Source organism: Actinoplanes xinjiangensis, from assembly GCF_003148685.1.
Lineage (GTDB): Bacteria > Actinomycetota > Actinomycetes > Mycobacteriales > Micromonosporaceae > Actinoplanes > Actinoplanes xinjiangensis.
On sequence record NZ_QGGR01000002.1, the window covers coordinates 403,031 to 460,701 of the forward strand.

At 71.5% G+C, this 57,671-nt stretch carries 44 protein-coding genes (2 of these 44 running past the window's edge); 21 read left to right on the forward strand and 23 right to left on the reverse strand.

The window, feature by feature from the left end:
- Both BC793_RS05320 and BC793_RS05325 read left to right on the forward strand, forming a co-directional pair.
- Positions 1–245 carry the 3' portion of a hypothetical protein gene (locus BC793_RS05320; protein ID WP_109589744.1) on the forward strand. The gene continues 712 nt to the left of window position 1, outside the view, so only the last 245 of its 957 coding nucleotides appear in the window; its start codon lies off the left edge, out of view; the stop codon is at positions 243–245.
- On the forward strand, positions 242–1,432 hold the full coding sequence (locus BC793_RS05325) for an adenylosuccinate synthetase (RefSeq protein ID WP_109589746.1): 1,191 nt from the start codon (positions 242–244) through the stop codon (positions 1,430–1,432). Before BC793_RS05320 ends, BC793_RS05325 begins: the two co-directional genes overlap by 4 nt.
- A gap of 12 nt (positions 1,433–1,444) precedes the next feature.
- Here the strand turns inward: BC793_RS05325 and BC793_RS05330 are convergent, their stop codons facing one another.
- Positions 1,445–1,879: a nitroreductase family deazaflavin-dependent oxidoreductase gene (locus BC793_RS05330; RefSeq protein WP_109590372.1), complete on the reverse strand. Its 435-nt coding sequence runs from the start codon at positions 1,877–1,879 to the stop codon at positions 1,445–1,447.
- 122 nt (positions 1,880–2,001) lie between these two features.
- On the opposite strand from BC793_RS05330, the gene BC793_RS05335 reads away from it, so the two are divergent.
- Genes BC793_RS05335 through BC793_RS05345 form a run of 3 tightly spaced genes read left to right on the forward strand, consistent with a single transcriptional unit; the run spans position 2,002 to position 5,103 of the window.
- Positions 2,002–3,744, forward strand: a complete 1,743-nt coding sequence (locus tag BC793_RS05335; protein WP_146246190.1) for a S8 family serine peptidase — start codon at positions 2,002–2,004, stop codon at positions 3,742–3,744.
- Positions 3,745–3,790: 46 nt separating this feature from the next.
- The gene (locus BC793_RS05340) at positions 3,791–4,390 is read left to right on the forward strand and encodes a sulfite oxidase-like oxidoreductase (RefSeq protein ID WP_109589748.1); all 600 of its coding nucleotides are present in this window, start codon (positions 3,791–3,793) and stop codon (positions 4,388–4,390) included.
- A gap of 8 nt (positions 4,391–4,398) precedes the next feature.
- Positions 4,399–5,103 carry a ferredoxin reductase gene (locus BC793_RS05345; protein WP_203896004.1) on the forward strand — a complete coding sequence of 235 codons (705 nt, stop codon included), beginning with the start codon at positions 4,399–4,401 and terminating at the stop codon, positions 5,101–5,103.
- Between the two features lie 159 nt (positions 5,104–5,262).
- Here BC793_RS05345 and BC793_RS05350 read toward each other — a convergent pair whose 3' ends face one another.
- Genes BC793_RS05350 through BC793_RS05370 form a run of 5 tightly spaced genes read right to left on the reverse strand, consistent with a single transcriptional unit; the run spans position 5,263 to position 12,305 of the window.
- Positions 5,263–7,293, reverse strand: a complete 2,031-nt coding sequence (locus BC793_RS05350; protein WP_109589752.1) for an alpha-galactosidase — start codon at positions 7,291–7,293, stop codon at positions 5,263–5,265.
- Positions 7,290–8,606, reverse strand: coding sequence for an ABC transporter substrate-binding protein (locus BC793_RS05355; protein ID WP_109589754.1), 1,317 nt, complete (start codon positions 8,604–8,606; stop codon positions 7,290–7,292). The genes BC793_RS05350 and BC793_RS05355 overlap by 4 nt, the downstream gene beginning before the upstream one ends.
- Positions 8,607–8,644: 38 nt before the next feature.
- Positions 8,645–9,442 carry a carbohydrate ABC transporter permease gene (locus tag BC793_RS05360; protein ID WP_109590374.1) on the reverse strand — a complete coding sequence of 266 codons (798 nt, stop codon included), beginning with the start codon at positions 9,440–9,442 and terminating at the stop codon, positions 8,645–8,647.
- Positions 9,443–9,474: 32 nt separating this feature from the next.
- Entirely contained in the window at positions 9,475–10,338 is an 864-nt protein-coding gene (locus BC793_RS05365) for a carbohydrate ABC transporter permease (protein WP_109589756.1), read from the reverse strand.
- Positions 10,335–12,305 (reverse strand): beta-galactosidase, encoded by a 1,971-nt coding sequence (locus tag BC793_RS05370; RefSeq protein ID WP_170167200.1) that lies wholly within the window; start codon positions 12,303–12,305, stop codon positions 10,335–10,337. Before BC793_RS05370 ends, BC793_RS05365 begins: the two co-directional genes overlap by 4 nt.
- Before the next feature lie 135 nt (positions 12,306–12,440).
- Here BC793_RS05370 and BC793_RS05375 point away from each other — a divergent pair, with 135 nt between their 5' ends.
- Complete coding sequence (locus BC793_RS05375; RefSeq protein WP_109589760.1) at positions 12,441–13,460, forward strand: LacI family DNA-binding transcriptional regulator; 1,020 nt, start codon at positions 12,441–12,443, stop codon at positions 13,458–13,460.
- A gap of 220 nt (positions 13,461–13,680) precedes the next feature.
- Here the strand turns inward: BC793_RS05375 and BC793_RS05380 are convergent, their stop codons facing one another.
- Positions 13,681–14,055 (reverse strand): hypothetical protein, encoded by a 375-nt coding sequence (locus tag BC793_RS05380; RefSeq protein ID WP_109589762.1) that lies wholly within the window; start codon positions 14,053–14,055, stop codon positions 13,681–13,683.
- 252 nt (positions 14,056–14,307) lie between these two features.
- Between BC793_RS05380 and BC793_RS05385 the strand changes: the two genes are divergently transcribed.
- Both BC793_RS05385 and BC793_RS05390 read left to right on the forward strand, forming a co-directional pair.
- Positions 14,308–15,081, forward strand: a complete 774-nt coding sequence (locus BC793_RS05385) for an SGNH/GDSL hydrolase family protein (protein ID WP_109589764.1) — start codon at positions 14,308–14,310, stop codon at positions 15,079–15,081.
- A gap of 147 nt (positions 15,082–15,228) precedes the next feature.
- Positions 15,229–15,528 (forward strand): PLDc N-terminal domain-containing protein, encoded by a 300-nt coding sequence (locus BC793_RS05390; protein ID WP_109589766.1) that lies wholly within the window; start codon positions 15,229–15,231, stop codon positions 15,526–15,528.
- A 375-nt stretch (positions 15,529–15,903) separates the two neighbouring features.
- Here BC793_RS05390 and BC793_RS05395 read toward each other — a convergent pair whose 3' ends face one another.
- Both BC793_RS05395 and BC793_RS05400 read right to left on the reverse strand, forming a co-directional pair.
- Positions 15,904–17,925, reverse strand: coding sequence for a hybrid sensor histidine kinase/response regulator (locus BC793_RS05395; RefSeq protein WP_239169647.1), 2,022 nt, complete (start codon positions 17,923–17,925; stop codon positions 15,904–15,906).
- Positions 17,926–17,983: 58 nt separating this feature from the next.
- A complete protein-coding gene (locus tag BC793_RS05400) occupies positions 17,984–18,922 on the reverse strand; it encodes a ribose-phosphate diphosphokinase (RefSeq protein WP_109589770.1) in 939 nt (312 codons plus the stop codon).
- A 67-nt stretch (positions 18,923–18,989) separates the two neighbouring features.
- Here BC793_RS05400 and BC793_RS05405 point away from each other — a divergent pair, with 67 nt between their 5' ends.
- A complete protein-coding gene (locus BC793_RS05405; protein WP_109589772.1) occupies positions 18,990–19,832 on the forward strand; it encodes an ABC transporter ATP-binding protein in 843 nt (280 codons plus the stop codon).
- 49 nt (positions 19,833–19,881) lie between these two features.
- Here the strand turns inward: BC793_RS05405 and BC793_RS05410 are convergent, their stop codons facing one another.
- From BC793_RS05410 to BC793_RS51080, 5 genes are all read right to left on the reverse strand, one after another.
- Positions 19,882–20,535 (reverse strand): ABC transporter ATP-binding protein, encoded by a 654-nt coding sequence (locus tag BC793_RS05410; protein WP_109590376.1) that lies wholly within the window; start codon positions 20,533–20,535, stop codon positions 19,882–19,884.
- Positions 20,536–20,754: 219 nt separating this feature from the next.
- A complete protein-coding gene (locus tag BC793_RS05415) occupies positions 20,755–23,751 on the reverse strand; it encodes an FtsX-like permease family protein (RefSeq protein WP_109589774.1) in 2,997 nt (998 codons plus the stop codon).
- Positions 23,748–26,753, reverse strand: a complete 3,006-nt coding sequence (locus BC793_RS05420; protein WP_146246191.1) for an FtsX-like permease family protein — start codon at positions 26,751–26,753, stop codon at positions 23,748–23,750. Before BC793_RS05420 ends, BC793_RS05415 begins: the two co-directional genes overlap by 4 nt.
- Before the next feature lie 84 nt (positions 26,754–26,837).
- Positions 26,838–27,107 (reverse strand): CorA family divalent cation transporter, encoded by a 270-nt coding sequence (locus BC793_RS51075; RefSeq protein ID WP_307784558.1) that lies wholly within the window; start codon positions 27,105–27,107, stop codon positions 26,838–26,840.
- A complete protein-coding gene (locus BC793_RS51080; RefSeq protein ID WP_239169648.1) occupies positions 27,098–27,418 on the reverse strand; it encodes a CorA family divalent cation transporter in 321 nt (106 codons plus the stop codon). Before BC793_RS51080 ends, BC793_RS51075 begins: the two co-directional genes overlap by 10 nt.
- Before the next feature lie 33 nt (positions 27,419–27,451).
- On the opposite strand from BC793_RS51080, the gene BC793_RS05435 reads away from it, so the two are divergent.
- On the forward strand, positions 27,452–28,135 hold the full coding sequence (locus BC793_RS05435) for a nicotinamide mononucleotide transporter family protein (RefSeq protein ID WP_373871184.1): 684 nt from the start codon (positions 27,452–27,454) through the stop codon (positions 28,133–28,135).
- Here the strand turns inward: BC793_RS05435 and BC793_RS05440 are convergent.
- Positions 28,048–29,496 carry a DHA2 family efflux MFS transporter permease subunit gene (locus BC793_RS05440; protein ID WP_109589782.1) on the reverse strand — a complete coding sequence of 483 codons (1,449 nt, stop codon included), beginning with the start codon at positions 29,494–29,496 and terminating at the stop codon, positions 28,048–28,050. The two genes, BC793_RS05435 and BC793_RS05440, sit on opposite strands and share 88 nt — an antisense overlap.
- An 80-nt stretch (positions 29,497–29,576) precedes the next feature.
- On the opposite strand from BC793_RS05440, the gene BC793_RS05445 reads away from it, so the two are divergent.
- Together BC793_RS05445 and BC793_RS05450 are read left to right on the forward strand one after the other, a co-directional pair.
- Positions 29,577–30,239, forward strand: coding sequence for a TetR/AcrR family transcriptional regulator (locus BC793_RS05445; RefSeq protein WP_239169649.1), 663 nt, complete (start codon positions 29,577–29,579; stop codon positions 30,237–30,239).
- A gap of 245 nt (positions 30,240–30,484) precedes the next feature.
- Positions 30,485–33,100, forward strand: a complete 2,616-nt coding sequence (locus BC793_RS05450) for an alpha-amylase family glycosyl hydrolase (protein ID WP_203896006.1) — start codon at positions 30,485–30,487, stop codon at positions 33,098–33,100.
- 210 nt (positions 33,101–33,310) lie between these two features.
- On the opposite strand, the gene BC793_RS05455 is transcribed toward BC793_RS05450, so the two are convergent.
- From BC793_RS05455 to BC793_RS05475, 5 genes are read right to left on the reverse strand one after another with little or no spacing between them, the layout of a single operon-like run.
- A complete protein-coding gene (locus BC793_RS05455; protein ID WP_109589788.1) occupies positions 33,311–36,091 on the reverse strand; it encodes a DUF5682 family protein in 2,781 nt (926 codons plus the stop codon).
- A complete protein-coding gene (locus tag BC793_RS05460; protein WP_109589790.1) occupies positions 36,088–37,200 on the reverse strand; it encodes an ATP-binding protein in 1,113 nt (370 codons plus the stop codon). Before BC793_RS05460 ends, BC793_RS05455 begins: the two co-directional genes overlap by 4 nt.
- 25 nt (positions 37,201–37,225) lie before the next feature.
- Positions 37,226–38,566: a vWA domain-containing protein gene (locus BC793_RS05465; protein WP_109589792.1), complete on the reverse strand. Its 1,341-nt coding sequence runs from the start codon at positions 38,564–38,566 to the stop codon at positions 37,226–37,228.
- Complete coding sequence (locus BC793_RS05470) at positions 38,563–39,930, reverse strand: hypothetical protein (RefSeq protein ID WP_109589794.1); 1,368 nt, start codon at positions 39,928–39,930, stop codon at positions 38,563–38,565. The genes BC793_RS05465 and BC793_RS05470 overlap by 4 nt, the downstream gene beginning before the upstream one ends.
- The gene (locus BC793_RS05475; protein ID WP_109589800.1) at positions 39,930–40,430 is read right to left on the reverse strand and encodes a hypothetical protein; all 501 of its coding nucleotides are present in this window, start codon (positions 40,428–40,430) and stop codon (positions 39,930–39,932) included. Before BC793_RS05475 ends, BC793_RS05470 begins: the two co-directional genes overlap by 1 nt.
- 234 nt (positions 40,431–40,664) lie before the next feature.
- Here BC793_RS05475 and BC793_RS05480 point away from each other — a divergent pair, with 234 nt between their 5' ends.
- Positions 40,665–41,915 (forward strand): helix-turn-helix domain-containing protein, encoded by a 1,251-nt coding sequence (locus tag BC793_RS05480; protein WP_146246192.1) that lies wholly within the window; start codon positions 40,665–40,667, stop codon positions 41,913–41,915.
- A gap of 9 nt (positions 41,916–41,924) precedes the next feature.
- On the opposite strand, the gene BC793_RS05485 is transcribed toward BC793_RS05480, so the two are convergent.
- A complete protein-coding gene (locus BC793_RS05485) occupies positions 41,925–42,107 on the reverse strand; it encodes a hypothetical protein (RefSeq protein WP_109589804.1) in 183 nt (60 codons plus the stop codon).
- Positions 42,108–42,315: 208 nt separating this feature from the next.
- On the opposite strand from BC793_RS05485, the gene BC793_RS05490 reads away from it, so the two are divergent.
- From BC793_RS05490 to BC793_RS05525, 8 genes are all read left to right on the forward strand, one after another.
- Complete coding sequence (locus tag BC793_RS05490) at positions 42,316–42,507, forward strand: hypothetical protein (RefSeq protein WP_109589806.1); 192 nt, start codon at positions 42,316–42,318, stop codon at positions 42,505–42,507.
- 81 nt (positions 42,508–42,588) lie between these two features.
- Complete coding sequence (locus tag BC793_RS05495; RefSeq protein WP_109589808.1) at positions 42,589–45,516, forward strand: type 2 lanthipeptide synthetase LanM family protein; 2,928 nt, start codon at positions 42,589–42,591, stop codon at positions 45,514–45,516.
- Positions 45,513–47,633 (forward strand): peptidase domain-containing ABC transporter, encoded by a 2,121-nt coding sequence (locus BC793_RS05500; protein ID WP_109589810.1) that lies wholly within the window; start codon positions 45,513–45,515, stop codon positions 47,631–47,633. The genes BC793_RS05495 and BC793_RS05500 overlap by 4 nt, the downstream gene beginning before the upstream one ends.
- Positions 47,634–47,704: 71 nt before the next feature.
- Complete coding sequence (locus BC793_RS05505) at positions 47,705–47,974, forward strand: helix-turn-helix domain-containing protein (protein WP_109589812.1); 270 nt, start codon at positions 47,705–47,707, stop codon at positions 47,972–47,974.
- 40 nt (positions 47,975–48,014) lie between these two features.
- Positions 48,015–48,932, forward strand: coding sequence for an ABC transporter ATP-binding protein (locus BC793_RS05510; protein ID WP_109589814.1), 918 nt, complete (start codon positions 48,015–48,017; stop codon positions 48,930–48,932).
- On the forward strand, positions 48,929–49,702 hold the full coding sequence (locus BC793_RS05515) for an ABC transporter permease subunit (RefSeq protein WP_109589816.1): 774 nt from the start codon (positions 48,929–48,931) through the stop codon (positions 49,700–49,702). The genes BC793_RS05510 and BC793_RS05515 overlap by 4 nt, the downstream gene beginning before the upstream one ends.
- A gap of 187 nt (positions 49,703–49,889) precedes the next feature.
- Entirely contained in the window at positions 49,890–53,315 is a 3,426-nt protein-coding gene (locus BC793_RS05520; RefSeq protein ID WP_109589818.1) for a TIR domain-containing protein, read from the forward strand.
- Between the two features lie 41 nt (positions 53,316–53,356).
- The gene (locus BC793_RS05525; RefSeq protein ID WP_239169650.1) at positions 53,357–53,851 is read left to right on the forward strand and encodes a hypothetical protein; all 495 of its coding nucleotides are present in this window, start codon (positions 53,357–53,359) and stop codon (positions 53,849–53,851) included.
- A gap of 22 nt (positions 53,852–53,873) precedes the next feature.
- On the opposite strand, the gene BC793_RS05530 is transcribed toward BC793_RS05525, so the two are convergent.
- Together BC793_RS05530 and BC793_RS05535 are read right to left on the reverse strand one after the other, a co-directional pair.
- Entirely contained in the window at positions 53,874–56,876 is a 3,003-nt protein-coding gene (locus BC793_RS05530; RefSeq protein ID WP_239169651.1) for an AfsR/SARP family transcriptional regulator, read from the reverse strand.
- A 370-nt stretch (positions 56,877–57,246) separates the two neighbouring features.
- A protein-coding gene (locus BC793_RS05535) for a cutinase family protein (RefSeq protein WP_109589822.1) crosses the window boundary here: on the reverse strand, positions 57,247–57,671 show its 3' portion. The gene runs 241 nt beyond the window's last position; only the last 425 of its 666 coding nucleotides appear in the window; its start codon lies off the right edge, out of view — the gene reads right to left on this strand; it ends in the stop codon at positions 57,247–57,249.

The window sequence follows — 57,671 nt, forward strand, 5'->3', positions numbered from 1 at the left end:
GCAAGCTGCTCGGCCAGAACGTCCTGGAACTCGACGATCTGGACGCGGTGTGCGAGACGATCGCGCTGACGGTCGGCCTGGGTGAGGACGCGATCGACCTGGACGAGGGCATCGCGGACCTGACCGACGTGGGCTCGCGGGCCGGCGGCTCGGTGGGGCGGGCGCTGGCGCCGTTGCAACGGACCGCGGTGGTGCGCTCGACGTTCGAGATCGCCGGCGGCCCGGGCGGAAACCAGAGACTGTGAACGGGCACGTCGCGGTGGTCGACCTGGGGTACGGCGACGCCGGCAAGGGCACGGTGGTCGACTTCCTCTGCGCTCAGGGTGGTGTGAAGAGTGTGCTGCGCTTCAACGGGGGTGCGCAGGCCGCCCACAACGTGACCACCGAGACCGGGCGCCACCACACGTTCGCCCAGTTCGGGTCGGGCACGCTGCGGGGCGTGCCGACCCACCTCACCCGCTTCATGGTGGTCGACCCGCTGGCCCTGGCCGGTGAGGCGGCCGCGCTCGGCAATCCGTTCCACCTGCTCACGGTGGACGGGAACGCGCTGCTCGCCACTCCGTGGCATCGCGCCGCGAACCGGCGGCGGGAGACCCGGCGGGGCGAGGAACGGCACGGTTCGTGTGGCATGGGCGTGGGCGAGACGATGGCGTACGCGCAGACGCACCCCGATGCTCCCCGGGTGGGGGACGTGCTCTCACCGCCGCGGCTGCGGCAACGGCTGGCGGCGGTGCGGGCCGCCCTGGGCGACTGCGGCATCCCGGTCGACGACGTGGTGGAGGCGTTCACCTCGTTCGGGGAGGCCGTCCGGATCGTCGGCTCGGCGTACACCGAGGAGTTGCTCGCCTCGGGCCCGTGTGTGTTCGAGGGGGCGCAGGGTGTGCTGCTGGACGAGTGGCGTGGCTGGCATCCGCACACCACGTGGTCGACGACGACGTTCGACAACGTCGCCGCCCTGTGCCCGGACTTCCTGCGGCTCGGTGTGGTCCGCACCTACACCACCCGGCACGGCGCCGGCCCGTTCGTGACCGAGGATCCGTCGCTCTACCTGCCGGAACGGCACAACGGCCACGACGCGTGGCAGGGCGCGTTCCGGACCGGCCACTTCGACGCGGTCGCCCACCGGTACGCGGTGGAGGTCGCCGGTGGTGTCGACGCCCTGGCGGTCACCCACCTGGACGTCCCGGACCGCTGCCCCGGCCTGCGCATCGTCGACTCCTACCGGGTGGGCGACGAGGACTGGGACCGGATCGAGCCGGGCCCCGCCCGCGACCTGGACCACCAGGAGGCGCTGGGCGCCCGGCTCACCGAGGCGCGCCCCGGACGGGGGACACGGCCGGACGACTGGTCGGCGGCGATCTCCACCCGTCTGGGCGCTCCGGTGGTACTCGAATCGTGGGGACCGCTCTCCTCGGACAAGAAGCTCCGATAGGGAGCCGGGCGGTCAGGCCCGGGTCAGCAGGAAGAGCGGGATGAGACGGTCGGTCTTCTTCGTGTACTCCTCGTACTGCGGGAAGGCGGCGACCGCCCGTTCCCACCACACCTCCCGCTCCTCACCGGAGAGTTCCCGGGCGGTGTAGTCCTGCTTCACCTCGCCGTCCTGAAGCTCGACGTGCGGATTGTTGCGCAGGTTGTAGACCCACACCGGATTCTTCGGTGCCCCGCCGAGCGAACCGACGACCACGTACTCACCGTCGTGCTCGACCCGCATCAGCGGGGTCTTGCGCAGCAGGCCGCTCTTCGCACCGACCGAGGTCAGTACGATGATCGGCTTTCCCATGATGTCGTTGGCCTCGGCACCGCCGGTGGCCTCGTACTTCTCTGCCTGCTCGCGCGCCCAGTCAGAAGTGCTGGGGGCGTACTCACCCGTCAACGGCATGATCCCGATCCTACGCACCCGAACCGCACCCCGCCGGACCCCGGAACGCACTTCAGTCACCGCACCTTTATCGCCAGGGCCGGCCACGGATGGGTAGGCCCACCGACGGAAGGTGCAACCACATGCGGAAGACGGCGCGGCGGAACGTTCTCAGCGGCGGAGTCGTGGCGGTCACCGCCGCGGCACTCGGAGCTTTCGCGCTGCCCGCCGGTGGCCAGGCCGCCGGCCCGGTCCCGGTCGGCCCCGCCCTCCCGGCGACCGTCTCCGCAGCCCAGCCGGTCCGGATCGTGACGACCTCCCTGGACTCGACCGGCCGCCCGGTCTACGCGGTCCGCGAGGCCACCAGCAGGGTGTCCGCCGAGCGGATCATCTCGTCCGCCCGCAGGACCGCCGGCACGGTCAGTGTCGAGATCGACCGCAAGGTACGCGCCCTGGACGTGCCGGAGGGTGACGACACCTACCGCGAGTACCAGTGGGACCTCGACAAGATCAGTGTCCCGGACGCCTGGGAGCAGAGCACCGGCACCGACGTGGTGGTCGCGGTCATCGACACCGGCGTGGACGGTAATCACCCCGACCTCGCCGGCAACGTCCTGGCCGGGTACGACGCGATCGACGACACCGAGGGCGGCGACTCGGACGGCAACGGGCACGGCACCCACGTGGCCGGCACCGTCGCCGCGGTCACCGGCAACGGCGAGGGCATCGCCGGTGTCGCCCCGGACGCCCGGATCCTGCCGGTCAAGGTGCTCGACGCCGACGGCACCGGCTGGACCTCGGACACCGCGGAGGGCATCGTCTGGGCGGTCGACAACGGCGCCCAGGTGATCAACCTGTCGCTCGGTGCGGACAGCTCCACCGAGGCCGAGGAGGCCGCGGTCGCCTACGCGATCGAGAACGGCGTCACGGTCGTCGCGGCGGCCGGCAACGAGCGCGAGGTGGGCAGCCCGACCAGCTACCCGGCCGCCTACGACGGGGTCGTCGCGGTCGCCGCCACCGACGCCGACGACGAGATCGCCGAGTACTCCAACCGGGGCGACTACGTGGACGTGGCCGCGCCCGGCAGCGGCATCCTCAGCACCTATCCGGGCGATCTGAGCGAGGACGGCAGCGAGTACGCCGAGCTCGACGGCACCTCGATGGCGGCGCCGCACGTGGCCGCGGTGGCCGCGCTGATCAAGGCGAGCCTGCCGGACATCACTGCGGACGGCATTCAGAACGCTCTGGAGGAGTCGGCCGTCGACCTCGGCGACGACGGCTTCGACCCGGACTTCGGGCACGGGCGGATCGACGCGGCCGCGGCCGTCGAGGCGGCTGCCGGCGGCGGAGGTGGTGGCGACGAGCGCGTCACGCCGGAGCTGGCCACCGACTCGGGTGGACTGGTCTCCTACGGCAGCGGCACCGAGACCACGTTCCAGGTGAGCGCCGACGGCGAGTCCCTGGCCGGTCTGGAGGCCGAGGCCTGCGTGTCGGTCGCCGGCGGGAAGTGGAACTGCGACACGACCGAGTCCGACGAGGACGGCGTCTACTCCGTCGAGCACACCGCGACCGGCGCCTTCCAGGTCCGCCTGACCGTCACCGAGTCGGACACCGTCGAGTCGGTGTCCGAGACCGCCGGATACACCGTCCGCGCGAGCGTCTCGGCGAAGAAGTCGGCCAAGGGCACACTCACGGTGAAGGCGGGCGGCGCCGCCGGGCAGAAGATGACCCTGCAGCGCAAGTCCGGCAGCTCGTGGAAGAACGTCAAGACCTACCCGGTCAAGTCCAGCACCACGATCTCCCGCCTGGCCGGTGGAAGCTACCGCGTCGTGGTGGCCGCGACGAAGACGGTCCAGGGCGTGACCAGCGGCACGGTCAAGCTCTGACCTCGGCGATACCGGCGATCACCCGGGTGGGGTTTACTCGTACCCCATGAGCATCATCTCCCGGGGTTTCGGCGGGCGGCGGCGAGAGCCGTCGCCCGCCCTGCCGCCCGGTCAGTACCTTGCGCACGACTTCCCGGTCCTCTCCGCCGGCCCGACTCCCCGGGTCCCGCAGGAGCGCTGGAAGTTCACGATCGTCACCGAGACCGGTGAGAAGCACACGTGGGACTGGGCGGCGTTCACCGCCCTGCCGGCCGAGGAGATCACGGTCGACATCCACTGCGTCACCAAGTGGTCGAAACTCGGCACCTCCTGGAAGGGCGTCTCCCTCGACACCCTCTTCGAGGACGTGGAGACCGCCGGCGACTACGTGATGGTGCACAGCTACGGCGGCTACACCACGAACGTACCCCTCGAGGACCTGCTCGACGGCAAGGCCTGGATCGCGTACGAGTACGACGGCGAGCCCCTGCACCCCGAGCACGGCGGGCCGGCCCGGCTGCTCATCCCCCACCTGTACTTCTGGAAGTCCGCGAAGTGGGTGGACGGGCTCCGGATGATGCACGAGGACGAACCGGGGTTCTGGGAGGACGCCGGATACCACATGTATGGGGACCCGTGGCGCGAGCAGCGGTATCACGGCGACTGACCTGGCGGGTGGCCACGGTCCGGTCCGCGCACTGGGAGACGGGCTCGGCCCGGACCCTCGCGCTGGACATCCCGGACTGGCCGGGTCACCTGCCGGGTCAGCACATCGACATCCGCCTGACGGCCGAGGACGGCTATCAGGCCCAGCGCAGCTACTCCATCGCGTCGGCCGGTCCGGGCGCGGTCGAGATCAGTGTGCAGCGCCTCGAGGACGGTGAGGTGTCGCCCTACCTCGCCGACGTCGTCGAGACCGGTGACCAGATCGAGGTCCGCGGTCCGGTCGGCGGCTGGTTCGTGTGGCGGTCCGAGTCCACGGCTCCGGTGACGCTGGTGGCCGGCGGGTCCGGGATAGTGCCGCTGATGGCGATGATCCGGGCACGCGGTCTGGCGGCGGGCCGCCAGCCGTTCCGGTTGATCTATTCGGTACGAACTCCCGGCGACGTCCTCTATGCCGACGAACTGCGCCGTCGCGCCCGTGAGGACGCGGGCCTCGACGTGCACTTCGTCTACACGCGCGCGGTTCCCGACGGCTGGCCGGTTCCGCCGGGCCGGATCGGCGTGGCCACGCTCAACACCCACGGGTGGCCGCCCGACTTCGAGCCGGACTGCTTCGTCTGCGGCCCGACCACGTTCGTCGAGACGGCCGCCGACATCCTGGTCGCTCTCGGCCACGACCCGAAACGCATCCGTACCGAACGCTTCGGCGGCGCCTGACCCCGGGGTTGTCGGCTGGTTCCCACCGCTGTCTCAGCACGCGCGAGACAGCGGTGGGAACCAGCCGCAGGCTTTCGGCCGGCTCCGCCGGCCGGAACGGGCGGCTGGTCGTCACCGCTGCCTCAACGGCGTTGAGACAGCGGTGGGAACCAGCCGGTGTCAGGACAGTTCGAGCAGCAGAGCCTGTTCGGGGGTCAGGAGCGGAGCGGGCAGCCCCAGCTCGGTCAGGACCCGGCCGGGCAGCATGATCCCGCCGGCCGCCAGCCACGGGGGCGGGGCGTCCTGCATGGTGCGGGGCGGGACCCCGATCGGGCGGACCGTGTAGGAGCGGTCCGGGTCGAGGCCGGGGAAACGGATCGGCGGCGGCAGGGCGGCGGCCGGCGTACCGAGGGTGACCAGGGCGTACACGGCGTGGGTGCGGTCCTGGGCGACGACACCGTGCAGCAGGTGTGCCGGGTCGGGCGAGTCCGCGCGGACCACCCGGCCGGAGTGCAGCAGCGGGCGCAGGCGCTTGTGCTCGGCGATCCACGCGGCGATGCCGGCCTTCTCGGCGGGCGACGCGGCGGTCAGGTTCCACTCGATGCCGGCACTTCCGAACAGGGCCGTCGCCAGCCGGAAGCCGAGGGCCGAGGTACGGCCGGTGACGTGCGCCGTTCCCGCCCCCAGGTGGCCGCCCAGGTATTCGGGCGGGATCAGGACCCCGGTCCAGCGCTGGATCGACTGCCGGTCGAGCGGGTCGTTGGTGTCCGACGTCCAGAACCGGTCGACCAGCGGAAGGATGCCCAGGTCGATGCGGGCCCCGCCGGAGGCGCAACTCTCGATCTCCACGTGCGGGAACGCCTGCTTGAGCGCGGCGAGCAGCCGGTACAGGGCGCGGGTCTGTCGGTGCGCGACGCCCGGGGTGAGCAGGTCGCGGTTGTGGTCCCACTTGAGGAACGCGATCGGGTACTCGGTGAGCAGGGCGGTCAGGCGGTCGAGCAGGTAGTCGTAGGCCCTGGTCAGGTCCAGGGACCGCTGCCAGCGCCAGGTCGGCCCGCTGTCCAGGATCCAGTCGGGGTGTGCCGTGGCCAGCCTCGAGTCGGGGCTGATCATCTCCGGCTCGACCCACAGCCCGAACTCCATGCCGTGGGCGTGCACGCGGGAGATCAGCGGGTGCAGGCCCTGTGGCCAGACGGCGTCGTCGACGAACCAGTCGCCGAGGGCGCGCCGGTCGTCGCGGCGACCCGTGAACCAGCCGTCGTCCAGGACGAACCGTTCCACTCCGACCTCGGCGGCGGCGTCGGCCAGCTGACCGAGAACGGTCAGGTCGTGGTTGAAGTAGACGGCTTCCCAGGTGTTCAGGACGACCGGGCGCGGCTTCCTCAGGTGCGAGCTCGCGCGGATCCACGGGTGCAGGCGGTCGGAGAGTCCGTCGAGACCGGCGTCGGAGAAGACCGCGACCAGCCACGGCGTCTCGTAGGACTCGCCGGGCGCGAGACGGATCTCGCCGGGGGCCGTCAGTTCGCCGGCGCCCAGGACGCTGCAGCCGAGGGCGGAACGTTCGGCCCAGATCCGCTTGTCGCCGCTCCAGGCCAGGTGGACGGCCCACACCCGGCCGGTCCGGAAGCCGAAACCGGGCGTGCCGGCGACCATCAGGAACGCGTCGTCGTGGCCGGGGCGGCCGTGGCGGCTCTCCCGGCTCCAGATGCCGTGCCGGAGCGGGGCGCGCTGCGGGCTGCGCTCGTGCGACCAGAGGCCGGTGAAGTCGAGCAGCTCGGACGCCTCGGCCGGGATCGGCAGCAGGACGTCCAGGTTCGGCAGGACGAACTCGTCGTGACCACGGTTGGTGAACCGGTGCCGCACCCGCAGGACGCCCTGCCCGGTCAGCTCCAGCTCCGTGACGACCTTTTGCGTGGCGTCGGGGCTCGCGGACCGTATCACTGCCGTTTGTTCATGCAGGTGGGTCTCGACGGTCCGGAAACCGTGACCGGACTCGATCGCCGGACGACCGCTCCATCCCTCGGCGAGGGACGGCAGAAGCGACAACCGCAGGGGTACGTCGATCGAGCTCGGCGGCACCGCGGGCGTGAAGAGCCCGTCCGGTGGATCGAGATCGCCCAGGTCGGGACCCCAGTGCGTGATGTACGCAGCATCACCGCGGGTGTCGAGCACGAGGCTGACACCCGCGGCGCGCAGGTGGAACACGGTCACTCGGCCACCGGGATGGACTGGGACTTCAGGGTGGCGACGGTCTTGGTCTGCGCGGTCTTGAGCGCGTCGGCCAGGGTGCCGGTGCCGGAGACGACGGCCTTGAAACCGTCCGAGGCGGTGGCGTAGGTGTCGGTCATCGTCGGTCCCCAGACGAAGTCGGGCGAGACCTGGGTGGAGGCCGTCGCGAAGACATCGTAGATCTTCTGGCCGCCGTAGAACTCGACTCCCTCGGACAGCGCCGGAAGCTTGGCACCGGTCTTGGTCGCCGGGTAGAGCTGCGCCTCCTTGTTCAGCGCGGTCAGCGCCTCCTCCGAGGTGTTCAGCCAGAGGACGAACTTCGCGGCCTCGTACGGGTGCTTCGAGCCCTTGAAGACCGCGGTGGACGACCCGCCCCAGTTACCGGCGACGGTGCCACCGGCGGTCCACTGCGGCATCGGGGCGACCGCCCACTTACCGGAGGTGTCCGGCGCGCCGGACTTGATGGAGTTGGCGCCCCACACCGCGGAGACCCAGGTCCACGCCTGGCCGGTGTTGTAGGCGTTGTCCCACTCGGTGGTCCACGGCGGGACGGCCGAGACGAGCTTCTTGGTGATCAGGTCCTGCCAGTAGTTCGCGACCTTGGTGGTGGCCTCGTCGGAGAAGTTCACCGTCCACTTGGTCCCGTCGTTGGCGAACCAGCGGCCGCCCGCCTGCCAGGACAGACCGGCGAACTGGCTGATGTCGCTCTGCGAGAAGTTGGTGATGTAGCCGCCGGCCGCCTTCACCTTCTCGGCCGCGGCGGCGTACTCCTCCCAGGTGGTGGGCACCGGGATGTTGTTCTTCTCGAACAGGTCCTTGCGGTAGAACAGGCCCATCGGGCCGGTGTCCTGCGGGATGCCGTAGACCGCGTTCTGCTCACCGAAGGAGACCTGGCCCCAGGTCCAGTCGACGAACTGGTCCTTGGCGGCGGTCACCTCGGCGCAGTCGGCCAGGTTGGTCAGGCCGTCCTGGACGCGGAAGCTGGGCAGCGCGTCGTACTCGATGTGGCCCAGGTCGGGGGCGTTGCCGGCCTTGAGCTGGTTGAAGAAGTTGGCGTAGGTGCCACCGTTGCCGTTCGGGCCGGTCTGCACCTTGACCTGGATGTTCGGGTTCTTGTCGTTCCAGAGCTTCACCACGTTCTCGATCCCGGGGATCCAGGTGGTGTAGGTCAGGGTGACCGGGCCGGACGACGGGGCGCAGGCCGCCGCCCCGGTCGTGGTCTCCTCCGCGTCGCCGCCGGACGAGCAGGCGGTCAGTGCCAGTGCCGAAGCCAGGGCGATGCTGAGCGATCGCATGGGTGGACGCACGTTGATCCTCATTCTCATTGAAGGGGTTACTTGATGGCGCCGGAGCCGAGGCCGTTGCGCCAGAAGCGCTGCAGGATCAGGAAGGCGATCACCAGCGGGACGATCGAGACGAGAGCGCCGGTGAGCACGAGCATCCGCAGCTCGGGGATCTGGTTGACCTGGGTGTTCCAGGAGTAGAGACCGAGCGTGACCGGGAAGAGCTTCTCCTCGCCGAGCATGATCAGCGGGAGCAGGAAGTTGTTCCAGACGGCCACGAAGTGGAACAGGAAGATCGTCACCAGGGCCGGGAACATCAGCCTGGTGGAGATCGTGAAGAAGGTACGGATCTCGCCCGAGCCGTCCAGGCGGGCGGCCTCGAGAAGCTCGTCCGGGACGCTGGCGGTGGCGTAGATCCGGGCCAGGTAGACCCCGAACGGGTTCACCAGGCTGGGCAGGAAGACCGACCAGAAGGTGTTCGTCGCCTCGAACTGGCTGAAGATCAGGAACAGCGGCAGGGCGAGCGCCGTGGCCGGCACGAGGACCCCGCTGAGGACCACGTTGAAGATCGCCTCCCGGCCGGGGAAACGGTACTTGGCCAGGGCGTATCCGCACATGGCGGCCAGTAGCGTGCCGAGCAGGGCGGCGCCGCCGGTGTAGAGGACGCTGTTCAGCATCCAGCGCAGGAACACCCCGTCGCGGTAGGCGAACAGCTCCCTGAGGTTGTCCACCAGCGAGAAGTCGGCGAACCAGAGCGGGGCCGTGTTGGTGAACTGCCCACGGGACTTGGAGGCCGCGACCAGCAGCCACCAGATGGGGACCAGGAAGTACAGCGTCGCGGCACCCATGACCAGCGTGGGAGCCAGCCGGTTGACGTTCTTCACTTGTCCCCTCCACGCTGGGTGACCTTCAGGAAGGCGAAGGACAGCACGCACGTCGCCAGCGCCAGGACCACCGAGAAGGCCGCCGCCAGGTTGAAGTTCGGGATGGACGAGGTGGAATAGACCGTCAGGTTCGGCGTGTACGTGCTGGTCACCGCGGAACTGAAGGTGCGGAACACGGCCGGCTCGGCGAGCAGCTGGAGCGTGCCGATGATCGAGAAGACGGTGGTCAGCACGATGGCCGGCATCACCAGGGGGATCTTGATGGACCAGGCGGTACGGATCGCGCCGGCGCCGTCGATCTTCGCCGCCTCGTACACCTCCTGCGGGATCGCCAGCAGCGAGGAGTAGATGATCAGCATGTTGTAGCCGACGTACACCCAGGTCACGACGTTCGCCATAGACCAGAGCACCAGGTCGGCGTCGAGCAGGTCGACGGCGCTCGTGACCGCGGTGAACGGCGACAGGTTCGGTGAGTAGAGGAAGCCCCACATGATCGCGGCGACCACCCCGGGCACGGCGTAGGGCACGAAGAACGCCAGCCGGAAGAAGCGCCTCCCCTTGACCAGGCCCGAGTCCAGCAGCAGGGCGAAGATCAGGGCCAGGCCCAGCATCACCGGCACCTGCACGATCCCGAACAGCAGCACCCGGCCGATCGACTCCCAGAACGGGCCGTCGGTGAAGACCCGCTGATACTGGTCGAGACCGCCGAACACCTCCGTGGCCTTACCGAACGTGCCCTTGCGCTCGACCTTGTAGAGCGACTGCTTAATCGCGTACAGGATCGGGGCCAGGTAGAACGCCGCGAACAGCAGAACGAACGGAAGGATGAAGAAGGTCAGCGCCTTCCACTTGCCTTTCACCGGATCTCCTCCCGCACGACCGCTACGCCGCCGCCCTGCACTGTCAGCACGCCGTCGACGCTCTCCCCGGTGACCAGGTCGTGGCCCCGGGCGGGATGCTCGACGGGCTCCGTGCCGTGGTTGATGACGAAGAGGTAGCTGCGGTCGCCGGCCCGGCGACGCACGACCTCTGTGTCCGATTTATCCGACATGACACCCGTGGCCTCGCGGAGTACATCGGACATGTCCGTCTTTGTAGCTACGTACCAGGCGGTCCCGTCACCGTGCTGGTTCCGCGTGATCGCCGGGATGCCGGCCATCGGGCCGTTCTCGTAGGTTGCGATCACCGACGCCGTCGTGGTGCGCAGCCGCTCGGTCCAGAGCGTGCCGATCGCGCCGTTGCTCAGTGCCACCTCGGCGCCGGGCAGCAACGGGGCGAACTCCTCGGCCAGCACACCGAGCACGTCCCGGAACGCACCCGGGTAACCGCCGAGCCGGATCCGGTCCCGCTCGTCGACGATGCCGCTGAAGTAGGTGACCACCAGCCGGCCGCCGGCGGACACGTAGTCGGCGATCGCCTGCGCGTCGGTGTCACTGACCATGTAGAGGCCGGGGACCACGACGAGCCGGTAGCGGCTCAGGTCGGCATCCGGGGCGACCACGTCGGTGGTCACGCCCAGGTCCCGCAGTGCCGCGTGGGCCGAGTGCACCTGGTCGAGGTAGGTGACCGCCTGCGACGGCCGGGCCTCACCCTCGGCCGACCACCACGACTCCCAGCTGAAGAGCAGGGCCACGTCGGCCTCGACCTCGGTGCCGGCCACCTCGCCGATCCGGTCCAGCGTCTCGGACAGCTTGAGCACCTCACGCCAGGCGACCGTGTCGGTGCCGGCGTGCGGCAGCATCGCCGAGTGGAACTTCTCGGCGCCCTGGGCCGAGGCCCGCCACTGGAAGAAGCAGACCGAGTCCGCGCCGCGGGCCACGTGCGTCAGCGAATTGCGGATCATCTCGCCGGGCACCTTGGTGACGTTGTGCGGCTGCCAGTTGACCGCACCGGCCGCCTGCTCCATCAGCATCCACGGGCGGCCGCCGGCCAGGCCGCGGGTCAGGTCGGCGGCGAAGGACAGCTCCGCCACCGGATCGCCGAGGCGGTGGTCCAGGTAGTGGTCGTTGGCGATGACGTCCATCTCCGGCGCCCAGGACCAGTAGTCAAGGTTGCGGATGTGGGCGGTGACCATGAAGTTCGTGGTGACCGGGACGTCCGAGCGGGCCCGCAGCAGAGCCGCCTCGGCCCGGTAGTAGCCGAGCAGCTCGTCGGAGCTGAACCGCTGGAAGTCGATCAGCTGGGCCGGGTTGCGCAGGGAGAGCGCGAGACGGGGCGGCTGGATGTCCGACCAGTCGGAGTAGCGCTGGCTCCAGAAGGAGGTGCCCCACGCCTCGTTCAGCGTCTCGATCTTGCGGTAGCGCGAGCGCAGCCAGGTCCGGAACGCGTCGGCGCTGGTCTCGCAGTAGCACAGGGCGTTGTGGCAGCCCAGCTCGTTGGAGACGTGCCAGAGCGCCAGGGCGGGGTGGCTGCCGTACCGGTCGGCGACCCGTCCGACCAGGTCGAGGGCGCGCTCCCGGAAGACCGGGGAGCTCGGGCACCAGGCCTGGCGGCCACCCGGGAAGCGGGTGGTGCCGTCCGCGGCGACCGGCAGCGTCTCCGGGTGGCGGCTGCTCAACCACGGCGGCGGCGACGAGGTGCCGGTACCCAGGTTGATCTTGATGCCGTGCGCGTGCAGCAGCTCGATGACCTCGTCGAGGTCGTCGAACCGGTACTCGCCGGGACTCGGTTCGAGGTTGGACCAGCCGAAGATGTTGACGGCGACCAGGTCGACCCCGGCCCGCCGCATCAGGGCGGCGTCCTCGCGCCAGACGTCCGGCGACCACTGTTCGGGGTTGTAGTCGCAGCCCAGGCTGATGCCCGGGACCGGCATACGCACGCTTTTCATAGAACTCCTGGTCAAGGAATGTGTGCACGTGCACACATTTCCGTGAGCCTAAACGGCGGTTACGGATGTGTGAACGTGCACACAGTAGGACTGGCCTGCGGAGAGGTCAATAGGCCGGCGGTTACTGTTGACCTCATGTCCCGGCCCCAGCCTCACAAGCGCGCCACCGTGCACGACATCGCGGCCGCGGCCGGCATGTCCCGGGGCACCGTCAGCCGCGTCCTGAACGGCGGATACGTCTCCGCCGAGGCACGAGCCGCCATCGAGACGGCGATGAGCGATCTTGGTTACGTACCGAACAACGCGGCACGAGCCCTGAAGATGCGCAGGTCGCAGGCGGTCGCGTTCGTCGCGCTGGAGCCGCACTCTCTCTTCCTCGACGATCCGAACATCGGCTCGATCATGCTCGGCGCCAACGCCGCCCTGTCCCTGGCCGATCACCAGATGGTCAGCCTCGTCGTCGAGTCGGCCCGCGACACCGAGCGCGTCGCCCGCTACCTCAGCGGCGGTTTCGTCGACGGCGCCATCGTCGTCTCGGCCCGGACGAAAGACCCGATCATCCGGGTGATCAGCGACCTGTCACTGCCGGCCGCGTTCGTCGGCCACCCACCCGACCTCGATCAGAACATCCCCTTCGTCGGAATAGACAACGTCGGCTCGGCCCGCGCCATCACCGAGCACCTGGCCACCGGCGGCCGCCGCCGGATCGGCATGATCGCCGCCGCCCTCGACCGCGACTCCGGCATCGACCGCCTGGCCGGCTTCCGCGCCGCCCTCGGCCCGCTCTTCGACGCCGACCTGGTCGCCGACGTGCCGCACTACGACTACGGCTCCGGCGTCAAGGGCATGCGCGACCTGCTCGAACGCGACCCGTCCATCGACGGCGTCTTCGCCGCGTCCGACGCCATCGCGGCCGGCGCCCTCGAAGCACTGCGCGACGCCGGGCGCAGCGTCCCCGGCGACGTCGGCGTCGTCGGCTTCGACGACAGCACGTGGGCGGTCCGCTGCCAGCCCCAGCTCACCACGGTCCACCAGCCGGCCAAGGAGATCGGGTCGTGCGCGGCCCAGCTCATCCTGCGGCAGTTGCGCGGCGAGCACCCCGATCCGGGCGGCCAGCTCCTGCCCACCCCGCTGGTCCTCCGCGACTCCGCCTGACGGCGAGATCCAACCCCCGCTTCGGTACGGGACAGGCCGTCCTCGCCGAAATCACGCCGCCCCCGGGCCACCGCGCGCGGCAGGCGGCACTCGAGGCCGCAGCGCGACCGCCGGGCGTATGCGGTGGTTCCCCGGCTGGTCCTCACCGCTGTCTCAGCGCTGCTGAGACAGCGGTGGGAGCCAGCCGAGATGCGCCGCGACGGCACGGCGTCGGCCGGGATCAGCCGCGGCGGCCGCGGAAGAGTTGGGTGAGGGACGGGGCCGGGGGCGGCGGGACCGGGCGGTGGACGGGCGGGGGCTTGGAACGGCCGATCGGACGGTCGTAGTCGGCGGTGGCGATCGCGTCGACGGCCTGGTCGTCGGTGAAGTCCTCGGAGCCCGGGATGGAGTCGACGAAGCCGACGAGCACGCCGTCGCGCATGACCTGCGCCTTGAGGGCGGCACTGCCGTCGTCACCCCAGAGCGCCTCGCGGCCGTCGGGCAGCACGATGCGGACCGCATAGCCGGAGCGCCCGGCACTCGGCAGTTTCAGATGGGCGAACACGCTGCGCGCCCGCAGTGCCCCGACCAGTCGGCGGGCCCGGCTCTCTTGCATGATCCGACGCTAGCTCGCATCCCTGGAAGCACGCTGAAGATCAGCTCGACGCGCCGGGACGAGTCCGAACAGGTCCGCACAGAGCTGTACACGAAACATGACCTTGCGTGATATCCCCAGGTCACATCGATACATGTTACTACTTCTTAACAGGAATTTCACCGGATTCCTTTTCTCGGACACCCGGCCTACTGTGCGGTAACCGAAGCGCTTCGGTCCCCGGATCCCCACGTGGAGCATCGGAGGCCCTCGATGAGAATCGCCAGCGTTCTCGTCACTTCGTCCGTCCTGAGCCTCGTCCTCGCCGCACCCGCTCACGCGGCGAGCAGCATCGACTACGTCGCCCTCGGCGACTCCTACTCCTCCGGCGTCGGCGCGCCCGGCCAATCCGGTACCTGCCTGCGCAGCAAGAACAGCTACGCGGGCAAGTGGGCCGCCGCCAACAGCCCCGCGTCCTTCCAGTTCCTCGCCTGCGGCGGCGCCGTCACCGACGACGTCCGCACCCGTCAGGTGCCGGCCATGAACGCCGGCGCCGACCTGATCAGCATCACCATCGGCGGCAACGACGCCGGCTTCGCGCCGACCATCGTCACCTGCCTGACGTCGAGTGACTCGGCGTGCGCCGCCAAGGTCAACGAGGGCAAGGCGTACGTGGCCGGCACCCTCCCCGGCAAACTGGACGCCACCTACGCGGCGATCCGGGCGAAGGCACCGGGCGCCCGGGTGGTGGTGCTCGGCTACCCGCTGATCTTCGACACCTCGTCGCTGCTCTGCGAGATGAGCACCGCCAAACGGCGCTCGATCAACGACGGCGCCCGCGTCCTCAACGAGATGATCAAGCAGCGTGCCGAGGCGGCCGGATTCGTCTGGTCCGACGTACGCGACGAGTTCACCGGCCACGGTGTCTGCTCGTCCCGGCCGTGGCTCAACGGGCTCACCATCATCCCGCCGCAGAACTCCTACCACCCCAACAGCAGCGGCTACACCAGCGGATACCTGCCCGCCCTCTCCGGTTCGGCAGCCTGACCGGCGCGGCCCGCCGACCCCACCCGGCCGGCGGGCCGACCCGTACCCTCGCCTGCCCGACCGTCGCCCTCCGCGGCAGGCGGAAGCAACCCATCGGCACCGGGAAGCGGACCGGCCCCGCCGCCCAGAGCCGCCATCGTCTTCGTCATGGCCCGCCTGAACACGCTGCTCTTCCTCGTCGTCGTCGCGCTCGCCGTGGTGGCGTTGATCGACTGTCTCCTCACCGAGCGGTCCCGGTTGCAGTCGTTCCCACGCGGCGCCTGGACCGTGCTCATCCTGCTGTGCCCGGTCTTCGGCCCGGTCGCCTGGTTCCGGGCTGGCCGCGCCGCCCCGGCCGGCGCCCCCACCCTCGCCGGCGCATCGGTCCCGGCCACGACCGCGCCGAAGGGCCCGGACGACGACCCGGAGTTCCTCGACCGGCTCGCCGAGGCCATCCGCAACCCCTGACACCCGGCTGGCTCCTGCCGCTGTCTCGGGCCGCTCGAGACGACGGTGACAACCAGCCCCGCACCCTCGGCTGGCTCTCACCGCTGTCTCGCGGGCTCTGAGACAGCGGTAGGAGCCAGCCGCCTTCCTCCGGCTGGACGCCAGCGTCGTCTCAACGCAGTTGAGACGACGGTAGGAACCAGCCACCTCCGCCCGGCTGGACGCCAACGCCGTCTCAACGCAGTTGAGACAGCGGTAGGAACCAGCTACCTCCGCCCGGCTGGACGCCAACGTCGTCTCAACGGCCACGGGGTGCGAGGTGTTGCTCGACGTGACGGCGGGCCTGCACTCTCACCCTTTGGGTGGGGGTCGCAGGCCCGCCGTCGTGGCTGCCGTTCAGCGCTGCGGGGCCGGTGGCTGCGGGCCGCACAGGGATCTGATCGCACCCAGCAGCGTCGACCGGGTGAACGGTTTCTCCAGCAGCATGCTGTTGTCGTCCAGTTGCAGCTGCGGGCCGAGTGACGCCGCCGTGTAACCGGACATGTAGAGCACCGGCAGATCCGGCTGGTGCGTGCGCAGCGCCCCGGCCAGTTCCGGCCCGGTCATCGTCGGCATCACCACGTCGGTGATCAGCAGGTCGGGACGGGCGCCCGAGGCGACCTGGGTGACCGCCATCAGCGCGTCGGTGGCGACCGCGATCTCGTACCCGGCCGGCTCGATCAGCCGGCGTACCAGTTGGGCGACGTCGGGTTGGTCCTCGACGATCAGCACCCGGCCGATCACCGCGGTCTTCTGCTGCCGCTCCCCCGATGTGCCGGGCTTCTGCTCGGCGGCCGGCAGATAGATGTGTACGGTCGTCCCCATCCGGGGCTTCGACTCCAGCTCGATGTGCCCGCCCAGGTTGTGCACGATCCCGGCGGTCGTCGCCAGGCCCAGTCCGGCGGCCGTCGGGCGGGTGGTGAAGAACGGCTCGAGCGCCCGCTTGCGGACCTCGTCGTCCATGCCGGTGCCGGTGTCGGTGACCACCAGGTGCACCAGCTTGCCGGTCGGAGCGCCCTCGGCCAGCTGGCCCGGCTCGACCGTCTCGTTGGTCGCGGTCACCCGGACCATGCCGCCGTGCAGCATCGCGTCCCGGGCGTTCGCCGCCAGGTTGACCAGCGCCTGTTCGAGCGGGCCGCGTTCGGCTTTCACCGGCCACACGTCCGGGCCGAACGCCAGGTCCAGGCCGATGCGTTCGCCGAGCGTCCGGCTGAACAGCGCCTGCACGTCGGTGAGCAGATCCGGGATCGGGATCACCTCGGGCCGGTGCCCCTCGCTGCGGCCGAACGCCAGCAGCTGGTGGGTGAGCGTACGCCCGGTGCCGACCGCGTCCAGGATGTCCTTGGCGAGCTGGTGGTGCGGCGAGTCCTCGTCGGCGGTGCCGAGGATCATGTCCGCCGAGCCGGCCACCACGGTCATCAGGTTGTTGAAGTCGTGCGACAGGCCGCCGATCAGATGACCGAGGCTGTCCAGCCGGCGCAGGTGGTCGAGCTGCCGTTTCAGGCCGCGCGCGTCGATGTGGTCGGTGGTGTCGGTGATCATGCACAGCACGCCGGCGAACTCGTGGCTCTCGTCCTGCACCGGCATCATGCTGACCCGGACGCTGCGCCGGGACCCGTCCGCGCGCATCAGCCGGGTCGCACCGACCGTGGACCGGCCGGTACGGCACTCGTTGATCCGCCGGTCGAGCTCCTTCTGGCCCACGTTGTCGAGGAAGCCGCGCAGCGACACCCCGATCAGCTCGGCCCGGGGCATGCCCAGGACCACACCGATCGGCTCGTTCGCGTAGGTGGCCACCCCGTGCGGGTCCAGTTGCAGCACACCCTCCGGGATCGTCTCCAGTACCCGGCGGTAGCGCTCCTCGGCGTTGCGCAGCCGCTCCTGGGCGCGCGATGAACTGACCGCCAGCGCCAGCTCACCGGCGATGTCCCGGGCCAGTTCCACCTCCTGGGTGGAGTACAGGGCATCGGGGGTGTGCCGGGTCAGGATCAGATAGCCGGAGTACGTGTTGTCGACGATCACCGGGCACAGAATGGCCGCGGTGACCGACAGCTCGGGGGAGGCCAGACCGGCGGCCGACTCACCGGCCAGCACGATCGGGCGACGGCTCGCCGCCAGAGTCGTGGAGAACTCGTCGTCGGGGGTCTGGCCGGCCCGGGACAGATCCCGGGCCAGCGGTGCCGATCGTTCGTTGTCGACGTGGTGGTAGGAGATCTGCTCGTAGTGCCCGTCGTCGCGGAGCAGCTGCACACCCGCGCCGTCACCGACCATGTCGGCGGCGGCGCGGGCGGCCGTGGACCGTACCTCGGCCGGGTCCGTCACCGCTCGGCTGAGGGCGAGGGCAAGGTCGGCAAGCGCGTACCGGAGGGGGGAAGCCATGACACCCATGCGGTAATGATTCGCGTTTCCTGAGGCCGGTGAGGCCGATTTGCCAGAATCAGGCGAACAGTGCGCTCACCGACTCGCCGTTGTGAATCCGCCGCATGGCCTCGGCCAGCGCCGGTGCCACCGAGATGACGGTCAGCTTGTCGGTGGCCTTGTGCTTCGGGATCGGCACCGTGTTGGTGCAGACGATCTCCTCGATCTCCTTCTCCGCCGAGAGGCGCCGCACCGCGTCGTTGCTGAACAGGCCGTGCGTACACGCCACCCGGACACTGCGTACGTTGCGCTCGCGCAGCCGGGCCAGCAGCTCGAACACCGTGCTGCCCTTGGCGATCTCGTCGTCCAGCACGATCACGTCCCGGTCGGCGACCTCACCGATCACCGAGCTGATCACCACCTTGTCGTCGGCGAACCGCTGCTTCGCGCCGGCCGCCACCTCGATCCCCAGCATCCGCGCGAAGGCCGCGGCCTCCTTGGCGTTGCCCAGGTCGGGCGAGACCACCACGGTGTTGCTCAGGTCGTAGCCACGGAAGTGGTGGGCCAGCTCGCGCAGCGCGTGCAGGTGATCCACCGGGATGCTGAAGAATCCGTGCACCTGCGGCGAGTGCAGGGTCATCGCCAGCACCCGGTCGGCGCCGGCGGTGGTGAGCAGGTCGGCGACCAGACGTCCCCCGATCGAGATACGCGGGGCGTCCTTCTTGTCACTACGGGCGTACGCGTAGTGCGGGAGCACCACGGTGATCCGGGCGGCCGACGCGCCCCGCGCCGCGTCCAGCATGAACAGCAGTTCGGCGAGATGTTCCTGGGTCGGCGGGACCAGCGGTTGGATCAGGAACACGTCGCGTTCCCGGCAGTTGCCCTGTAGTTGGACCTCGATGCAGTCGTTGGCGAAGCGGTCGATCCGGGTAGGCATCAGCGGCACGGCGAGGTGCTCGCAGATCTCCTTCGCAAGATCAGGATGGGCGGATCCGGTGAAAACGGCGATGTCGCGCACGGCCCGAGGATAAAAGGCCGTCCGCCGGGGTCGAAACACCGGTCCTGGCTCGACTAACTTGACAGCCATGAACGGACTCGCCGTCGCGTGCCGCCGTGTCGTCCACATCTACCGGGCCGAGGCCGGTGACGTGGTCGCTCTCGCCGGTGTCGACCTATCCATCGCCCCCGGCGAGACCCTCGCCCTCGTCGGCCCGTCCGGCTCCGGCAAATCCACGTTGATCGCCCTGCTCTCCGGCCTGATGCGCCCGTCCGCCGGCCGTATCAACATCGGCACCTACGACATGGGCAAACTCTCCGACGGCGAGATCTCCCGGCTGCGCGGCACCGAGATCGGCGTCGTTCTCCAGGGCGCCGCCCGCAACCTGCTCCCGTACGCCACCCTGCACCGCAACATCTGGCTCGCCCAGCGGCGGGCCGCACACACCCGCGGCATCGAACTCGACGACCCGGACCGCATCCTCGACCTGGTGGGCCTGCCCGGCCAGGGCCGCCGCCGGCTCGCCGACCTCACCCCCGGCGGCCGTCAGCGGGCCGCCCTCGCCGTCGGCATCGCCACCGGTCCCGGCCTGCTCCTGGTCGACGAGCCGACCAGCCGCCTCGACACCGCGGGCCGCGACGAGGTCCTCGACGCTCTGGAGACGGTCAACACCGAACGCCAGACCACCATCATCGTCGTCACGCACGACAACGAGGTCGGCGCCCGCCTGGGCCGGGCCGTCACCATCCGCGACGGGCGCGTCGGCGCCGAGGGCCGCGACGGCCAGGACTTCGCGGTGGTCGCCGGCGACGGCACGGTCCAGTTGCCACCGGAGGTGCTGGGCTCCTACCCGCCGGGCACCCTGTTCACGGTCGCGCACATCGACGGCGAGGTCACCCTGGTGCCGTCCGGGCACGAGACCGCGGCCTGACACCACCCGTCAGAGGTACGCCTGGAGCACCGCCCCACCGCAGCAGAGGTCAGGGGCGGGGCCAGGTGGCGGCGCCGTCGGCGAGGTGGAGTTCGCGGTCGCAGGCGGCCGCCGCCTCCGGGTCGTGGGTGGCGAAGACGACGGCCGCGCCCCGGGCCGCCTCGGCACGCAGCAGGTCGAGCACACGCTGCCGGTTGGCGGCGTCGAGTTCGCTGGTCACCTCGTCGGCGAGCACGATGTCACCCCGCAGGGCGAGGCCCCGGGCCAGTGCGGCGCGCTGCTGCTGACCGCCGGACAGTTCGTCGATCAACTGGTTCGCCTGACCGGAGAGGCCCAGCACCTCGAGTGAGTCCGCGGTGCGCCGGCGGGCGTCCGCAGGACTGCCACCGGTGGCGATCACCGCCACCGACACGTTCTCGGCGGCGGTCAGGATCGCCGCGAGACCGTTGTCCTGCGGGATCAGCACCACGTTGAGCGCGACGGCGTGATCCCGGCCGGTCAGCGCCGCCCCGTCGACCGTCACCGTGCCGGCGCGCGGGGACAGCAGGCCGGCCATCGCGTTGAGCAGGGTGGTCTTGCCGGCTCCGGACGTCCCGGTGATCGCGAGCACCTCCCCGGGACGGGCGGTCACGGTCACCCCGGTCAGCACGGAGCCGCCGTCGCCGTACCCGAACTCGGCCGCCTCCACGGTCAGCGTCCCCATCGTCGTCTCCTCCACGTCATGGCCACCTGCCAACGTCAGTCACTGCACACCCGGCCCGCCCGAGGAGGGCCCGTAAGCCCGGCCCGCCGAAGGAAGACCCGCAACCCGGCCCACCGGAGGAGGGCCCGCAAGCCGGGCCCGCCGAAGGAAGGCCCGCAAGCCGGCCCACCGGAGGAAGGCCGGTAATCGGAATCGGTCGCTCCCGTGCGCGGCGGGCCGTCATCGTGACTCGATCCGGCGCCGGAGGTCGCGTCCGCTCAGCACTGCCACCAGGAACTGGACGACGAGGACCGCACCGGCGGCCGCCAGCAGCGCCGTGGGCCTCGGCCAGGTGGGCAGCGGCAGGTCGGGCGGGGTGAGACCGGCCAGCGGCAGCGCCCACCCGGTGAGCCGCCAGGCCGCGGCCGCGACCAGCAGGCCCACGGTGGTCGCGATGACGACGAGCACCGGGTACGTCCAGAGGGTCGCCAGTCCGGCCGGCCGCGGACGGAGCCCCTGGGTGCGCAGCGCGGTGAGATCCTCGGTGCGCCGGGCCCGGTCGACGGCGACGGTGAGCGCGAGCGCCCCGGCCCCGAGCAGCCCGGCGAGGACCGCGGCGAGCAGGTGGAACCAGAGCGCGACGGCCGGTCCCTGCCGGTCGAGTCCGGCTTTGACCTGGGCGGCAGAGGTCTCGGAGACGACCTGGAGGCCGTGTTGAGCCAGCCGGTCGACGATCTCGGCGGGTGCGTCGGCGTTCAGCCAGACCTCGGGTTGCGACACGAGCTTCGGGGCGACGGAGATCAGGTCGCTGTACTCGAGGTCGACGATGACGCCCTGGCGGCCGATGGCGGGCACGGCCGGCAGGGCGACCGCGGACGTGACCGGGATGGTGGTGGCGCCCGAGTCGATGATCGTGCCGGAGGCGGGCGGATTTCCGGCGTACGCGATGGGTAGTGGATACGGCGTGGTGACCGGCTGGATCCAGGCGGTGTCGGTGACCGCTCCGGTGACTTTGAGGTCGGCCCGCAGACCGTCGGGCGCCGCGGACAGCTTTGCCGCCGGGGTGGCACGCCAGCGGCCGGGGTCGGTGAGCGGGGCGGGCGTGGCGGTCCGCATGCCGCGGATCACCACCTCGCCGGTGGCCTCGACGTTGCTGCCCGTCCCGGAGATCCGGACGGCGTTGAGCCGGCATCCCTTCTCGCAGATCTCCACGTTCTCCCGGTAGGTGTGTGTGCCGGGTTTCAGGTCGCCAAACTCCAGAATCTGCACCCCGGGGCCGTCATTCGCCGAGAGGGAGACCGCCAGCTGCATGACGCCGGTGGTGGCGGCGGTGACCTCCATCGCGATGTCCGGATCGGCGAAGGTGACCGGCGGGGGCGGCTGCTCCGGGTGGAGCACGTCGCTCAGTCCGTCGCGGCTCGGGGCGCCGGCCGACCAGGCGGGGACCGCGGCCAGGGCCCGGGTGTCCACCGCGAGACCGGGCGGCGTCGAGGAGCCGCCGGGGATGCGGACGACGGCCATCGCGAACCGGCCGTCCGGGTCGACGGCGCGGACTCCGGTGAGCAGGCCCTGCCGGGTGACCGGCTGAACGACGAGGACCCGCTCGGCGCCGGTGCCGAGCGACGCTTCGACGTCCCGGCCGCCGGCGGCGGTGTCGACGGTGCAGGCGGCGTATCCGGCGACCGCGACCGAGGCGACCAGCAGCGCGAACAGGCGGCCGGCGCCGGGCCGGCGGGACAGTTGGATGCCGGCGAGCGCGACACCGAGCCGGCCGCCGTGCAGAGCGCGAACGGCATAGCGGTTGACCAGCGGCAACAGCAGGCGGGCCGCGACCAGTGCCAGGGCCAGCACGATCAGGGCGGGTGCGAACAGCCCGAACCCGGTGAGCGGATCGTCGGAGACGAAGTACTGGACGCCGGCGGCGATGGCGAGCACCGCGACGACGGCCTCGGCGGCGGCCAGCCGGCGGCGGTCCGCGGGTGGGGTGCGCCGCAGCAGCCGGCTGACCGGGCTGATCAGCTGTCGCCGCTGGGCCGCCACCGCGGCGACGAGTGCGGCCGCCGCGGCCAGCGGCGCGAACCGCAGGGAGGTGAGGGCCGGTGCCGTCCCGACACCGGGGAACAGCGCCGCCGCCACACCGTTGACCAGCAGCTGTCCGGCCAGGCAGCCGGCGACCGCGCCGCCCAGCACGGCGACCAGGCTCTCCCCGGTGGCCAGCCACCATCGGGTCCACCAGCGGGCGCCGCGGAGCGCCACGACGGCGAGCTCACTCTGGCGGCCTTCCGCCCCGTAACCGACGGTCAGGTAGATGGTGAAGCAGGCGAGCAGCACGAGCGGCACGGCCAGCACCGGGACCAGCAGCCGGGCGGCGGCCCGGCCCTCGTCGATCCGGTCGAGCAGGCGCGGGATGCCGCTGTTGAACTGGAGCGAGTCCTCCAGCTCGGCGGCGGTGGCGTCGAGCCGTTCCATGTCGGCACGGAGCTGGTCGAGCCGGTCGATGTCGAGGGTGCCGGGTTGGGCGACACCGTCGATCGACATGGTGGTGGTGGTCCGCTTGGTCGTCTCGAGGGTGCCGGCGGTGGTGAAGACCGGTTCGCCCGGCCCGATGCCGTCGCCGGAGACGAAGTAGCCGTGGAGTCCCCAGTACGCCGAGCTGCTGTCGGGGACCCGGTAGACGCCGACCACGGTCAGTTTCTTGGGCGGGCCGTCGGGCTCCCAGGTGGGCGGGCGCACCAGGCCGTTCATCCGGGCCGCGGTCAGCGAGATCGTGTCGCCGGCGGTCAGCTTCCGCTGCTCGGCGGTCTTCTCACCGATCAGCACGTCGCCCTCGCCGATCAGGCAGCGGCCGGCGGTCAGCTGCACATGGGCGCAGACCTCCTGACGGAACACGAACCGGGTGGGGAAGTCGTTGGTGGGAGAGAGCCCGACCGTCGGCACCTCGGCGGAGTGATAGAAGGCGAAGCCACCGAGGCCGAGCAGCAGCACCCGCCCCACATCGGGGAACTCGATCCCGACGCTGGGGGACGCCTCCTGGAGGCTGTCGCTGGTGCGGCGGGTCGACAGGGTCAGCTCGCTGGTCGGCGCGGTCGCGATCTGGCCGTCGGCGACCGCCCGCTCGGCCGCGATCAGGTAGGCCGGGGCGGCCACCGCGGAGGCGACCGCGAGCATCGCCAGCAGTGCCAGGGTGACCGCCTGGCCGCGCCGGTTCCAGACCATCGCCAGGACCAGGGAGATCATCGGCCCGCCTCCCTGTCGCGCAGGCTTCTCATCAGCGGTTGCAGGGCGATCCGGCCGGTCACGCCGAGCACGGCCAGCGCCACCACCACGGCCAGTGCCGTCGTCACCGGGTCCAGCGGGCCGGGTGGCGGCAGCACGGCCCAGCCGTCGGTGAACGGCGGAACCGTCCGGCCGGTCACGTCGACGGCCAGCAGCGCGGCCAGCACCCCACCGGCGAGACCGGCCACGATCAGGGCCGCGGTGCCCGCCCACCCGGTGCTCACCGTGACGCGGCGGGGCAGGCCCTGGAGGCGTAGCGCGGCCAGCTGCTCGGCGAGCGAACGCCGGTCCACGGTGGCCGCGACGGCGACGGCGACGGCCGCCAGCAGCAGCGCGGCGACGCCCGCCAGCAGCTCGAAACGGACGAGGACGGCCGGGCCCTGGGTGCCGAGGCGGGCGGCCAGACCGGCCACGTCGGTGTCGTCGCTGACGGTCAGGCCGGCCGCGGTGAGGGCGTCGACGATGCCGGGCCGGGCGTCCGGCGCGAGCCACACCTGGAACTGGCCGCCGGGGTCGGAGTCGGCGGCGAGGCGGCGGGTGCTGTCCAGGTCGACGATCAGACCGGAGCTGCCGACGGCGGGCAGAGCCGTCACATTCCGGACCACCTGTACGGGCGTGAGCTCCCCATACCCCGGAAGAAGTGCCTCGCCGTCGCGCCATCTGTCCGGAACCGGCCCGGCCAGCAGGGCGGGCAGCGGCAGCAGGTGGTCGGACGCCCACGCCTCGATACCGATCCGGTCCACCTCGGTGGTGTTGTCGTCGGCGGCCAGCCGGAGGGTCCCGTCGGCCGCGACCAGGTCGATGGCGGCGCCGGTGGTGCCGACCCGCCAGCGGGTGATGTCACCGAGCGCGGCCCCGCCGAGGACGGCGCCGCCCTGATCGAGCCCGCGCAGGACGACCACGGACCCGGGCGGTGACGGTCGTACCCGCCCGTCCGGACGGGGCGGGCCGGTCAGTTCCCAGCGGACCAGCCGGCAGCCGGGCGCCGCCGTGCAGCCGGTCACCGGCGCCGTGACCTTCTGGTCGCCGGCACGCAGCCCGCCGAACGACACCTTCACCGGCTGCCCGGTCGTCTCGTTCAGCAGATGGAGGGTGAGCGCCACGACCCCGGCGCTCTCGCGCCGGACGGTCACGGTCAACCGGTCGCCGGTGACCAGTGGCAAGGGGGTCATCGAGGCGGCGGCCACGGCGTCCGGCAGCACACCGGGCGGACCGTACTCGGAGCGCCAGGCGGCGACCGCGGCGAGCCGTGCGGTGTCCACCTCGAGGACCTGGGCGGTGTCGTTGCGGTTGCGGACCACGGCCATCGCCTCGCGGCCGCCCGGGTCGGCGGTGCGGACCGCGTTCAGCAGGACGGTCCGGTTGGCCGCCCCGACGGTCAGCACGCGGCTCGCGCCGAGTTCGGCGTCGCTGCGGGCGGTCCGGCCGGCGCTCTCGGCGGCCCATCCGCCGGCCGCCGTGACGAACAGCGCGACGGAGACGACGACCAGCACGAACAGCCGGTCCGAGCCGGGCGACCGGGAGATCCGCAGGGCGGTCAGACCGGCCCGCAACCGGCCGGCGCGCAGGGCCGCGGCGCCGCCCCGGTCGGTGAGCCGGTTGAGTAGACGGGCGGCGATCAGGCCCACGGCGAGCGCGACCAGGGCCAGGGCGGCACGGCCCAGGCCGTCGCCGGAGCCGGCCGAACGCACCTGGTAGAGGGCGGCGGTGGCGACCGCGAGCAGGACCACGTCGACGAGGGCGGGCCGCCAGGCGCCGCGCCCGGAGCCGGCCCGCTGGAGCAGTGCGGAGACCGGCCGGCCGAGCACGGTGGCCTCGACGGCGGCCAGCACCGCGAAGCCGCCGGCCAGCACCGCGCCGACCGACAGCACGCTCCAGAGCAGCGCGGTCTGCCGGTCCACCGCGACCGGCACCGGGCCGGCCAGTGCCCAGGCCACCAGGTAACCGAGGGGGGTGCCGATCAGCGCGCCGCCGATCAGCGGGACGAGGTGCTGGCCGAGGGCCAGGCGCAGCCGGCCGAACCGGCTCACCCCGCGCAGTTTCAGCAGGGCGGCGTCGGCCCGCCTGTCCCGCAACGTGTACCACCCGGCGAGGCCGAGCGCGAACCAGGTGACGACCAGCAGCTGCAGGCCGGAGGCCGAGATCCCCTCCAGGATGGTGCCGCGGTCGCGGACGATCGCCAGGTGCAGCGGGGTGGCCTGGCTGTTGAGCCGCAGCTGGGACTGGCCGAGCAACCGGTCCGAGGCGAGAAGCGCGGCGCTGAGGTCGAACCCGCCGTCACCGCGCAGCAGGGCGTTGGGGAGCACCACGTCGTACGCCACGGTGGGGCTGCTCAGATGCTTGTGCGCGAAGGTGCCCGTCACGGTGAATATCGGGTCGGGCCCGGACGCGGACCGGAACAGGCGACTCGACCAGTACGTCCCGGTGGGGTCGGTGCGGGCGTAGAGCCCGGTCACCGTGAGCTTCAGCGGGACTCCGGAGGTCGTGGTGAGGACGGTCAGCACGTCGCCGGTCGCGACGCCGAGCTGCCGTGCCGCGTCGTGGCTGAGGGCCACCTCACCGGCCGACGCCGGGCAGGCACCGTCGAGCCGGACGCGGTCGCAGAACTCGTCGCGGAACGCCAGGTCGATGGTGGTGCTGGTGGACCCGGTCTGCACGCTGATCGACGCGGAGAGTCCCTTGAGCCCGGTGCCGGTCCCGGGCGGCAGACCGGCCCGCACCTGATCGGCGAACCGGCTCAGGGTGCCCGCGGGGTCGCCGCGGGTGTCGAGGCGGCTGGTCACCGCGACCGTGCGCTGGCTGGACGGCGCCGCGTCCAGGTAGGCGTCGGCGGCGTTGTTCACGGCGGCGAACCCATACCACGGACCGGCCGCGGCGACGGCGGCCGCGAGCACGGTCAGGACCAGAATGGTCAGCACCTGTGCGGCTCGGGTCCGCACCGCGCCGAACACGAGCGCGAACATGTCACCCCTCCCCCGGTTGCGGGGCACGTTACGCGATCAGGCGGCTGTCCGGGGACCCCTGTGGACGGCGAATACTTAACCGGTTCACAACCAGTTGCGGCGTTTCAGGTACAAGTACAGTCCGCCGGCCGTCACCACGATCAACGCCGTGCTGACGACGAATCCCCACCACTGCTCATATCCCGGATACGGCAGGTTCTGCCCGAAGTATCCGGTCAGTGCGGTGGGGATGGCGATGATCGCCGCCCAGGCCGCGAGCTTGCGGGTGACCACGTTGAGTTCGTTGCTCTGCTCGGCCAGATCGTCGTCGAGCAGTTCGGTGATCCGGATCCGGGAGTGCTCGATCAGGTCCAGGGCGTGCCGGGCGTGGTCCTCGACGTCGCGAACGGCGCGTGGTGCACGGTGATCAGCGCCTGCGGGGTGATGAACGCGCTGATCTCGGTCTTGCGCGGCTCGCCGTCGAAACCGACGGCGTAGACGTTCAGGAACAGGTGGTTCTCGTACCGGTCCACTTTGGGCCGTTCGTGTTCCTCGAGCGCGTCCTCGACGGCGAGCGGGTGCAACCCGAACCGGGTGGCGAGGTCCCGCAGTTCGTCGTCGGTCGGGTCGTCCAGGTCATACCAGAGCGCCGAGCCCGGCTCGTCGACGTAGAGGCGGGAGGTCACGGCCTAGGATAAGCCGTGACCTGGATCGATCAAATGCTTACCGCCTTCTACGACGCCAAGTGGCAGGTGACCGATGGTCAGGCCATCTACTGGCGGGAGATCGTCGGCAACGCGTTCGGGCTGGGCTCGGCGCTGTTCGGGTTGCGCCGCAACGCGTGGGCCTGGCCGGTCGGGATCGTCGGCAACGTCCTGCTGTTCACCGTCTTCCTGGGTCAGGCGCTCGGCAACGACCAGGGCACCCCGCTCTACGGCCAGGCTGCCCGGCAGGTGTTCTTCCTGATAACCAGTGTGTACGGCTGGTGGGCATGGCAGCGCAACCGCCGGCGGGACCACGGCACCGCCGTGGTCCCGCACTGGGCGAGCCCGCGGCAGCGCCTGATCTTCATCCCGCTCGCCCTGGCCGCGGTGGGCGTCTGCTTCTTCGTGTTCCGGGAGATCGGGGCCGGTTTCCCGGTCCCCTGGTGGTACTACCTCGCGGACTCGTGGATCTTCGTGGGCTCGATGCTGGCGACCTATGCGATGGCCCGCGGCTGGGTGGAGTTCTGGTTGTGCTGGATCGCCGTGGATCTGGTCGGTGTGCCCGAGTTGCTGCACTTCGGCTACTACCCGTCGGCGATCCTCTACGCGGTCTACGCGCTCTTCGTCATCTGGGGTTTCGTGGTCTGGCTGAGGATCTCCCGCTCGGTGTCGGCAGAGCCCACTGCGGTCCCGGCCTGACGGCGCAGCATCCACAGGCTCAGCGGCACTCCGGCCGCCACCAGGACCGCCGCGACCACCAGCGAGAACTGATAGCCGGCCAGGAAGTCGCCACCGGCGGCCTCGGACCGGTTGCTCAGGATCGCGCCGAGCACGGTCACGCCGAGCAGCCCGAACACCTCGCGGGAGACGTTGAGCATGCCGGAGGCGATGCCGGCCCGCTCCGGCGGCAGGGCGTCGACGACCACGGTGTTCAACGGGATGAGCAGCCCGCCGCCGACGCCGTAGAGCAGGAACCAGGGCAGCAGGTCGCCGTAGGTGGTGCCCTCGCCGTACGCGGCGATGCCGGCGATCGCCGCGGCCATCACGGCGAGACCGAAAGCGGTCACCCGTGCCACACCGAAGCGGATCTCCAGGCGCGGCGCGAGGACGGCACCGACGGCGGTGATGATCGCCATCGGGATGAACGCGGCGCCCGCCTCGGTCGGCGAGAATCCGAGGACGTTCTGGAGATAGATCGCCATGTAGAAGTAGATCCCGAAGACCCCGAACGCCCACAGGCCCATCGCCAGAAGGCCGCCGGAGAACATCCGGGAGCGGAAGAACTTCAGGTCCACCATGGCGTCGGCATGGCGATTCTGGAGCAGCACGAACGCCACGGCCGCGACGGCTGCGACCGTAAATGATCCCAGGATGAGCGGCGAGGTCCAGCCCTCCGCGGCGCCTTCGATCAGCGCGTACGTCAGAGCGAACAGCCCCAGCGACGAGGAGGCCAGCCCGGCCGGGTCGAGCCGCCGCAGGGTCCACCCCTCGCGGACCGGCCGGCGGGGCACGTTCATCAGTGTCAGGGCGAGCGTGGCGATGCCGATCGGCAGGTTGATCAGGAAGATCCAGCCCCACGAGACGTGCTCACTGAGCACGCCGCCGGTGAACGGCCCGACGGCGAGAGCGAGTGCACCCACCCCGCCCCAGACGCCGATGGCGGTGGCCCGCTCCTTCGGGTTCGGGAACAGTTCCTGGAGCATGGCCAGCGACGCGGGGGCGAGCAGCGCCGCGCCGACGCCCTGGACCGTTCGGGCTCCGATGAGCAGCGCCTGGCCGTCGGCGAGCCCGGCCGCGACCGACGCGCCCGTGAAGATCACCAGTCCGGTGACGAAGGCGAGGCGCGTGCCGAGGACGTCCGCGACGCGGCCACCGGCGAGCAGCAGCCCGGCGAAGACCAGGATGTACGCGCTGGTGATCCACTCCAGTCCGGCGATGCTGAGGCCCAGGTCCCGCTGGATCGACGGCAGCGCGACGTTGACCACGTTGTTGTCGAGGTAGGTCATGAAGGTGCCGAGCGCTACCGCGACCAGCGCCCACCACCGGCGGTTGTTCTCCATCAGAAAGTCCCCCTGTACGACGTACTTGTACGGTGTACATGTACCTCGTACATGAGACCCGTACGTCGTATAGTTGTCAAGTGACCGGTGATCGACTGACCAAGGCCGCCGTGGCCGACCGCGCGCTGCGCCTCGCCGACGAGGAGGGCCTCGACGCGGTGACGGTCCGTCGCCTCGCCAAGGAGCTGGGCGTCACCCCGATGGCGCTCTACTGGCACTTCAAGAACAAGGACGAGCTGCTCCTGGGCATGGTCGACCACGTGCTCTCGACCGTGCGGGCCGATGCGAACACCGGCGACCCCTGGCAGAAACGGCTACGCGGAGTCGTGGAGACGGTGGTCGGCGTGATGCGCACCCACCCCTCGCTGCCGATCCTCATGCACGCCGTCGACAAGACGCAGACCGAGAGTTTCAACCGTGCGACGAACGACACGCTCACTCTGCTGAGCCACGCCGGGTTCACCGTCGAGGAGGGCTACTGGGTGGCGATGTACCTGTTGAACGGCTGCATCGGCATCGTGAGCGGCCAGCCGGGGTGCCCGCCGGGAGTGCCGGCCGATCAGGAGCCGGAGTGGCGCCGGCAGAAGCGGGTCCACCTGGAGGGCATGCCCGCCGACCGGTTCCCGATGATGATCGAGCTCGCGTCGTCCTATCGCGACGAACCCGACCTGGACCGCTATTACACCTTCGCCGCCGACCTGCTGATCGCCGGCGTCGAGGCGATGGCCGCCGGCAGGCGATAGATCGACTTCCCTCCGGGACGTGACGGCACCGCGCCGGGCACGTCCCTTCGTCGTGCCCGCGTCACGCCGCCGAACCCACACATCGAGACATCTCAGTGCATCTTCTTGCAGCAGGACGTTGGAGGGTTCCAGAAATTGAAAGAAGTTGCTAACTTCCACGTCATGTGAACGCGGGATTACCGATTCGCTACGCCCGCATCTCCCCCGCAACACCGCCCGTTCCCCCCGAGGTGGTTGGAGGCCCCGTGTCCCGAATACTCCGGCGAGTGTCGGCCGCGCTCTGCGCCGTACCCCTGCTTCTCCTGACCGGACTGCCCGCCGCGCACGCGGCGACCACGGTGACCGTCTACTACCAGGCGCCCACGTCCTGGACCACGGTGAACATCCACTACGCGCCGACCGGCGGCTCCTGGACGACCGTGCCGGGTCTCGCGATGAGCGCCCACAGCGCCTGCGCCGGCTGGTACAAGAAGGAACTCGACCTCGGCAGCGCCACCGGCATGCAGGTCGTCTTCAACAACGGCTCCGGCACCTGGGACAACAACGCCGGCAGGAACTACGTCCTGGGCACCGGCACGAGCACCGTCACCGGTGGCGTCGTCACCCCGGACGCCGCCGACCCGTGCGCGACCGCCCCGGCCGACACCACACCGCCGACCGCGCCGGCCGGGCTGACCGCCACCGCCGCGGGCACCACGGTCACCCTCGGCTGGACCGCCGCCACCGACGACGTGGGTGTCGTCGGCTACCGGATCACCCGCGGCAGCACCATCCTGAGCAGCTCGACCACCGGATACACCGACCGGGGCCTGACCGCCGGCACCACCTACACGTACCAGGTGCGGGCCCTCGACGCGGCCGGCAACCTCTCCCCCGCCGCCTCGAAGACCGTCACCACCGGCGCGGCCGACCCGCCGCCGGCCGGCGGCGGGATGCTCGGCGGCGACCCACGCAAGGACAGCATCTACTTCGTCCTCACCGCGCGCTTCAACGACGGCGACACCGCCAACAACCGTGGCGGCAGCCAGCACACCAGGTCGGGCAACGCGGCGAACGACGACCCGATGTTCCGCGGCGACTTCAAGGGCCTGGTCGACAAGCTCGACTACATCAAGGGCCTCGGCTTCTCCGCCATCTGGATCACGCCGGTCGTGCTGAACCGGTCCGACTACGACTTCCACGGCTACCACGGTTACGACTTCTACGAGGTCGACCCGCGACTGGAGTCCGACGGCGCCTCGTACCAGCAGCTGATCGACGCGGCCCACGCCAAGGGACTCAAGATCTACCAGGACATCGTCCTCAACCACACGTCCCGCTGGGGCGCCGACGGCCTCTACACCCCGACCACCTACGGGGTACGGGACAGCCAGTGGAGCTGGTACTACAGCGAGAAGGCCGTCGGCAGGACCTACGACCCTCTTGAGGAGGACAGCGCGGGCCGTACGTACAACGGTGATCTGTGGAGCGGCACGGCACCGGCCGCCAACGCGTGCCCCGACTACGGGAAGGCGACCGGCGGCAAGAGCCCCGAGGGCTACACGCTCTACCACTGCCAGTGGCCGCAGCCGACCAACAGGATGTTCCCGGCGACGCTCTTCCACCAGTGCTGGATCGGCAACTGGGAGGGCGAGGACGCCCGATCCTGCTGGCTGCACGAGGACCTCGCCGACCTGAACACCGAGAACGCCGTGGTGCAGGACTACCTGATCGGGGCGTATCGGAAGTACATCGACATGGGCGTGGACGGGTTCCGTATCGACACCGCCGTGCACATCCCGCGCGTCACCTGGAACCGCCGTTTCCTGCCGGCCTTCCAGGAGATCCTGACCGAGAAGTACGGCGCCGCCAAGGCGAAGGACTTCTACATCTTCGGTGAGGTCGCGGCGTTCGTGAACGACAAGTGGAACCGGGGCTCGGTCAACCACTCCGCCCAGTTCTTCACCTGGAAGGAACGGGCGACCTACTCCTCCGACGACGTCGCCGCGGCCCTCGAACAGTTCCACTACGAGAACAACCTGGGTACGGGCAACCAGCCGACCAGCACCAACGCGTTCCTGTCGGGCAACAGCTATCACACGCCCGACCACTCGAAGTTCTCCGGCATGAACATCATCGACATGCGGATGCACATGAACTTCGGTGACGCGAACAACGCGTACTGGAACGGCAGGGACTCCGACGATTCGGTCAACGACGCCACGTACAACGTCGTCTACGTCGACTCGCACGACTACGGCCCGAACAAGTCGTCGACCCGCTACACCGGTGGCACCGACGGATGGGCCGAGAACATGACGCTCATGTGGACGTTCCGCGGCATCCCGACGCTGTACTACGGCTCGGAGATCGAGTTCCAGGCCGGCAAGCGGATCGACTGCGGTCCGACCTGCCCGCTCGCCACCACCGGCCGCGCCTACTACGGCGCCAACCTCGCCGGCAGTGTCACCGCCGGCGATTACGGGGTGGTCAGCTCGGCCAGTGGGCAGGTCGCCACCACACTCTCCCAGCCGCTGGTCAAGCACGTGCAGCGGCTCAACCAGATCCGCCGGGCGGTCCCCGCCCTCCAGATGGGCCAGTACTCCACCGAGGGAGTCAACGGCACCATGGCCTACAAGCGCCGCTACACCGCGGGCGGTGTGGACAGCTTCGCGCTGATCACCGTCTCGAACGGTGCCACCTTCAGCGGCATCCCGAACGGCACCTACGTCGACGCGGTCACCGGCGACACCAGGACCGTCACCGGCGGCTCCCTGACCATCGACCTCAACGCCAAGGGCAACCTGCGCGTCTACGTCCTCTCCACGAGCGCCACCCCCGCTCCCGGCAAGATCGGATCCACCACCACCTACCTCCGGTAGCCACCCCGCATCCCCACTCACCGCGCCGGCCGGGCCCCCACCCGGCCGGCGCGGCCGTTCCCCCTCGCGGCCCGGCAGCCCTCTCGCCGCCGAGCCACTCGACCGAGGCACCCCTCCGGGCAGCAGCCCTATCGCCGCCCAGCCACTCGACCGCGGCACCCCTCCGGCAGCCCCCTCGCCGCCGGAAGGACGGGCGTGGCCCGGCACCGCTCAGGTGCCGATCAGCTCCGCGACCGCCTCCGCGGATGCGGGGAACGCTGTGAGCAATACGGTCGCCTCCCCGCCGGATGCGACGGCGAGCGGTGTCCACTCCCCCTCGCAGCCGAGCAGGGCCGCCACCGCGTCCGCCGAGGCCGGGTTGGCGGCCAGCAGCGCCACCGCCGCGGCTGCGGGACCGGACGGCCCACCGGGCCCGGCCGGACCCGCGGACGGCCGGGACCGGGCCGGTGCGTTCCACGGGGCCGTCCACGAGTCCAGGGCCGCGAGCGTCCCCGGGAAGGTGCGCCCGGCCTCCCGCGTCAGGACCGGCACCAGTTCGGCGGCCTGCTGCTTCAGCGTGGTGATCAGGTTGGGCAGCCACGGCAGCAGCACCGGGTCGGGCAGCCGCGCGAACGCCTGGGAGAGCGTCTCCACCACGAACGGCGCCAGCCTCGGCACCGGCTCGAGCGCCTGCACGAAACCGCTCACGTACTGCGGGAACGACGGCACCACCAGCGGGTTGCCGAGCAGCTCACCGACGCGTTCCCGCAGGTCGGCCAGCGGTAGCGCCCCGAGCTGGTGCAGCGCCGCCCAGAGCAGCGCGATCTTGGCTGGAGACTCCGGGTGCGACTGCCGGACCGCGATCTCCAGCTGGGTCCGGTCGCAGCCCAGCGACAGGGCCAGGCTCTCCATGCTGAACAGGAAGCCGAGCATCGCGCCGACCTGCCGGACGCCGGTCTCCTCCTCGACGAAGGCGGTCGGCAGCAGCGTGCAGTAGTGGGCATACCCCTCGGTGACGAACCGCCCGCACCACGCGGGCAGCACCGGCGTGGTGGCCCGGTAGTGCGCGAGCAGCCGGCGGATCCGCCGCAGCACGTCGGGAGCGCCGTCGACGGTCCGCTCGGCCGCCAACAGCTCGATCGCGCGGGCACCCAACTCGTCGGTGAGCCGTGGGCTCTGGAGGAAGAGCAGCGAATTCTCCACCGCCTTGAGCGCGGTGGCGGCGGTCGCCTTCGGGTCCCAGGCGTCCCGGCGCAGTCGCTGTTCGAGCACCTGCTCGACGGTGACCCCCTCGTAGCCGAGCTCGATGACGGCACGCTGGTTGCGGCCCAGATCGAGGTCCCAGCTCTCCTGGATGTGTTTCTCGCCGAGCTTGCGGCTGCCCATGATCGGGCGGACCGCCTGGTCGGGCAGCAGATAGCGCAGCATCCACAGCAACTGTGAGCAGGCGGTCAGCTCGGGCCGGGCGGCCAGATCGAGCAACGCCCGCTGGATGCTGCGCTGTTCGAGGTCGAGCCCGAGCGGGGCCAGCCGGTCGTAGACGTCGCGGGCCAGGGGCGGCAGCGCCTCGTAGCCGACCTGCCCGATCCGGTCGCCGCCGAGCAGGATCTCGCAGAGCCGGCGCACGTCCCGGCGGCCGGGCACGGTGTCCTTCTCGATGCAGGTGACCGCGGCGTCCTGGAAGTCGTACGGCGTCGGCCGCACCCGCCCGCGCATCCCGGCCAGCAGCACCGACGTCTCGAACACCGCGATCGCGTCGGCGGTGCTGGCGAGATAGCCGTTGCGGCGGGCGAGCCGGACGATGTCGACGCACCAGCCGCGCAGTTCCTCCTCGTCGAGCCCGTCGAGCACCGGCGGCCCGGCCATGTAGCCGGTCAGGTGGTCGACGACCGGTCCGCTCGCGGCGGCCGGCAGCGGCAGCGCCTTCCGGGCCTTCCGGGCGCCTTTCTGCCCCTCCAGCCGGAACGGTGTGAGCCGGAGTTTCTGGAGCTGTTTCTGCCAGGTGGCGGCCGCGATCGACACCGATCCGGGCGCCAGCCCGAACTGGGCCTCGATCGCCGAGTGGCTGGACGGGATCAGCCCGTAGAGCCAGGTCGTGCCGGTGCGCGGGGTGATCGTGAAATCCGGGGTCCCGGGAGCCGAGCCGGCCTCCGGCACCCGGCTCGCCGCATGGAACGCCCCGCAGATGTAGAGACAGTCGGCCGGGTCGGCGCCGGACCGGGCGAGGTGCTCCCGGATCCGGGTCCACATGTAGCGTTCCCGGTCCTCGTCACCGGCATACCGTTTCGTGTCGTGCGGGGCCAGCCGGCGGAACAGGCTGCCGACCAGCACCATCACCTGCCGGTACGTCTCGTGGTCGGCACCGGCCAGCGGCTGCTCCACATACTGGTCCCACCACTCCGACCAGTGCCGCACCCGCCCGTGGTGCAGCAGGTGCTCCTCCAGCTCGGCGAAGCGGGGCCGCAGATCGCCGATCTCCACACCGACCGCGTCGCCGTGCAGGTCGTCCTCCGGCTCCGGGGTGCCCGCCGGTGACGAGACGTCGGGCTGCCACTGGAAGACGTGGTCGGTGGACCGGTCCACCAGGACCAGCTCGACGCCGGGGGTGTCCAGGGCGTACGAGATCGCCTGGTACTCGGCGGACGCCTCGGTGATCGGCGCGATCACCGAGAGCGGCGCGGACTCCGCGGGAAACCCGTCCAGCTCGGAGGCGAAGGCCTGCAACGCCACCGGCAGCCGGCAGTTGCGCAGCTCGGTGAGCAGCGGCTGCAGGTCCTCGCAGAGCTCCAGATAGACCACCTTCGGCTGTTTCTCGCGCAGCCGCCGGAGCATGGCCAGCGCCGAGGCGGGCGAGTGATGGCAGACCGGGAAGATCTCCAGCGGCTCGCGCAGTGCGTGGTCGACGTCGTCGACGATCCCGGCCAGGATCTCCGGCAGCGCGGCCGGCCCGTCCGCGAGGGACTCGGCCGCGCCCAGCAGCTGATCGCGGAGCGGATCGAAGGGGCTGGTCACGACAGGGTCGCGATCGCCTGACGGCCGCCGGAGAGGAAGCCCTCCCACTCACCGCTCTGCTCCCGGCTGCGCGGCTCGATCACACCGTGCCAGTACTTGTTGAGGATCGCCAGGTCCTCCGGGCTGCGCCGGGCCAGCGAGCCGACCAGCGACGAGGCGAGGGTCTCGGAGGTGAGGGCGCTGGCGCCGAAGAAGTTGCTGTGCAGGATCGCGTCCTCCAGGACGCCGATCTGCTCGGCGGTGGACAGCGCCGACTCGAGGCGCTCGTCGTCGCTGCCCGCGGAGGCCGCGGCGGCCCGCAGGTCGGCGAAGCTCTGCAACAGCACGTCGAGCAGGGTGGGCGGGACCTCCAGCTCGATGTTGTGCCGGCGCAACAGCTCCTCGGTACGGAAGCGGACGATCTCGGCCTCGCTCTTCCGGTTCGTCACGACCGGGATGCGGACGAAGTTGAACCGCCGCTTGAGCGCCGAGGACAGGTCGTTGACGCCCCGGTCGCGGCTGTTGGCGGTGGCGATGATGCTGAATCCGGGCTTGGCGAAGACGATGTTGTCGTCGTCCAGCTCGGGGATCGACACATACTTCTCGGAGAGGATCGAGATCAGCGCGTCCTGCACGTCGCTGGTGGACCGGGTCAGCTCCTCGAAACGGCCGATCACCCCGTTCTCCATCGCCGTCATGATCGGCGACGGGATCATCGAGGCCCGGGACTGGCCCTTCGCGATGACCATCGAGACGTTCCACGAATACTTGATGTGGTCCTCGGTGGTGCCGGCGGTGCCCTGCACGACGAGGGTGGAGTTGCGGCTGATCGCGGCGGACAGCAGCTCGGCCAGCCAGCTCTTGCCGGTGCCCGGGTCGCCGATCAGGAGCAGGCCGCGGTCGGAGGCGAGGGTGACGATGGACCGCTCGACGAAGCTGCGGTCGCCGAACCATTTCGGGGCGATCTCGCGCTCCAGCCCGTCGGCGCGCTCGGAACCGAGGACGAACAGCCGGACCATCTTCGGGCTGAGCCGCCAGGAGAACGGCTTCGGGCCGTCGTCGACCGACTCCAGCCAGTCCAGCTCCTCCGCGTACTTGACCTCGGCGGGGGCGCGCAGCATGTCACTCATGGGGACGGTCTCCTAGGGTGAGAGATCAGACGAGGAAGTTCTTGAGCTCGGTGACGAGCTTCTTGATGTGGCCGGACAGGACCGGGGTGCCCTGGTCCTTGAAGCGCTGCCGGAACCACGGGTTGACGCTCTGGTGGCCGCCGCTGCTGACCGAACCGACCGGGATGAACTTGACTCCGGAGCGGTGCACGGCCTGCATGCCGTCCCAGACGGCCTGCTCCTGCCACTCGTAGAAGTCGGAGATCCAGACCACCACCGTGTTGCGCGGATCGGTGATCTTGGGCCGGGCCAGGTCGAGGGCGACCGTGCCGTCGGTGCCGCCGCCGAGGTGGGTGTGCAGCAGCACCTCGAACGGGTCGTGCACCCACGGGGTGAGATCGAGGGCCCTGGTGTCGTAGGCGACCAGGTGCACGTCGACCTTGGGAAGACCGGCGAAGATCGAGGCGAGGATGGTGCAGTTGACCATCGCGTCGACCATCGAGCCGGACTGGTCCACCACCACGATCAGCCGGGCCGGCTCGATCCGCTTCGCGGTCTGCCGGTAATAGAGCCGGTCGACGTAGAGCCGCTCGTCCTCCGGGCTCCAGTTCGGCAGGTTCTTCCAGATCGTGCGATCGAGGTCGAGGTTGCGGAAGATCCGTTTCGGCGGGACGGACCGGTCGATCGTGCCGGTACTGGCCTGGGCGACCTGGGTGCGCAGCACCTCGGCCACCTCGTCGACGAACCGGCGGATCAGCGCCTTGGCGTTGGCCAGCGCCACTCCGTCCAGGTTGTCCTTGTCGCGCAGCAGCTGCTCGATCAGCGACATGCTCGGGGTGAGCTGCCGGGCGAGCCGGTTGTCGGCGAGGACCTCGCGCAACCGCATCCGGCTGACCAGGTCGCCCTCGATCCCGGCCAGGGCGGCACCCAGACCGGCCCCGGTGCCGGTGCCGGCACCCGCCCCGGTGCCGGCACCCGCACCCCCGCCGGCCGCCCGGCCGCGCAACTGGCCGGGCTCGCACCCCATCGCCCGCTCGAACCAGCCCGCGTCGGCCTGCCAGCGCTGCAACTGCTCGGCGGTCACGTTGCCGGAGCCGGTGGCGAACACGTTGAGCAACAGTTTCGACACCAGGGCGGCCCGGCGGACCTCGCCGTCACGATCGTCGCCGGGATCGCTCATCAGACCGTCGAACTCGGCCGCCAGCTGCGGGAACCGCTGCACGACGGTGTCGATCGAGACGGACGGGTCGAGCAGGGCGGCCGGCAGGTCCAGGTCGCCGACGATCGCCATGCTGCCCGATTCCAGGGTGGCCTGCTCCTCCGGGTCGAAGAGCCGGGCCAGCAGCCGCCAGTAGAGGACCTGACGGCGGGTCTCCGCAGCGCTCATTTCCGCAACAGCCTTCCCGCGCGTTCCCGCAGCACGTCGACGGCGGTACCGGCGGCCGCCTCGGCCTTGGCCGCCTTGGGCTCGGTGGGACCGAGCGCCCAGTCGCCGGTGTGGGCGACGACCGGCTTGCGGCGCACCACCGCCTGCACGGCGAGTGGCTGCACCGTCCAGCGGCCGGCATCCCACCGGAGCAGGCCGAGGCAGGCGGTCGAGGTGGCGAGCAGGGCCGGGGTGATCGGGCCGGCCTCGGGCAGCCGGTCGGTGTCGACGGCGAGCGTGACACCGCCCAGCTCGAACGACTCCGCCCCGGCGGTGTAGCCCTCCAGCAGGACCGGCTCGGCGATGACGGCCGGATGCCGGTCGAGCGGGGCCACCGCCGGGGCGGTCACACCGCCGAGCCGGACCCGGGCCACTGCGAACGGGTCGGCCGCCTCGCCGGGCACCGCCCGCGACTCGTCCCAGAGCAGGTCTCCGGCCGCGGTGAGCGGCATGCCGGACACCTCGACCGTCCGCTGCCCGGCCAGGGCCTGCCGGAACACCGGGAACGCGCTGAGCATCCGCCACGCGGACGAGCCGCTGATCGTGTCGACCTTGGCGGCGGCCACGCTCACGCGGACCAGCCGGACCTCGCCGCCGGGCGCCTCCAGGAGCCCGTGCGCCTGGGCCCGGAAGACCGTCGGGTGCTCGTGCAGGTCGACGCCGAGCAGCAGGAGCCGGCCGTCGGCCGGGAGGGACCCGAAGCCGGGGAAGGTGTCCTGGGAGAGCAGGACCGCCCGGGCCCAGAGATCGGCCCAGCGGCGCACCGGGATCCGGTCGAGAGTGGCGACCGGGGCCGCGCTGCGCAGCTCGGCGGCGAACCCGTCGAGCAGCACCGCCGCCCGGCGCCCGGCCGGTTCGGCGAGCAGCGCCTGGATCGCCCGTGCGCCGCCGCCGGCCAGCTCGTGGTCGACCCCGCGCCACCCGGCCAGGGCCAGCTCACGCAGCCAGGAACGACCACCGGCGAGCAGGTGCCCGGCCCCCGCCGGCTCGGCCGGCGCCGCCCACGGCGGGCGGGACCGGCCGAGCGCCTCGTCGAGCCGGCCGAGCAGGGCGTCGTGTGCGGCACCCGTCAGCGCGGCGCGGGCCCCGGCCAGGACGGCCAGGTGCTCGTCCGTGACGGTCCCGGCGATGATCTTGCCGATCGAGTCGGTGACCCGGTCGGCGAGCGGTGAGCCGGTGAAGGCGGCCGCGAACGACTCCAGGGCGGCGGCGCGCTCCTCGTCGATCCGGGCCAGGCCGTGGACGAGCGCGTCGTCGAGCCCGTCGATCAGGGTGAACGCCTCGGCGAGGCCGTCCGGTGTGGTGCGCAGGGCCTCGGCCAGCATCAGCGCACCGTCCCGGCGGCCGGGAACCAGTGCAGCTCGGGCAGCGGCTCGGCGGTGGCCGGCACCTCCAGATAGGCGAGGTGGCGCAGGAACCCGCTGAACACCTCGGCGGCCCGGTTGGGGGCGGTCGTCGTGTGCAGCCCGGACCAGAGGTCGTCGTCACCGTCGGCGAGGGTGACCTTGAGATACCGGGCGACACGATCCACGCCGTACTGCGCGACGGCGGCGTCGGCCAGGGCGCGCAGATGATTGCAGGCACGTGTGCCGCCGGAGAGGCCCCCGCACGGCCGGTTGTTGTTGGTGTTGCAGCTCAAGCCGTGGTCGCCGGCGGTGATCGAGGAGACGTAGACACGCTCCACGTCGGACCCGCTGGACACCACCCCCTGGAGCCGGCCCTCGGCCAGCTCCACGAACGGCACCTTCGCCAGCTTGCGCGGCCGCACCGGCGCGATCACCGGTGCGGCACTGCGTCGCTCGTACGCGACACCCCCGCTTGTCACAACCAGACCTCCTCACGAACAGGTGCGCAAGTTCTATCCCACCGGTACGACAAAACCGTGCCGGCCGAGGTGAGGAGGGGTTTTCCGGGAGCCGGACCGGACCGCCGGCTACTGATGACGCAAGTTGCGGAACCGATTACTATAGTCATGACGCGCTACTCGGGGGCAGGGAGCGCGGACATGACCGACGAGGGCTCCCGGTAGACGTCACCGGAGCTGGTGAGGAAGTGGTTCGTGGTCGCTCAGGTGCCTCAGCCCGAGTTCGGTCGCCGCCTGCGCAAGCTGCGTTCCGAGCTGGGCCTGTCCCAGCGGGATCTGGCCTCCGGGGCGGTCAACCAGTCGTACATCTCGCTGCTGGAGTCCGGGGCCCGGGTGCCGACCCTCGACGTGGTGGCCCATCTGGCCAAGGTCCTCAACGTGCCGTTGCGTGATCTGGCCGGCGACATCGACATCACCACCGGGCCGGAGGACGCCGCCGCGGGCCGTGCCGAGCTGGTCCAGGAGCTGCTCGCCACCAGCGCCATCGACCAGGGCGACCTGGAGCAGGCCGAGGAGCGGCTCACCCGGATCCTCGCCACCGCCCGTGCGTCCGGTTCGCAGCACGCGACCCTGACACACGGGCTGGCCCTGGACCGGGTGCTGGAGATGCGCGGCGACCGCAACGCGCGCTACGAGCTGCTGCGCGACCTGCTGCCGGTGGCCGAGGTCGCCGGGGTGGCCGAGGCGCGGGTCCGGATCCGGGTGTCACTGGCCGCCGCGGCCCGCGACATCGGCCGCCTGGACGAGGCGTTCACCCACGTGGAGCAGGCCGGCGCGGAGATCGACGGCACCGCGTTCCGGCACGGCAGTGAGCACATCAAACTGCTGGCCGTGCACATCTCGGTGCTCGCCGATGCCGGCGGCGGCGCGGAAATCGTCCGCCTGGTCAACAGCATGCTGGCGATGGCGGAGGCGCTGGGCAGCCCGTCGATCAGCGGGCGGGCGCAGTGGGCGGCGAGCCTGGCGCTCGCCGCGGCGGGCGAGACGGACCGGTCGCTGGAACTGCTCGGCGGCGCGCGCCGGATGCTGGCGAACCCGCACACGTCGCTGCGGGACTGGGCCCGGTTCAGCCGGGCCGCCGTCTCGACGCTGCTCGACGTCAAGGCCGATCCGCAGATGATCGAGGAGCACATGGCGGCGGCGCGGGCGGCGACGGCCGCCGAGTCGGGCACCGAGGCCCACCGGCTGGCCGCTCTGGAGGTGCGCTATGCGATCGCGACCGGCGACCCGGACCGGGCGATCACGATGGCCGCGTCGGTCGACCCGGGGAAGCTGATGGGCCTGGACGGGGTGCGGTTCCGGCACGCGCTGGGTAGTGCGCTGGCGCAGGCCGGCCGGACCGCGGAGGCCGTCGCCACGCTGCGCGAGGCGGCGCAGGCGGCCGAGGACATCTCCGCGTTCCGGCGGGCGGCACAGCTGTGGCGGGAACTGAACGAGGTCGGCTGAGGCCGCGGCTCACCAGGGCCATTCATCGGCGGCGGCCGGCTTGCCGGACAGCACCGGCAGCCCGGTGACGACGCCGGCGGAGACCGGCCGCGGGTCGGCCTGCGCCGGGACGGCGGAAGCGCCGAGAAGGGCGGTCGCCCCGGCGGCCAGGACGGCGGCGAACTGAACGATGCGGCGTGCGGTCTTCGTCATGGCCACCTGTCTACCGGGCGGGGGAAAGCCCCCGACAGCCTGATTTCAATTTCTCGATCCCGACGGTCGCCGCGCCGGATCACCGCACCGGATCGCCGCACCGTGATCAATTCAGAGTATTCGATGTGAGCGCGCTTTCCGGGTTGCTTCCTGGTGTCGTGGTCCTCAACAGCGGGACCGCCCCGCACCGCATCGAGAGGATCCGAGAATGAACCACGACGACAAGTTCGCCGCCGCCGGTGACATCGCCGCCGAGCTGAGCCAGCAGGAGATCGACCTGGACGCGGCGCAGGAGGCCGGCGGTCTCTACACGGTGCCGGGCACCAGCACGATCGGCTGGATCTGCACCGTCTCCTGGGAGTGCTCGGTGCCGAAGCGGCTCTGCGGCAGCGGCGACTGAGAACCAGCCGAAGAAATCGTTCTGCCAACGGGGTCCGTGCTGTCACGGGCCCCGTGGCCGTTTCCGGATGCGAGTGGTGGCATGCGACTGAAAGACGCCCGACCCCTGTTCCCCGAGTACACCGATCCCGCGGCACTGCACGGATTCCTCAGCCGCATCTCCGAACTGCCGGCCGACACCGGTGAGCCCCCGTCGGACCGCACCGGCGACCTGGCCCTGCTGGCCGCGACGGCCACCTGGCGCGACATCGACGGGCCGGCCCGGTTCGATTCGTTCGCGCGGGCCTGGAGCGCACGGCACCGGGCCGCCGCCGAACTGGTGTTCGCCGGTTCGCCACTGACCGCCCACCGGGCCGGGGCGTTCGCCGACGGGCTGATCGACTGGCTCGCCGGACGCGTTCAGGACGCCTCCGTGCGTACCCTCGTGGTGGCTCTGGATCTGCTGCGCCGGGCCGGCGCCCTGCCCGGCGAGACCGCCGAGGAACGTCTCTGGCACTTCTGCGACCTGGCCGGTCGCGACGAGTTCCGGAGCACCCTCGGCGAGATCTTCCCCGAGTTGCGGCGGCAGCTCGGGGTGCTGACCCGCAACACCCTCCGGCACGCGCGGCGGATGCTGGAGGCGACCACCGCCGCGGTCTCCGACGGCACGCTGCCGCCGGCGGCGACCGGTGGGGGCCTCGTTCAACTGCACGACATCGGGTACGGCCTGGGCGACACCCACGCCGGCGGGCAGACGGTGTGCCGGCTGACCTTCGGCGGCGACCGGGTGATCGTCTACAAGCCCCGGTCGATGGCCGCCGAGCTCGCCTACGCCACCCTCGTCGGCCGGATCGGCGCGGCGGCCGGCTTCGACCTGCCGGTGCTCCAGGTGTGGTGCGGCCGCGGCGTCGGCTGGCAGGAGTACGCCGACCAGGCCCCGGCGATCGAGGAGGCCCGCTATTTCCGGGCCGCCGGCCGCCTGCTCGGTGTCCTGCACCTGCTCCGCGCCGGTGACATGCACTACGAGAACGTGCTCAACCACCGCGGACTGCCGGTGGTGGTCGACGCCGAGTCGCTGTTCAGCGTGAACCGGCGCGCCGGGGCGGCGGGGACCGGCTCGGCGGGCGAGACGCTGGCGCACACCGTCTTCTCGACCGGTTTCCTGCCGACCCGGATCTCCGACCCGGCGGATCCGTCCGCGTCGATCGACATCGGCTTCCTCGGGTACGTGCCGGGCCAGCGCGCGGTCACCCCGGTGCCGGCGCTGGAGGACTTCGGTACCGACCGGCCGCGGGTGACCATGGTGACCGGCTCGGTGGACACCCCGGCGGTCCGTCCGCAGACCGTGCCCCGGGCCGTCGAGCTGGCCGAGCTGTGCCGCGGTTTCGCCGAGTGCTGGGACTGGGCCGCCGGCGACCGGGACCTGGTGGAGTCGTGGCTGCGGGAACTCTTCGCCGACCTGCCGACCCGGGCCGTGCTGGAGACCACCGGCAAGTACTACAAGTTGCTGCGGACCGCCGCGCACCCGGCGTTCCAGCAGTCCACCGGCGCGAAGCGGATGCTGCTGCACCGGGTCGGGCTGGGCCGGGTGGAGCACTTCACCCCGGCCGTGGTCCGTGCCGAGATCGACGATCTGTTGCAGGGCGACATCCCGTTCTTCACCCTGCGCACCGATTCGACGTGGGTCCACCACCGGGACCGCCCGATCGCCGACGTGCTCAGCCGGGCCCCGCTCGACCAGGCGATCGACGGCCTGCGGGCGATGTCCGGCGCGGAACGGGAGCTGAATCTGCGGGTGATCCGGGCGGCCTACGTGGACCTGACCGGACCCGAGGCCGACGCCCCGGCGTACCTCCCGGCGATGCGCCGTGCCTCCCGGGCCGGGGTACCCGGACGGATCCGGCAGGTCGTCGGCGACATCGCCGCCGAACTGCACGACCGCGCCGGTTTCGCCGGTGGCCGGCCCGGATGGGTCGGTGCGACGATCCGGGACACCACCCAGGAACACCCGTGGCGGGTCGACGAACTCGGCGACGACCTGTACGCCGGAGTGCCCGGCCTGGCCCTGTTCCTGGCGGCGGCCGGGGTGCTGCTGGACGAGCCGCGGCACCGGGAGCTGGCCCGGGCGGCGCTGGTCCCGCGGGTGCGGGCGCTGCTCGACGACCCGGCCCGGCGGCGCCGTGAGATGGCCGGCGGGCTCTGCGGAGGTTATGCCGGGGTGGCGTTCGCCGCGATCGAGGCCGGCCGGCTGACCGGCTCGGCCGAGCTGAGCGAGATCGGCGCGGCACTGTGGGACCTGTTGCCCGGCGACCTCCCGGCGATGACCGACACCGACTTCCTGATGGGCTCGGCCGGTCTGCTGGCCGCGGCGATCACGGTCGGCCGCCCGGCGGTGACCGAGGCCGCGTTCCGGCACCTGATCGCCACGCCGTCCGCCGGGAAGTCGCTGTACAGCGGATTCGCGCACGGCACGAGCGGCACCCTCGCGGCCCTGGCCCGGTACGGCACCGCCCGCCCCGAGCTGGCGGCCGCCCACGAGACCCTCTGGAACCACGGCGAACAGCACTGGGCGATCAGCGACCGGGCGCCGGAGCGGGCCGCGCGGGGCTGGTGCCACGGAACCCCGGGCGTGCTCCTCGGTTACAGCGAGCGGCTGGCCGCCGGGGAGTCCGTGCCGGCCGGGCCGGCTGCGGACGTCAGCCGGCTCGCCGAGACGGTGGCCGTCGACGGGTTCGGCCTGAACCTGTCGCTTTGCCACGGCGACGTCGGCAACCTGCTGATCCTCGACGGGGCCGCCCGCTGGGACTCCTCCGGCCGGACCGCCGAGCGGGCCGAGGACCGGCGGGCCCAGCTGGTCACCCGGGTCCTGCCGCGGGCGCTGCGGGCCCGGTCCGGCAAGTCGGTGCTCAACGACTCGCTGTACGTGGGGCTCGCCGGCGTCGGTATGGGCCTGCTGCTGAGTACCGGCGAGGTGGACGTCGCGTCACCACTGACGTTCCGCCGCGCCGCCGTCGACCGGGAGACACCGTGACCCGCCTGCGCGCCGTCGAGCAGCTCGGGCCGACCGAGTGCGGCCTGTGCTGCTGCGCCATGCTGCTGGAGGCGGCCGGGGCCGGGGTGCCGATGCACGACCTGCGCACCCGGTACCGGGTCGGCCGGGACGGGCTGACCGTCGCCGACCTGGCCACCGTCCTGCGCGAGAACGGGGTGCACCCGCGCGTCTACCGCACCACCGCTGCCGGTCTGGCCGCACTCGGCCGCCCGGCGATCTGCCACTGGAAACGGTCGCATTTCGTGGTCGTCACCGGCTTCGACACCGGTGGCGTGACGCTGCTCGACCCGGGGGTGGGCCGCCGCCGGGTCAGCGCCGAGGAGTTCGCCGAGAGTTTCTCCGGGCTGGCCGTCACCGCCGATTCGCTGTCGCGCCGGGTCCGGGCACGGCCACCGTCCGGCGCCCGGGTGCTGGGCCGTTTCGCCTGGCAGCGCCGCGGTCTGCTGGGCCTGGTGCTGGCGCTGTCCCTGGTCAGCTCGCTGGTACCGCTGGGCATCCCGTGGCTGCTGGAGCAGTTGTTCGGCGACCGGGCGGGCGGGTTGTCGGCGGGACCCTTGCTGGCCGGGGTGGGCCTGGCGTTCGGGCTGCTGCTCTTCGTCCGTACGGTGGCCGGCATCGTGGCGTCCGCGGCGGTGGGCCGGTCGCTGGCGGGTGCCGTGTTCGACCGGCTGCTGCGGCTGCCGTACGCCTTCGTGGAGAACCGTGGTCCCGGCGACCTGATGTTCACCCTGGAGTCGGTGCACCGGTTACGCGCCCTGCTCTGCAACGACCTGATCGTGGCGCTGGCCGCGGTGGTGGTGACGGTGGTGCTGCTGGGCTGGCTGGCGGCGGTCTCGGTGGCGGCCCTGGTGACCACCCTGCTGCTGATGGCGGCGCTGGCGGTGGGCACGCTGGCCGCGGCCCGTACCGTGCGGCGGCTGGCCCATGCGCAGACCCGGGCGCAGGCGGAGTTGCAGGCCACCCAGCTCTCCGCGATCTCCGGTCTGGAGCTGATCAAGACCAACGGCATGGAGGCGGTGTACGCCGACCAGTGGCAGCGCCGCAGTGACACCGCACAGCGGCACTCCGACCGGCTGCACACCGTGCAGGGTGTCTTCGACGCGGCGCTGGCCGGTGTCATGTTCGTCGGCCCGGTGGTGATCCTGCAACAGGCGCTCGCCGGGCAGACCGCGCCGGGGGTCTCGCTCGTGGTGTCGGTACAGGCGCTGACCGGGCTGCTGCTCGGCCAGGTGAACGTGCTGGCCGGCTCGATCACCCGGCTGGCGCAGGCCGGTTCGCTGCTGGCCCGGATCACCGACGTGCTGCTGCGCCCGGCCGACGACCTGTTCCGCGGCGAGACACCGGACCACCCGGCCGGTGACGTCGTGGTCGAGGAGGTGTCGTTCGGGTACGGCACGTTCGGCCGCCGGGTTCTCGACGGCACCTCCCTGCGCGTGCCGGAGGGGTCGAAGGTCGCGATCGTCGGACCGTCCGGCTGCGGGAAGTCCACTCTGGCCCGGCTGCTCGTCGGGCTGCACCGGCCGGATTCCGGGCGGATCCTGATCGGCGGCGTCGAGCTGGGCGGTCACGAGCGGGACCGGTTCTACGAGGCGGTCGCCTACGTGCCGCAGAACGTCGTGCTGGAGTACGGCACGGTCCGCGACAACATCGCCTGGGGTGCCGGCGACCCGGACGAGAACCGGGTGCACGAGGCGGCCCGCCGGGTCGGGCTGCACGACGAGATCGTGGCCCTGCCCCTGGGTTACGACACCCCGGTCGCGTCGCTCGGCCAGAACTTCTCCGGCGGGCAGCGGCAGCGGATCGCGCTGGCACGGGCCGCGTTCAAGGAGGCGTCCATCGTGGTGCTGGACGAGGCGACCAGTTCGCTGGACAACCTGTCCGAGTCGACCGTGACGGCGTTCTTCAACAGCCTGCGGGCGACGCGGATCGTCATCGCGCATCGGCTGACCTCGATCCTGGACGCCGATCTGATCGTGGTGATGGACCACGGGCGCGTGGTCGCCATCGGCACCCACGACGACCTGTGCCGGGACGCGGGCCTGTACCGCTCGCTGTACGAAGAAGCCGCGACATTACCGTTGTCATCAAGGACTTGACCGCCGCAGCGCTCGTTTATTACTCTGATGACTACAGTAAAACCGCATGACCAGATATCACGGGGGATGTCATGAACGAGCGGGAACTGCAGGCTTTCGTGGCCGTCGCCCAGCACGGCCGGATGGACCTGGCCGCCCGGGCGCTGGGCTACTCGCAGCCGGCGGTCAGCTACCAGATCAAGTGCCTGGAGCAGACGCTCGGCACCCGGCTGTTCGCCCGCAACAGCAACGGGGCCGCGCTGACCCGGGCCGGGCGGCTGATGCTCCCGTCCGCGCAGGCCGTGCTGGTGCTGATGGCCGGCATCAAGACCACCACCGTGAACGTCCCGGTCGCGGCCTGACCAGTTCACCCGTTTCCGTTCCGACCGACGAGAAGGTGCGATGAGCGCAGCGATCGAAGTACGACGACTGACCAAGAGGTACGGCCGGACCACAGCGGTCGACGGCCTCTCGTTCGAGGTGCAGCCCGGCCGGGTCACCGGCTTCCTCGGCCCGAACGGCGCGGGCAAGTCCACCACCATGCGGGCGATCGTCGGCCTGGACCGGCCGACCGACGGCGAGGTGCTGGTCGCCGGCCGGCGCTACGAGCAGCTGGAGCAGCCGCTGCGGCACGTCGGTGCCCTGCTCGACGTCTCCGTCCACACCGGCCGTACCGTCCGGGCGCATCTGACCGGACTGGCCCGCAGCAACCGCATCCCGGACGCACGGGTCGGCGAGGTGCTGGACCTCGTCGGTCTCACCGACGTGGCCGGCAAACGGGCCAAGGGCCTGTCGCTCGGCATGGCGCAGCGGCTCGGCGTGGCCGCGGCACTGCTCGGCGACCCGCAGGTGCTGCTGCTGGACGAGCCGGTCAACGGCCTCGACCCGGAGGGCATCCTGTGGATCCGGGCGCTCATGAAGCGGCTGGCGGCGGAGGGCCGGACCGTCTTCGTCTCCAGCCACCTGATGAGCGAGATGGCGCTCACCGCCGACCACCTGATCGTGATCGGCCAGGGCCGCCTGCTCGCCGACAGTTCGGTGACCGAGTTCGTGAGCCGTAACTCGCGCTCGTTCATCCTGATCCGCACGCCCGAGCCGGAGAAGGCCCGGGACGCGTTGGCCGGCGCCGGCATCGAGGTCGTCACCGGAGCGGACGGCACCCTGGAGGCGCTGGACACCACGCTCGAGACGGTCGGCGCGCTGGTCGCCCGCCACCAGATCACCGTGTACGAGATCAGTCCCCAGGTCGCCTCGCTCGAAGAGGCGTTCATGCAGTTGACGTCGGATGCGGTGGACTACCGCGCGAAGCAGGAGGTGTGACGGTGGCGGACTTCGGCGCGGCCCTGTCGTTCGAGTGGTACAAGATCCGTACGGTGCGGTCCACGTTCTGGAACATCGGCGCGTTCCTGGCCGTCAGCCTGGCGCTGGCGGTGCCGTCCGGGTGGTACCTGCACAAGACCTACGCCGACCTGGACGCGGCGGAGCGCGCGGCGTTCGACCCGATCGGTTCCGGCCTCAGTTCGGTACGCCTCGGCCTGCTCGCCCTGGTGATCTTCGGCGTCCTGACCGTGACCACCGAGTACACCTCCGGCACGATCCGCAGCTCGCTGGCGGCGGTGCCGCGCCGGGGCCTGTTCTACGCCTCGAAGGTGGCCGCCGGCAGCCTGGTCGCACTCGCCGCCTCGACGGTCGTCGTGATCGCCACGTTCGCCGCCACGCAGTTCATGCTCGGCGAGCACGCGGTGGGCCTCTCCGACGACGGTGTGCTCCGCGCGATCCTGGGCGGCATCGTCTACACCACGCTGCTCTGCGTCTTCGCCATGGGCCTGGCCGCGGTACTGCGCAGCTCGGCCCTGACGATCGGCCTGCTGTTCCCGTTGTTCTTCATGGTCTCCACGATCCTGGCGAACATCCCCACGGTCGGTAAGGCGGCCCAGTTCCTGCCGGACGTCGCCGGCGGCCAGATCCTCTACCGGGAGCCGCAGGGCGACACCATCCTGAACGGGTGGACCGGCCTCGCGGTGCTGGTGGCCTGGACGGTCGCCGCGCTCGCCGCCGGCTATCTGGCGGTGCGCCGTCGCGACGCCTGAGAAGGCGACCAGGCAATATGGAGGCCGGGCATCCACGGGGGAGAATGCCCGGCCTGCATAGATGAAAACACATCGCCCCGTGACCCCGCCACGCGGGATGTCCCCTCCGGGCAATTCGCCGCTTTACCTGCACGCCAATGCAATGGAGTATCGTCCTCCGTCGATCACACCGACCACGGGGACTGCCATGCCATTCGATGGTTTCATCTCGTACAGTCACGCCGCCGACGGGCGGCTCGCCCCCGCCGTACAGCGTGGCCTGCATCGATTGGCGAAGCCATGGCACCGGCGCCGGGCACTGTGGATCTTCCGGGACCAGACCGGCCTGTCGGTCACCCCCAAGCTGTGGACGTCCATTCAGGACGCGCTGGACGGCTCCAAGCACTTCGTGCTGCTCGCCTCCCCCGAGGCGGCGAACTCGCCGTGGGTGAACCGGGAGATCGAGCACTGGCTCGCCACCAAGTCACCGGACCGGATCCTGCCGGTGGTGACCGACGGCGAGTGGCGCTGGGATCCGGTCGCCCGTGACTTCACGACCGACTCCACGGCGGTTCCGGAGGCGCTCCGGGGCGTCTTCGCCGAGGAGCCGCTCTATCTCGACCTCCGCTGGGCCCGCGACGACCTGCACCTGAGCCTCCAGCACGTCCGGTTCCGCGACGCCATCGCGCAGCTCGCCGCACCGATGCACGGGGTCAGCAAGGACGAGCTGGAGGGCGAGGACGTCCGGCAGCACCGCCGGGCCCGGCGCCTGTCCACGGTGGCGGCGACCACGCTGGTGCTGCTGACCCTGGTCACATCGCTGACCGGCGTCGTAGCGGTACGCAACGCCGAACGCGCCACCCTGGCGGCGGAACAGGCCCGGCTGCAGGAGAAGGTGGCCTCGGAGCAGCGCGGAACAGCGGAACGCGCCACCGCGGAGTCGCAGCGGCAGCAGGCGAACGCCCGGACCCAGGAGGAGAACGCCCGGGTCCACCTGGAGAACGCACGGGTGCAGGAGGCCCGGGCACAGGCGGCGACGGTGGAGACCCGGCGGCAGGAGGTGCTGGCCCGCCGGCAGCGGGCCCTGGCCGAGGAGGCGTCCGCGGAGGCACGGCGCGAACAGGCCAGCGCCGAGCGGTTCAAGGCGAACGCGGCCACCCAGCAGGCCGACGCGGAACGGCAGAGAGCCAACGCGGAACGGCAGAGGGCGTACGCCGCAGAGCAGCAGAAGCTCGCCGGGGAGGCCGCCGCGGAGGCCGCCCGGCAGAAGACCAACGCCGAGCGGGAACTGGCGAACGCGAAGTACCAGCAGGAGATGGCGAACCAGGCCACGCAGCGGGCCAAGGAGCAGGAGAAGATCGCCGAGCACCACCGTGAGCTGGCCCGGCTGGCCGAGGAGGAGCGCAAGCGGCAGGAGCAGCTGGCCCGGGAGGCGGCCGAGGAGGCCAGGCGCCAGCGCGCGGCCGCGGAACTCCAGCAGCGCGTCACGATCAACCAGCGGCTGCTGGAACGGGCCCGCGCGATGATCACGGACGACCCGCGCAAGGCCCTCCGCCTGGCCGTGGCCGCGCAGAGCCTGCACGACGACGCCTCGACCCGCGAGCAGCTCGGTCACCTCACCATGGCGTCGGCCTACTCCGGATACCTGAGCGACGTGCTCGACGTCGAGGCGCTCACCGGCCAGGCGGTCGCCACCACCGGTGCCGGCGGGACGGTGTCGCTGTGGGACACCACGATCCCGTCCAGGCCGGTCCGGGTGGCCGCTCTGCCGGCCGGCGGGACCGCGGACAAGTCGCTGGCGGTCAGCCGCGACGGACGGACCCTCGTCGTCTTCGACGGAGGCGCGGAGGCGACCCGGTGGGACGTGACGAAACCGGCTGATCCGGTACGACTGGCGCCGCTGACCGACGACGCGGGCATCACCGCGGTGAACCTCAGTCCGGACGGGCACACCGTCGCCACGAGCAACCGGGACAGGAACACGGTCCTGTGGGACGTCACCGGCGAGGCGCCGGCCCGGCTGTCCACGCTGACCGGGGTGTACCCGCTGAAGTTCGGCCCGGACGGGCGCACCGGCGTCACCAGCGGCGAGGACGTCGTCGCCTGGGACCTGACCGACCGGACCGCCCCGGTACGGCATGCGACGCTCGTGGTCGGCTGGGGCACCAAGGCCGTCGACGCCGCCATCGAGTTCAACCCGGTGCTGCCGCTGGTCGCGATGCAGGGACCCAGCGAGTACGTGTACCTCTTCGACCTGTCCGACCTGGACGACCCGCGGCCCTGGGACTCGGTCCGGAGCCCCGGCGACAACCGGTTCTCCAGCATGGTGTTCGCCCCGGGCGGGGACATGCTGGCCATCGGGAACTCGGACGGCACATCGACCGTGGTGAGCGTCGACTACAACGACGGCTGGCCGTCGATGAACACCGAGATCGCCTCGCTGACCGCCCGTGGCACCCCGGTCCGGTCGATGGCCTACAGCCAGGACGGGAAGACGCTGCTCACCGCCGGCGACCGCAACATCGCGACGCTGTGGAGCCCCAAGGGCCGCTACACCCGCGGGCCGGCCGCCACGATCCGCGGCCCGTTCCCCGCGCAACTCGCCGGGCTCGCCTTCCGGCCGGACGGCTCGCTGACCGCCGCCCGGCGAGACAGCATCGCGATCACGTACGACCGGACCGATCCGTCCGCGCCGGTCGCCGGGCCCACCGTGCCGCTGCAGAGCGGCAGACTGGTCGGGATGATGGCCGGCGCCGACGGCACCACCATGTACGTCATCGGCACCGACAACGTCACCACGCTGCTCGACGTGAGCCGGCCGGGCGAGGCCACGGTCCTGTCCCGGATCTCGGAACCGGGCACCGCCGTCTGGCTGGCGACGATCAGCTCGGACGGCCGGACCCTGGTCGTCGGACGAGCCGACGGGAAGACCGCGGTGTACGACGTGTCCGACCGCACGAAACCCGCCAAGCTCGCCGACCTCACCTTCGGCAACCGGACGCTGAGCTCCATGGCGTTCACTCCCGACGGGAAGGTCCTGGCGGTCGCCGACGGCTACAACATCTCGATGTGGGACATGACCAACCGGTCCGCCCCGGCCCGGGTCGCGTCGATCCCCGTCTCGGACTACGAGAGTTCCGTCGCGACCTCGATCGAGTTCAGCCCGAACGGGCGGATCCTGGCGGCCGGCACCAACTCCGGCGGGACCACCCTGCTGTTCGACGTCGGCGACCCGTCCCAGCCGCACCAGGTCGGCATGCTGCCGGCCAACAGCAGCCAGATCCTCTGGGCCTCGTTCGCCCCGGACGGGCGCACCCTGGCGACCGCCGGGATGGACAACTCCATCATGCTGTGGGACGTCAGCGACCCGCGCACCCCGATCCGGTACGCCGTCCTCAAGAACTCCGACCTCCAGAACCTCTACATGGTCTTCAGCCCGGACGGGCGGAGTCTGGCAGCCGGTGGCTCGCTGGGCGTCTCCCCCAGCCGGACCATCACGTTCTGGGACACCACGGTGCCGGCGGAGATCACCGCCGACCCGGTCCGGGCGGCCTGCACGGTCGGTGGCCGCGGCCTCAGCGTCGAGGAGTGGGCCCTCTACATCCCGGAACTCCCGCACCGGCCGACCTGCTGAGACGACGTGCCCCCCGGGCGGGCCGGAGAAGCCGTATCGTCATGATGCTTCGTACGGAGGTCAATGTGCGGTTCGGTGTCACCGGTCACCGGGTTCTTCCCCCGGGCATCGCGGAACGGGCGATGGACCACTGGCGCCGGGTGCTGCCCACCGGCGCCGGCCTGCTCGGGGTGTCGAGTCTCGCCGACGGCGCCGACCAGCTCTTCGCCGACCACGTGCTCGCCACCGGTGGCACGCTCGAGGCGGTCCTGCCGTGGGCCGGCTACGGCGGCTCACTGACGGACGGCAGCCGGGCACGGTTCGACGATCTGGTACGCGCGGCGGCCACCGTGATCACGCTGCCCGGCGCCGAGGCCTCCGATCAGAGTTTCCTCGCCGCCGGCCAGACCCTGGTGGACCGCTGTGACCACCTGTTCGCCCTGTGGGACGGGCTACCCGCCCGCGGGCTGGGCGGTACCGCGGACGTCGTCGCCTACGCCCGCGCCCGCGGCTGCCCGGTCACCGTGCTCTGGGTCGACGGCATCCAGCGCGACTGATCACCGGCCCGCGGTGGTCACCTCACCGGCCCACGGTCGTCACCTCACCGGCCGGCGCGGCCGGGACCTCCAGTTCGGCGAAGATGCGCCCGGCCGCGTCCGCGTGCGGCCGGGCGGATTCGCTGTCTCCGAGGTCCCGCAGTGCCGCGGCCATGCCGTCGTGGGCGCGGGCCTGCTCGTACCGGTCGCCGATCTCCTCGGCCAGCGCCAGCGCCTGACCGTGCTGGGCCCGGGCCTCGGCCGCGTCTCCGGCGGCGTGCAGCACCTGGCCGAGGTCGTTGAGCGCCTCACCCTCACTGGCACGGTCCCCGATCCGCCGGAGCAGCACGAGAGCCCGGCGCAGGTGGCCGGCGGCCTCGGCGAAGCGGCTCTGGCGGGCGTGGATCGCGGCCAGATCGGTCAGCACGTACGCCTCCGCGGTGCGGTCTCCGGCACGGCGGACCGCGGCCAGGCTCTGGTCGAGGTGCGCCTCGGCCTGCTCCAGCGGGATCGGGCCGTGCGGCAGGCGGGCCAGCAGCGACAACACGTACGCCTCGCTGAACCGGTCGCCGAGCGTGGCGTACAGGTCCAGGGCGGATCCGAATCGCCGGGCCGCCTCGGACTCCTCGCCCAGCCGCGCGTCGATCAGCCCCAGCCTGACCAGTGCGTCGGCCCGGCCCGCGTCGTCACCCAGGTGCCGGCACAGGGTCCCGGCCCGCTGATAGTGGTCGGCGGCCGGCCGGTAGTCGCCCCGCCGCCAGTCGACGCTGCCCAGATTGCGCAGTACCAGGGCCTCGGCCGCGGCGTCACCGAGGTCCGCGTACAGCAGCAGGGCCTGCCGGTAGGTCTCGGCGGCCTCCAGCAGCCGGCCCTGGCGCCGGTGCAGACGGCCCAGATTGGACAGTGCCCGCGCCTGTGCGTCCCGGTCACCGACGGCGCGGGCCGCGGCCACCGCGGACGCGGTGACGGTCGCCGCCTCGGCGACCGGGCCACCCGCGTCGAGGTAACGGAACATGGTCCCGGCGAGCTCGATGGTGTGCCGGTACCAGCCGTGCGCCGCGCCGTTGGTGCAGACCGCGGCCAGGTTGGGCCGTTCCGCCTCCAGCCAGGCCCGGGCCGCGTCCGGATCGCCGGCCACCGGCACGCCGTCCGGATACAACGTGGCCATCGCCGCGGTCGCCCCGGCCAGGTAGTGATCGAACAGGCGGGTCAGGGCGGCCCGCCGGTCCGCCTCGGCGTCGTGCCCGGCGGCCAGCTCCGCCGCGTACGCGCGGAGCAGGTCGTGCATGCCGTACCGGCCGCCCCGGCCGGGCTGGACCAGGCTGGCCCGGGAGAGCACGTCCAGCAGCCGGCGCGCCTCACCGGGCCGGGCATCGATCAGCGCGGCCACCGCGTCGACGTGCGCGGTCTCCCCCGGATGCAGCCCGAGCAGCCGGAACGCACGGGCGGCACCCTCCGGCAGGTTCTGGTACGACCAGGAGAACACCGCCCGGACCTCGGCCCGCGGGTCGCCGCCCGCGTCCAGCAGGTCCAGCCGTACCTGATGGTCGCCCAGCTCGGCGACCAACTCCGGTAGCGGCACGTCGGTGCGTTCCGCGGCCAGCTCGGCGGCGATCCGCAGGGCCAGCGGCAACCGGGCGCACGCGGCGGCCAGTGCCGCGGCGGCGTCCGGCTCCCGGTCCACCCGGGCACCGATCAGCTTGCGCAGCAGCCCGATCGCGTCCGGCAGCGGCAGCAGGTCGAGGTTGACCCGTTCGGCCCCGTCGACGGCCACCATGCCCCGCAGCGAGTCGCGGCTGGTGATCAGCACCAGGCACGACCCGGTGCCGGGCAGCAGCGGCCGGACCTGCTCCACCGAGGACGCGTTGTCCAGCAGCACGAGCATCCGCCGGCCGGTGAGTTCGGACCGGTAGCGGGCGGCCCGCTCGTCGGTGCCCGGCGGGATCTCCGGAGCACGGACCCCGAGAGCGGTGAGGAACCCGGCCAGCGCGTCCGCGACCGCCACCGGCTGTTCGGCGTCGTAGCCGCGCAGATTGACGTAGAGCTGCCCGTCCGGGTATGCCTCCCGGACCCGGTGCGCCCACCGGACGGCCAGCGCCGACTTACCGACGCCCGCGGTGCCGCAGAGCAGCGCGACGGTCAGCGGCGGCTCGCCGCCGTCCGGCGATTCCAGCAGACGGTCCAGGGCGGCGAGCTCTCCGGTACGCCCGGTGAACGCCCGCACGTCGGCGGGCAGCTGAGTGGGTACCGTCGTCGCGGCCACCGGCACCGGGCCGGGTGGCGTCCGGGTGTCACCCCCCGGCACGGACAGCACCGGATCGGCGGCGAGCACCTGCTCGTGCAGCCGGCGCAGCTCGGCGCCCGGATCACTGCCCATCTCGTCGGCGAGGAGGCGGCGGATCCGCCGGTACTGCTCGTCGGCGTCGGCCTGGCGACCGCACCGGTACAGCGCGAGCATCGCCTGGCCGGCCAGGCGCTCGTCCAGCGGGTGCTCGGCGACCGCGGCGGACAGCGCCGGCAGCAGCTCGCCGTGCCGGCCCAGCCGCAGCAGCACGTCGTTGCCGTCCAGTTCGGCGGCGAACCGCTCACCGAGCAGCGTGCGCCGCATCGCGGCCAGCCACGGGGTGTCCAGGCCGGCGAACGGGTCACCCCGCCACAGGCCGAGCGCCTGCTCGATCAGGCCGGCCGCGGCCCGGTCCGACTCCGCCGCCCGGGCCGTGGTCATCAGCCGGCGGAACCGGTGCAGATCGACCGTCTGCGGGTTGACGGTGAGCAGGTAACCACCGGGCTCGCGGCGGATCTCCACACCGTCCGCGCCGGCGACGGCACGCCGCAGCCGGGACAGATAGCTGTAGAGGGCGCCCGCGGCCCGCTGCGGGGCACGCTCACCCCACACCCGGTCGATCAACTGGTCCGGGGTGACCGGCCGGCCCGCCTCCACGAGCAGCACACCCAGCACACATCGCTGCCGGGCATGCCCCAGGTCGGCGGGCCGGCCGTCGATCCGCGCCTCCACCACACCGAGAACTCCGAACTCCGCCGCCAACTGACCTCCGTACGCTCGTCCGACCTGGGGATTCAAGAAATCCACAAGGACCTCTGCAAGTCTCCCACGTTTCGTACAAGGTCCGGCGACGAGCATTGACGTCGTTGGAGGGGAACGGGTCGCCCTCGCCCGGTTACGCCAAGCGTACGGGGGAATCGGGACGCCACATGGACACCCGATGGCGACGAGTGACCTGCCCTACGACGAACAGCGGCCCACGGCCGCTCAAGGGGAACAGCGAGATGCCCGCCGGCAGATAACGGGGGACGGCGGGCATCTCCGCATCTCGCCCCGACAGGACGAGGGGCCGTGCGCCCGCGGAGAACGCGGACGCACGGCCCTTTCCGTTGGTGGACGGGATCCCGGCGGCCTACAGGCGTGCGACGGCGAACGTCGCGGCCCGGGTGGCGTCGCCGGAGTAGCTCAGGTGCGCCAGTGTGCTGGCGCCGAGGGGGTCGCACACCACGTCCCGGTTGGCGCAGATGTCCAGGGTCCGCGCGGCGTACTCCCCGGTGATCCCCCGGCCCAGCTTGCGCAGCGGATATCCGAACACCAGCACGGCCGCCACCCGCGGCTGGACGGCGGCCGGGATGGTGGCGACGACCGGCGACCCCACGGCGGCACCCTGCGAGCTGATGCCGAGCGCGTTGCCGACCACGTTGGCGCCTTGCGAGTAGCCGACGAGGATGAAGCGCTGATCGGGGCAGGCCTGCGCCTGGGCGGTGACGTGCTCGACCAGGGCCCGGTTGCCCTGGGCCGGCGAGGTGGGGCTGATGCTGGCCGGGTAGTCCACGG

Bases quoted from the DNA above. Each gene is read 5' to 3' on its own strand.
- BC793_RS05330 (WP_109590372.1), bottom strand. From the start codon at position 1,879: ATGCCGTTGACGGGTGAGTACGCCCCCAGCACTTCTGACTGGGCGCGC.
- BC793_RS05335 (WP_146246190.1), top strand. From the start codon at position 2,002: ATGCGGAAGACGGCGCGGCGGAACGTTCTCAGCGGCGGAGTCGTGGCG.
- BC793_RS05340 (WP_109589748.1), top strand. From the start codon at position 3,791: ATGAGCATCATCTCCCGGGGTTTCGGCGGGCGGCGGCGAGAGCCGTCG.
- BC793_RS05355 (WP_109589754.1), bottom strand. From the start codon at position 8,606: ATGCGATCGCTCAGCATCGCCCTGGCTTCGGCACTGGCACTGACCGCC.
- BC793_RS05360 (WP_109590374.1), bottom strand. From the start codon at position 9,442: ATGGGTGCCGCGACGCTGTACTTCCTGGTCCCCATCTGGTGGCTGCTG.
- BC793_RS05370 (WP_170167200.1), bottom strand. From the start codon at position 12,305: ATGAAAAGCGTGCGTATGCCGGTCCCGGGCATCAGCCTGGGCTGCGAC.
- BC793_RS05375 (WP_109589760.1), top strand. From the start codon at position 12,441: ATGTCCCGGCCCCAGCCTCACAAGCGCGCCACCGTGCACGACATCGCG.
- BC793_RS05380 (WP_109589762.1), bottom strand. From the start codon at position 14,055: ATGCAAGAGAGCCGGGCCCGCCGACTGGTCGGGGCACTGCGGGCGCGC.
- BC793_RS05385 (WP_109589764.1), top strand. From the start codon at position 14,308: ATGAGAATCGCCAGCGTTCTCGTCACTTCGTCCGTCCTGAGCCTCGTC.
- BC793_RS05390 (WP_109589766.1), top strand. From the start codon at position 15,229: ATGGCCCGCCTGAACACGCTGCTCTTCCTCGTCGTCGTCGCGCTCGCC.
- BC793_RS05395 (WP_239169647.1), bottom strand. From the start codon at position 17,925: ATGGCTTCCCCCCTCCGGTACGCGCTTGCCGACCTTGCCCTCGCCCTC.
- BC793_RS05405 (WP_109589772.1), top strand. From the start codon at position 18,990: ATGAACGGACTCGCCGTCGCGTGCCGCCGTGTCGTCCACATCTACCGG.
- BC793_RS05410 (WP_109590376.1), bottom strand. From the start codon at position 20,535: ATGGGGACGCTGACCGTGGAGGCGGCCGAGTTCGGGTACGGCGACGGC.
- BC793_RS05415 (WP_109589774.1), bottom strand. From the start codon at position 23,751: ATGATCTCCCTGGTCCTGGCGATGGTCTGGAACCGGCGCGGCCAGGCG.
- BC793_RS05420 (WP_146246191.1), bottom strand. From the start codon at position 26,753: ATGTTCGCGCTCGTGTTCGGCGCGGTGCGGACCCGAGCCGCACAGGTG.
- BC793_RS05435 (WP_373871184.1), top strand. From the start codon at position 27,452: ATGCTTACCGCCTTCTACGACGCCAAGTGGCAGGTGACCGATGGTCAG.
- BC793_RS05440 (WP_109589782.1), bottom strand. From the start codon at position 29,496: ATGGAGAACAACCGCCGGTGGTGGGCGCTGGTCGCGGTAGCGCTCGGC.
- BC793_RS05460 (WP_109589790.1), bottom strand. From the start codon at position 37,200: ATGAGTGACATGCTGCGCGCCCCCGCCGAGGTCAAGTACGCGGAGGAG.
- BC793_RS05465 (WP_109589792.1), bottom strand. From the start codon at position 38,566: ATGAGCGCTGCGGAGACCCGCCGTCAGGTCCTCTACTGGCGGCTGCTG.
- BC793_RS05470 (WP_109589794.1), bottom strand. From the start codon at position 39,930: ATGCTGGCCGAGGCCCTGCGCACCACACCGGACGGCCTCGCCGAGGCG.
- BC793_RS05485 (WP_109589804.1), bottom strand. From the start codon at position 42,107: ATGACGAAGACCGCACGCCGCATCGTTCAGTTCGCCGCCGTCCTGGCC.
- BC793_RS05490 (WP_109589806.1), top strand. From the start codon at position 42,316: ATGAACCACGACGACAAGTTCGCCGCCGCCGGTGACATCGCCGCCGAG.
- BC793_RS05495 (WP_109589808.1), top strand. From the start codon at position 42,589: ATGCGACTGAAAGACGCCCGACCCCTGTTCCCCGAGTACACCGATCCC.
- BC793_RS05505 (WP_109589812.1), top strand. From the start codon at position 47,705: ATGAACGAGCGGGAACTGCAGGCTTTCGTGGCCGTCGCCCAGCACGGC.
- BC793_RS05510 (WP_109589814.1), top strand. From the start codon at position 48,015: ATGAGCGCAGCGATCGAAGTACGACGACTGACCAAGAGGTACGGCCGG.
- BC793_RS05520 (WP_109589818.1), top strand. From the start codon at position 49,890: ATGCCATTCGATGGTTTCATCTCGTACAGTCACGCCGCCGACGGGCGG.
- BC793_RS05525 (WP_239169650.1), top strand. From the start codon at position 53,357: ATGATGCTTCGTACGGAGGTCAATGTGCGGTTCGGTGTCACCGGTCAC.